Origin of the sequence: Photobacterium alginatilyticum, from assembly GCF_009910675.1 — a bacterium.
In the GTDB taxonomy this organism is placed as follows: domain Bacteria; phylum Pseudomonadota; class Gammaproteobacteria; order Enterobacterales; family Vibrionaceae; genus Photobacterium; species Photobacterium alginatilyticum.
In genome coordinates this window covers 1-55,344 of sequence record NZ_RSEJ01000035.1, presented here as the reverse complement: position 1 = coordinate 55,344, position 55,344 = coordinate 1, and the positions used below count along the sequence as shown (strand labels likewise).

The window sequence follows — 55,344 nt, the reverse complement described above, 5'->3', positions numbered from 1 at the left end:
GCCAACAAAATGGTTCGAGGAGTTGGGTCTGTACTCGTTGCGAAATGGGTATGAGTCACTAAAAGTATATTCGGAACCGCCGTATGCGACCCACGCTTGTACGGTGGTGTGAGAGGACGGAGGCCGTGAGGCCTCCTCCTACTCGATTAGACCAAGGTTACTTGTTCATCTTGCGACGGAAGAAACCAAGACCTAGTAGTGACAGCAGACCAAATAGACCTGTTGAACCACCATGGTTGTGGCCTGGGTTTGGATCAACTGCCTGAGTCTTACCTTCAGTCACTTTGATAGTCTCTTCTTGAGAGGTATAGGTTGGTTGACCTGTTACTCCATCGATGATTTGTTTTGTCATCTTGAATTCACCAGCGTCAGTAACTTCACCTTTAAGCTCAACCCAACCTTGCTCGATAATTGTCTTAGTCAGGGTTACAGAGCTAGTATCCGCACCAGCAACAGCGGCTTTGAAAGAGCTAATCTTTTCAATGTTCAGTACGGCCTTGTCACCTTCATGTAGCGCAACGCCACCGATGTTAGTCAAATCGAACATAACCTTGATTGGCTCACCGGCAACAGGGGCAGCTGGAACTTCCGGAAGATCTGCCGGCGGGTTCTTAGGCTCTGTTGGTGGAGTGATTACTGGCGGCTCAGGATCGACATTATCACTAAACTTCAGATCGATAACCGCTGGATCATGGTCAGAAGCACGGTATAGATCGGAGAAGCGAGATGAACATTTGCCATCTAGGCAATTGTTTTCATTTTCGTATTCAAACAGCGTTGATTCGCCAGCGTTAATATTCCAGTCGGTGGCATCGACAACTTTGTTTACCAGCTCAGGCGTCACCAGGATGTAGTCAAGAGTGCCGACTTCATCGTTGTAAGAGTAGCTGTATGAATCAGGGTGAATTTGGCGAATAATATTTACATAGCCATAAGAGTCGTTAATTACCGCTCCTTCATCACCATGAAGTGGTGTACCCAGTGCATTCTCATCACCACCGATATAAGTATTACGAGCGGCTTTGATTACATGACCTTCAGGTGCATTGTCACTGTTAGTCAGAACCATGATTGGGTCTTCGTTACCGTAAGAGTTCAAGTCACCAAGGATTAGCTTGTAACCGTCGATCTTGTTTAGCTCTTGACCTAAGTGATATGCCGCTGATACACGGAAGTTCTCACAAGACCCCTGCTTGTCAGGATCTTTACCAGCTTGACCGCCTTCAGCAACAGGTGCCGCATCTTCCCAACACTTAGAGCCTTTTGACTTGAAGTGGTTAACAGCAACCGTGACTTTCTCATCTGTGCCTTTGATGCTAAATGTTGGTGTGATGGTATCACGCTGGTAGTTATTTCCGCTTTCACCTGTAGTAGCAGGCGCGTGTTGTTCAGGCATTTCAATTAAACGATAGGTATCTAGCGAAGCTTTGCTTGCTTTGAAGATAACCTGACTTGCAATCGCATCAGTACCTACATACTTATCGCTGTCACTGCCAACAACATATGAGTAATGTTCTTTCTCATCGTCAATAAGGGCGTTGATTTTATTAACAAGATGCGCGACTGCTGAGTTTTCTCCAAAGCCATTATTTTCGATTTCCATCAGACCGACAATGTCTGCATCGATAGCAATGATAGCACGAGCAATTTTGTCACCCTGCAGTTCGAACTCTTCAAGAGATGGAGCGCCACGGTTACTACATGCTTGATCTTTTACTGAATCTCTATCGCTTGGGTCTGTTGGGTTACAATCACCACCAAACGGTGAGTTGAAATAGTTCAACACGTTGAAAGTAGCGATACGTAGTTCACCGCCTTCTTTTAGTTTTGGTTCTGATGTGCGCTGTGATTTATCACGGGCGAAGTTATCTTTTGTCACCGTGTTTGTGACATAGAAACGGAAATCATAATATGAGTATCCAATAACACCCTCAATTCCATCAAGTACATCACCAATACGTACGTAATCATCGGTTGTTGTTGTTCCGTCAGGCATTGGTACAGCACTGTCTGAGCCAAAGTCTGGGTACCAAGGAATATGAGTACCTTTGGATACTTTCTCGAAAGACTCAACAACAATGCGCTTCTCTTCGTTGCTATCGGTCTGTCGTTCTGGAGCTGTGTCAGTAGCATCATCATGGACAACAGGAGCATTGTTCTGGTTAGGGTGCAGGTTTACCTGACCATTAGACACCACCATGTTGTTACGTTTAAATGGGTAATGGTTGAAACCAAAAGTGCGTGAGACGCGCATGTCAGATTCTTTGTCGAATTTAACCAGCATGCCTTCATGGCGTTCCAGCGTGAAATCAAAGTTTTCGTTTGAATCAAGGACGCGTAAGGGGGTCGCTGCCAGAACAGAATTTGCCGAATCTGTTTTGGTTACTGAATAAGCACCGACGAGTTTTGTCCAGTTGTAGTCTTCTTTGACTTTTGCAACAACAGTGACTTCATCGCCAACTGCGATATCTGTGATTTTGCTTGTTTCAACAAAGATACCGTCGGAAGTCAGTGCATTGTTATCGCTAGGTGCCTGCATGAAGAAACCGACATTAAGATCGGTGTATTTTTCATTTTTAAGGGCTGTTTTCTGAATAGCGGTAACTACACCAGTTACTTCGTGGTAATTTGTTGATTCATATATTTTCTTTGATGTATCAATGCCGTCAATCGTAGAATTCCAGCTATCGCCTTGGATTTCCTGAATGGTTGATTTAACAATATTTTCTGGTGGGGTTGGTTCTGTGATAACTCCCTTACCAAGACCTGTGTAGACACCCTGACCGGCATCCTCCCACTCAGCAGCGTTAAAGGTCATGGTCGGCTTAGCTGTATCAGCATTTAGACGCTGCAGTGAAGAGTTTTCAAAAACATCCTTAACACTATTGTCGTCTACTTTTTTAAAGCCGACGATGTCAATTTGTTCACCATCTTTTTCTAGAATAACGGTATCGCCATCTGCCCCGTTGAATGCAAGACCTAGTGGCAGATCGACAGTTCCATCATTAAGCTTGCCAGCGAGATCTGTGTGAGCAACAACAAATACATCTTTTGACGCCAACGTACCAGAAAGCGTTGTACGCTTTTCTGACAATTTCTTATTTTGGTTATTAAGCTGTACAAGCGTATAAGCTGATAGGTCAACAGACTCGGAACCTGAATTATAAATTTCTACCGCTTTATTGTTGCCGTTTTCAACAAGCTCTGTGATTAACACTTCTGCCTGTGCACTGCATGAAACTGCAGCACCAATGGATAGTGCTAGAATGGATTTTTTCATGATTTTCACCCTAAAGAAGCCCTGTTATCCCTAACAGGGCGACATATCATTATTATTTGTAGACAATTTCGTCGTTTGGCTGGAATTCAGTTACGTCAACATTACCTTTCGATTCGATGAAATCTTTCAGTACTTCTGCGTCAACATAGCCAGTGTTCACAAATGCCGGATGCTGAGTGATGTTCGGGTAGCCGTCACCGCCAGCAGCATTGAAGGAAGGAATGGTGAAGCGGTAAGTGTCTTTTACGTTCAGTGCTTTACCGTCAATCTTCACGTCAGTCACTTTGTCGCCGTTTACTGTCATGGTAATACCGGAGAACTGAGCATAGGCGCCTGAATCTTTAGACTTGGTACCAACAACATTCAGGTAGTCCTGAACTTCGGCACCTGTCATATCAACATAAGTCACGATGTTGCCGAATGGCTGTACCGTCAGAACATCTTTGTAGGTGATATCACCGCCAGCGATAGAGGCGCGAACACCACCGGAGTTCATAACAGCGAAGTCTGCTTTGGCACGCTCTTTGTGAGCCGTTGCGATTAAACGACCAAGGTTAGTCTGGTTGTTACGTACGATCTTACGCTCACCAACCAGATCACCGTTCGACGTACCAATCTTCACGTTAAGTGCGGCCTGGCCTTTGTCCTGGAATGGCTTCAGGGTATCGAAAACAGCCTTGTCTTGCGGGATCTCGTCTTGGATGAAGACGCGAACTTTCTTGCCGTCAACCTTGATTTTCTTCTTCAGGTTAACTGGAATAAGATCGTATGATTTTAATGCGAACTCACCGTTTTTGAAGGTGTAGTCAGCACGGCCAACGTATTTACCCCACTCGTGCGCCTGAACAATCCAGGTGCCGTTCTGCTGATCCGGCTGGCACGCGTCACCCGGGTGGAAGTTCTTGTTGTACATGTTCGGACCTTCCATGCAAACAGGCTCTTGCGAGTGACCGCCTACAATCATGTCAAGATCGCCTTCGTTCAGGTAACGAGCAAGCTTCACATCACCCGCTGCGTTCGAACCGTGCTGGCCATCTTGATAGTGGCCCATGTGCGTTGCTGCAATGATCACATCTGGGTTGTGCTTGCTCTTAAGCTCGGCAATAACTTGCTTGGCTTCTTCTTTTGGATCTTTGAACTCAACACCGTCGATATATTCAGGGTTACCGATCTTGGCTGTATCTTCGGTTGTCAAACCAATAACAGCGATTTTAATGCCTTGTTTGTTAAAGATTTTGTACGCATCGAACATACGCTTGCCATCTTTGTAGATGTTAGCAGCAAGGAATGGGAATTCAGCCCAGCCTTCCTGCTTGGCAAGTACATCAAGCGGGTTGTCAAATTCATGGTTACCGACAGCCATTGCATCGTAACCTAGCATGTTCATACCAATGAAATCTGGCTCTGCATCTTGCAGATCTGACTCTGGCACACCTGTGTTGATATCACCGCCTGATAGAAGAAGGACAGAACCGCCTTCTGCTTGAACTTCAGCGCGAATTTCATTGATTAGTGTGGCACGGGCAGCCATACCGCGTTCGCCGTATTTGTTCTGCCAGAAGTTGCCGTGGTTATCATTGGTATGAAGAATGGTTAGGTTATATTCTTGACCCTGAACCCACTCATGTGCTGGTTCCTGGGCAGAATTTTGGGCTGTGCATCCGGTTGCAACCGCAAGTGCGAGTGCCGATAAAACGATCTTTTTCATGAGACGCCTTATTTGAAGAGGGGGGGAAGAAAAGAGAGAGCCAATCAAGGGACGAAAGATCAGCTCTCTAGTTGTTCTAGATGTATCGAGTTACATTAGAACCAGTAGTAAGCCATTAGGTAGGCTAGAGCACCTGATTCAGTTGTCTTCTTCTTGTTTGCATCTTTCGCACCTTTAAGCACGTCACCGAATGCAACTTCAGCAGCCAGTTTTACGTTTGATGCGTAGCGGTATTCAGCACCAACAACACCAAAGTATGCTTCTTCTGCAAATGCGTCAGAGTCAGAGTAGTTAACGTTAGCAAGCAGGTTTAGTTTTTCTGTCATTGCGTACTTACCACCCAGGTTTACACCCACTTCGTTTGTATCTGAGCCTTTATCGAAGTTTTTGGTTTCATCGAATACCAGACCGGCAAGAGTGAATTTACCTAGTTCAAGCTCACCGTGTAGTGAGTAGATAGATGTTTCGTCACCTTCTTCAGCACCAGCAATTACTGTGAAAGTATCGCCGTAGTAGCCGATGTAACCATTTGTTACTTGGCCGAACAGTGAATCTGTTTCGTAGCTGTACTTCACTGGGTGACCGAAGTCATCAGTCTTGCCATCCCAACCTTCAAGAGAGTGAGAGATTCCCACTTTCACGTTACCGAACTTACCGCGGTACTTGAAGGTGCTGTCCTGGTCACCAGCTTCAGAGATACCAAGACCTAGTTCGTTAGTTACGTCACCGAATGCGTCAACGTGGTCGTATGCAGTATCAGTACGGCCGAACTCAATGGAGTGACCTTTAGTTACGTTGTAACCAACATATGCTTTATCGATGATGATGCGCATGTTGTTATCTTTAGTCCAGTCCTGACGTTCGCCGTCAAGTTCAAACTTCGCGTAGAAGTCGCCAGTCTGACCTTTAAGACCGATAGTAGCGAAAGAGTCATCAACAAAAGTTGTATCTGGACCAAAAGGAGTTTTGTCAGTATCAGAGACGAATGTACCGCCAACTTCTGCACCACCGTAGACTTTGACGTTGTCGCCATTGTCTGCTTTGTAGACTGTTGCTGCCTGTGCTGCGCCAGAGATTAGAGAAGTTAATGCCACTGCGATAATTGTTTTTTTCATTATAAAATCCTTGTAAGAGATTGTGTATGTTCCGCGGCGACAAACATTAATCATTTGGAAAATCTTGCACAAGTTATTTCGTGTAAAGTGCATATTTGCTTTTAAAAATCGTGACGTATGGCTCAGGCAAACGTTTGCAAAAAATAATTAATTTAGGCTGTGAATATTATTTTCAAGTGATGATTAGGTGTTTTATTAAAGTTGTGAGTTTTTCTGAGGGTAAAAAAAACCCTGTCATGAAGACAGGGTTAAATTTGTTTTTATAACTGTTCAAAGGGAACAGGGATTCAACAATTAGCAAGTTTTACAGTGATATCTAAAAGCACAACTTGTTAGCTCAAGATATTGGCTTATTAAAGTACATGTTTTTTTCTATAACGCAATTGATAATTTAAAAAATTATTGGGTTTTATATTGGTTAAAAGTCAGCCTTGTTGGCTGGTATTCTATTGTTTTAATAATATCAAACTTTCTAAAGTGTTGATTTTTAAGTGTTTATTATGAACTCTTGTTGGTGTGGAGGCAGCCTGCCAAGCCACGTTCTAGTTGTTGTTGATATTGATAACCATATCACATAAAATTATTTTTAAATATAATTCAACAAAATACCACTATTGATGAAATAAAAACTTTCACCTTTTGTTTTGTTGAGTGGTTAATTTAATATAACGTTTGCTTTTTACGTTCTATTCTTTCTTTTTAAAATTGATTGTTTTATTTTTTAATTATTTTTACTTGTTGTTTTTTATTTCTCGTTTCCAGTTTAATTATTCAGTGTGATATTTTATTTGTGGGTTTTGTTTTTATCGTGAAAACATTTTTCATGAGTTTGTAAAGGTAATTTTTACTTGTGATTATTTATATTTTTTATGAATACTTAGCTTATGCCTTTGGTGTTTTCTTATAGGCCTGATGAATGATTTTTCTTGTTGTGTGGTGATTTTATTTTATTCTTAATATTTTTGTTTTTTAGAATTAAATTCTTTTAGAGTCAATACTCTAAATGGTGGGGCGAATAAAATATATTCATAGTGACTCACAAAAACGGATTGTACTGCCATTAAGCATCAAGAAAAATTGTGACGCGGGTTTGATTTTACTGATAGTGATATCAGTTGCTCAGTGTTAAAAAAATGCTAACTGTTCGCTTTTTAAAGTCGTTACAAATGGCTTTAATATAACTGACATAAAAATGTAATCTTGGAAGCAGTTTTCTATTTGGCTGCATGTAATTGCTCTCATAATTACTGTGCAAAGATGTATGCCTTTTAGTGCAAATATGACATTTGACATGTTTCTTTTGAGGTTTAATTGAACTGGTGTGATATTTATCCCACTTAGAAATGTAGAGATGAACTATTTTGCTTTTTGGGTGTGATCAGGATTGCTGATGAGGTGAGGGTGTTGCTGTTGGGTCCCAGATGGTATCCTTCCTGCCCAGTTTTAGCGTTGTGCCGGAAAAGTAATGAATTTTAATCGTATTGTCTGCTTTGACCTCGAAATGTGTTGTTGGAATGATGGTCGGGAGTCGAGAACTGGAGAGATTATCGAGATCGGTGTTGCCGAGCTGGATCTGGTAACCGGTGAGATTGTTCGTCGCGCACAGCATTATGTGAAGCCGGAGCATGATGAGATTTCTCCGTTTTGTACCGAACTGACAGGTATTAAGCCCGAAGTGATAGCCAAAAACGGTAAGCCATTGGCAACGATTTTGAAGTCTATCGAGCAGAAGTTTGGTGGCCGTCATAAGATTTATGCCGCTTGGGGGCGTGATGATCTGATCCTGCGCGCCGAGTGCAAAGAGAAAGGGCTCAAGGTTCCATTTAATGAGTACTTAAACTTAGCCACCTTGTTTCGCTTGCAGCGTCATGTCAACAATAAACGTTGTGGTCAGCGTGCTGCGATGGACATGGCGGGTGTTGAGTGGGAAGGACGCCAGCACTCTGGTTATGTAGATGCCTATAATCTTGCTCGCCTAGCCAAGACATTGTTTATTTCACCAAGTGACTAGATTCTGTTGCCAATTGCCTGACTTTTGTCAGTCATTGTAGTCAGAGAGTAGAAAAGCCGCGTAAGCGGCTTTTTTTGTGGTGTTTAGTTAACCGCTTACTTTCTTTTCCTCGTAGACAGATCACTCTTTCTCGTTAGGAATGATTATCAAGATATACAGCCTGAAAACTTTATAATTGTTTAAATTCAATGTTTTGTGACAAGTTTAACGATTGAGGAAGGAAAGAGTTTAAGTTAGTGGTACGGAGAATTCCCCTAAATGTCTGACAATAGAGTTATGATGTCTTTTTGGAGATATTTATATCAAAGATGACCTGCCACACTATGACGTACATGAATAATGATTCATCCAATTACAACTAGAAAAAAATCTAGAGGCAGACCATGTTCTACTTATTTCCTTTACTTACCGTTTCAATTTGGGCAGGGAATGCCATTGTTAACAAGCTTTCGTTTAGCGTTATCGATCCGGGTGCTATATCTTTTTACCGCTGGTTTGTCGCTATGTTGGTTCTTACCCCGTTTGTTCTGAGATCGGTGTGGCGCAATTGGTCAACTATACGGCCTTATATTCCCAAGCTAGCTTTTCTGGCGCTACTGGGCATGGTGTTGAACCAGTCACTGGGCTACTTTGCAGCAGAAACGACGACGGCTACCAATATGGCATTAATCATATCGTTAGTGCCGCTTATCAGCATGTTTCTCAGTGTGCCACTGTTGGGACAACGCTTATTGCCGCTGGCCATTGTTGGTGCCGTTTTATCCTTGGCCGGGTTGGTTTTGATGCTGAGCCATGGCGACATCAGTAATCTGGCAGCGCAAGGGATCACTATTGGTGATGCCCTGCTGTTGTTGGCGGCGTTTGTCTACGCGTTATATTGCGTGCTGTTAAAGCGCTGGCAGATGCCACTGAGTATCTGGCAGTCTGTTTATGTTCAAGGTGTATTGGCGGTATTGATGCTTGTTCCCTTGCTGATGGGCAGCGAGCGGGTTGCAATCACGGCCGAGTCACTGCCGTTGATCATATACGCGGCAATTCCGGCATCGGTGATTGCGCCTTGGTGCTGGATGCAAGGAATCCAGCGTTTAGGGGCGGACCGTACGGCGATGTTTATGAACTTGATGCCAGTGTTTACGGCCGGCATCGCGAGTGTGATACTGAGTGAACATCTTGCCGCCTATCATTACATCGGCGGTGGTATGGTATTGGCTGGTGTAGTACTGGCACAGCGGAAACCTAAGGCGATGGCACCGCAATTAGCAACGGCGTAAAACATAGACAACCTGTGACGTTGCAATTGAGCGGCAATGACCTTTGGTTGTTGCCGCTTTTATCTATAAGGGGATGCCAGCCTGGCAGCCAGTGAGGCCTGTTTGAAAAAGACATGACAATATGACTACAGGCTTCACTGGTGTACATTTGGGAGGAGTTGATGCTTAGCTCTTTGAGCCAAGCATAAGGACGGCGGCTAATGCCAAAAAGGCACTCATCATTAGAAAGGCGTCGTTATAGGCCATGATGGCGGCGTCACGCTGCATGGTTGCCACCAGGGATGCCTGGGCTTGTACCATGGCCGTGCCAGAGTCGCTACCTGCCTGGACAAAGTAACTACTCTGTTGCAACAGTTGTTGCCAGGCATTGGAGCTGACGCTTGGGATCGATTCTTTGATATGTGCGAGATGTTCGCGAGTTTTGTTGTCGAGCATCGTTGCGATGATTGCGATACTGAAGGCACCACCGAGATTTCGCATCACATTGGTCAGTGTCGAGGCATCCGGTGTGTCTGCCTTGCTGATCCCCTGCATGGCGACCAGTGACAATGGCACCATGATAAAAGGGCTGCCGATAGCACGAAGCAACATCGAAAAAATCAGCTGTTGCCCGCCATAATCAACGCTCATGTGGGTGTTGACATAGCAGCTGAGTCCGAACATTACGAAGCCAAAAGTCACCAGGTATTTGGGCTTGATAATATTCGTCAGTTTCGGTACCAGCGGAAAAATCAAGAGCTGTGGGAAGCCCATCCACATCAGGACCTCGCCGATTTCCAGTGCGTTGTAGTGTTGGATCTGTGTCAGGTAGAGCGGCAGCACATATATCGAGCCGAGCAGGGCCATGCCCAGGATCAGATAGGCCAGGCAAGACATGGCGAACTGTCCGTTTTTAAGCAGACGCAAATTGACCAGCGGCTTTTTGTGCTGCAGCTCATTGATCACAAAATACACCAGGCTGACGGCCGAAATGATTGACAGTGTGACGATAAAGTCAGAGCTAAACCATTCCTCGCGGTTACCGTCTTCCAGTACGACTTCCAGACAGCCAAGTCCCAGTGCCATGGTGGCAATCCCTATCCAGTCAGCTTTTAGCAGGCTTTGGATATTCAATGGTTCATCGTCCAGTCCATAACGCACCATGGTGATCAGCAAGATCGCCGGCGGGATATTGATGTAGAAAATGTAGTGCCAGGATAAGTTTTCTGTTAGCCAGCCGCCGAGCGTTGGACCAATAGACGGGGCAAAGGTGGCAGTAACCCCGAACATAGCCATACCTATCGCCCGCTTATGGATTGGCAGCAACTGTACGACCAGTGAAAATGCCAGCGGGATCAATGCCCCGCCACTAAAGCCTTGCAGCGCTCTGAACATGATCATGGAAGTCATGTTCCACGATATGGAGCACAGTAGTGAAGACAGGGTAAAGATCACTGTTGTCCACGTAAGATAGCGACGTTTTCCCAATGCCATGGATAGCCAGCCGCTCAATGGGATCGCAATCATTTCTGCGACCAGATAAGAGGTTGAGATCCATGAGCTTTCGTCCAGAGTAGCTGACAGAGCGCCCTGAATATCTTTTAGCGAAGAGTTGGTGATCTGGATATCTAAAATAGCCATGAAGGCACCAATCAGCCCGCCGATCAAGGCAATCCAGTGGCGGCGCGGAACCTGATCCTGACCCGCCTCTTTGGCCTGTGATGGCAGCTCAGTGAGGGTGTCTGATGTACTCATGCGTTAGCCTCGGGTATCGACAGTGGCAACAACAGATAGCCCCGGGATTAATCGGCCCTGGAGCTGGGCTGGATCGGCGATGGTTATTTTTACAGGGACTCGTTGAACAATCTTAGTGAAGTTGCCTGTCGCGTTTTCAGGAGGCAGCAAGGCGAACTTAGCGCCAGTTGCCGGTGAAAAGCTGTCGACAATACCTTCCAGCGGCTGGCCGGGAAATGCATCGAGCTCGACTTCGACTTTTTGCCCTCGATGGATCTCTGCCAGCTGGGTTTCTTTGAAGTTGGCCTCAATCCATACATCTGAAGTTGGAACCAGGCTCATCAGCGGCATGCCTGGCTGGACATATAAGCCAACGCGTAGGCTACGCTTGCCGACAATGCCGTCAACAGGTGCATAAATATTGGTGTAGCTGAGGTTGAGTTGCGCCTGATCGAGCTGGACATTGGCTTCGTCGACAGAGGCTTCGGCCTGGACGATTTGGCTGGCTATGACGGCCAGCTGATCTTGGGCGGCCTGATAGCTGGCTATTGCTTCGTCAAGCTGGGCTTTGGTCACTTTCAGGTGAGAAGTAACGCTGTCGAGTTCATCCTGTGAGGAGTAGTTGCGTTTAAGCAGGCTTCGGGTACGGTTTACCTGCTGCTGTGCCCGCTCATGCTCGGCCTTGGCGGAAGCTATCTGGCTTTCTGATTGGCGGATTTTGGTTTTCTGTAATTGCTGCTCAGCAGTCAGGTTATTGATAGCTGCCTGGCTGACAGCAAGGTTTGCCTCGGCTTTGTCTCGGGCTGCAATGAAATCCCTGTCATCAATTTTAGCCAGTAGCTGACCGGTTTTGACTGTTTGATTATCGATAACAAAAGAATCGGTGATATAGCCGGAGATTTTTGGGCTGATGTTGGTGATATCACCTTGAAGATAGGCATTGTCCGTCGATTCGAAGTACTGTCCGTAGCTAAACCAATACCCCCCGGCACCAAGACCCAGGGCCAGCATGATGAAGGTTGCGATCAGCGGCGCTTTGCTCTTCTTGTATTGTGGGGTATCAGTCATGGAGTCCTCATTGATGATGTGATTAATTGAGATTTTTTTGTGTTACAAAGTGTAAGCGAGAATGATTGGTTGATTGGATAGGAAAAAAAGGAAACACTGTTGCAGAAATCTAATTAATAGGTGGCAGAATGGACCTCAATACCGTTGCTATTTTCTCTCAAGTTGTTGAATGTGGAAGCTTTACCCAAGCAGCAGAAATGTTGGATTTAACAAAGTCGACAGTAAGCCGTAAAGTGGCCGAGCTTGAACAACATTTGGGTGTGCGCTTGATCACGCGTTCGACCCGAAGTTTGACTCTGACGCCAGAAGGGGAAGCTTTCTATCAGTCATGCTTGCAGATGCTTGAAATTTTGGGGCAGGCCGAGCTGGAGGTCACGGCTAATCAGGATTTGATTAGAGGACGGCTGAACGTGGTGATGCCCGTTGAGCTAGGACAGAAGGTATTTGGCCCTTACATCAACGACTTTTTGAAACTATACCCCAATGTCACCGTACACTTTGAACTGACCAACCGTGAAGTTGATATCATCGGGGAAGGGATTGACTTGTATGCCCAGGTAGGTGAGGTCTCAGACTCCAGTATGATTGCCCGGCCATTTTATACGACAAAGCGAGTGATGGCTGCCAGCCCGGACTATCTCGCGCAGTATGGACCGATTACGACTCCCGGAGATCTTAAAGCCCCCCATCAGCAGGTGAAAATTTACAATAAGGCTGTAAAGATGCCCAACTGGCATTTGATGCAAGCCGACAATGAAATCTTTATTGATTTACCTTACCGCTTGAGAGTCAATACCATCACGGCTTCGCTAATGGCTTGTCTGGATGGTTTGGGCGTTGCCATGTTGCCCGAGTTTCTCTGTCGCGAACATTTTGCTGCTGGCAGGCTAGTGCAATTGCTGCCTGACTGGGAAATGCCTCATGCCCCCATTAGCTTTGTCTATCCGCAGCGTAAGCTGCTCCCTAAACGGCTACGGATCTTCATCGACTACCTGATAGAGCGTTTTGAGCGTGATCTGGAGAATGTGCTAAACAAGGAAAAGATTTAGCTAATGACGGCAGAGTTTACAATGTAAATCAAAAACGGTGTCGATAGCCGAGCGTAAAGGCAATATCGGTACTGTTATCCATGTTAAAGACATTTTCTATCATCGAGAACTCAATGGCGCTTCGCTTCATGTGGTAACGATAGCCGAGCAGAATTTCATTGGACGGCTTGGACAGATCGGAAGCGGCATCGGTCGCCCCTTCATAGATATGGTACTCAGCAAGTAGCCGGTGCTTTTCAGTTAACTGGAACTGATAGCCGGCACCGAACGACAGGGCCACTGAGTTATAGGGGATATTGCCAAGCACCTCGTCGTCATTTCGGTATGACAGGCCAAGCATACTGTAAAACATGTGTCTGTCACGCCGATAGCTGTAATTGAGCTGCAGTGCCTGCTCAAAGTTGCTGGTTGCAAACGGGCCGCTGGGTACATAGTTGTAATACAGTGAGCCGCCGATCGATAAGCCGTGTCGTTTGGTTTCCAGTAACTGGTAGCTGGTGTAGAAGGTCAGCGCACTGCCGAGTGTTTCGCGGTTGAAGTCATGGATCTCGACACCGTACTGGGGAACCGAGATATCAAAGGAGTGTTTGTCTACTTCATCGCGTCCGTTCTGACTGATACCGAATACGTCATGAAAGGCGGAGGTCAAACTGTCCAGGTGGTTGTTGGCTGAAAACCGGTAGGTATAGTCGAGTTCGACGAGCCATTTGCTATTGATTTGCCACTGGCCGCCAACGGATATGGCATTCTGGTAATAGTCGGCGTTGTACTCATCGGTATGTGCCCAGACACTGGCAATGGTCCCGGTAGTATAGACCTCTACGGTTCCGGGCTGGTAGCTAAAGCCGCTGCGCACAAGCGGTGTCAGACTATTCGACTGGATGGGAGATTGGGCGTACGTTCTCAACGGTCCGTAGTCATCAAAGCGGGTAATGCTATCTGCGGTTGCATAGCCGGAGCCAAAGAGTGCTGAAACCCCAGATAAAGTGTATAGCGTGATACTGCGTGTATTCATCACAATGCCATTTTGTCTCTGTTGTTATTATTGATGTAAATAGTTGATAGGTATCTTGTATAACCTAACTTGCCTGACCACTTTCTGAATCAGTCTGAATTAGCAATGAAATAGATACCTTTACCGCTGAGCAGGCTTGACGAATTCTTCGGTAACTAATCTTGATTGTAGTGAAATGTGTTAGAAAGTGGCTGTTCAGTTTTGCAACCTTTTCTTGTCTTCGAGAAGGTTGGAATTTGCCTCTTTAATGCTGAGGTTTCAGAAGCAGCTATCACTGGTTCCTGTAAGTGCTATGCCAGCCTGTCCATGATGACAGGGCCATTGGTACAATAGGTATCGTTCCTCATTGTGATTTTTAGGATTGGTAAAAATATTGATAACGGTTAAGGCTTGTGAAAAAGCGGGCTTAACATATCGGCATCGTCGAAGTGTCTCTCACCAATAAAGGCCGTGGCGTGATGGCCAATCTGACGCATTGTGCCCGGCGATTTAACACCAAACGGCCATAGGTACCAACGCTCCAAACGCGTGCTGGCCATTAGCATTCCCTGCTCGTCAAACAGGCTTTTGTATCGGCTTTTCTGTAACGGCAGGCTTCGCAATTGCTGGTAGTCGAGGACATTGAGCTGGCGTGGCTGAGCACTGGCCTGAACCCAGCGTAAACCTTTCATCATATGATCCCCCTTCGAGACGGTGACCTGAAGAGTGGTCACATCGGACCTTGGATTAACATGCATGGTAATCGGAGCCTCGATACTGGTATTTCGTTGTGCGAACTTAAGCTGTGGATCCAGGGCAAAAACCATATGGTAGCAGCCACAATGATGAATGCTGTCGAGGATGTACGGCCTACCTCGGCTATCGAGGGTCAGTCTGACAAGGAGACCGTCGAACTGACCGGCGTAAGGATCGAGCGCGGAGGTTGCGGTTCGGTTGGCAAACCAGATGCTGAACTCTAGCTGCAATAGGATCTGGCCATGAAACCGAGTATAGCTGTGGCTGGTATACAGCGTCGGCTTACTGGTCTTTACATAGGGTTGGCCCCCAGAGTGGTATGCCACCTGGCCGGGTTTATCATCGAGCGATGCTGATTCGATAAGAAATTCCGGTACATAATGCTCAGACAGCCGGGCGACTTGATGCTCGTTAAGCAGGGGCCATCCTAGATGAGATTGCTGGCTGGCGCGCGTGAACCAGGATTGGATTTCCTGCGGGTGGAGCGGTGAGGTACTGGTAGCAGTATAAGTGATAGTATTTTTATCCAGGGGAGAAATAAAGCCACTGATAATTCGTTTTTTTTCGGTATCAATGGCAGGAGCTGCCAGTGACTTGCTGATAGGGTAAAGGCCAACAACCCGTTGCCAGTTTTGATAGTTAGACTGAATGTGAGGCGGATATTGGCGCAACTGGCGCCAGAACTGACGGTCGCCGAGCGCGGTGTTGGTGAGTTGCTGTGCGCATTTCTCGTTGTTTTCAATATCAAAACCGGCTTTGTTGGCGAGGTTCTGGTACTCGACTTCTCTCTGAGCGGAGGCCAACCGGGCAACATAGTGTAGCCATTGTTCTTTGCTTTGCTGTGATGTGAGCTCAGGTATAAGCGAGAGGCTGAAGCGATCAAAGGCAAGATGTGGGTAGCGCGGAACCCAGAGATGTTGAACATCCTGTACACCTTGCTGTTGCACCGTTCGCTTGAAATCGACTAACTGAAAGGCGCAGTGTTGTGCAGAAGAAGGATAGTACCGAAGCTGGTCGGAAACGCTTTCCGGTATGGGGTCTGGCAGGCTGGTACATGAAACGGCAGTGAAGCTTAAGATGATCAGAGCCAGTAAGCGCAAGGTGATGGCCCGTAGATCAACTAAACATTGAGCGATATATTTCTGAGCGGTAATCTGCCAGACCATTGATTGCCAACCCTCTAATTACATGAACAAAAGACTCTCTTCAGTATTAGTTTTAGCATGATTTGGCTTGATCGACTGTAAAGCGGGTTCGGTATGAGTATTAATCTTAAAGAGAAAAAGCAATGACCGCGAGGCCATTGCTTTGATGGGTAGAGTTTGAGGGTTATACCCGGTTGATATCGGTCTCCGGGAAGAAGTTCGCCCAGATGAGCCAGAAGGCACCGGCCTTGACGGTTTCTACCCGAGGTAGCTTGCCGTTTGGCGTCTGACCATCGAAATCGACCTCGGTGACCTTTCCTCCCGTTGTGTTGTAGAAAATGCCCAGGCTCTTGAACTCTTCGTCATAGCTGACAACTACCTCTTTACCGCCGATAGTTGCGTTGATTGGTGAGCTCTGCTCACGGACAAACTCTTCGGTGTAGGCGACATAGTCATCGCCAATGTTCAGGCCATGAACCAGTAACTTGCTCGGCAGACGTGTGTCAATATGTTCGATAGTCGGGAATGTTGGTTCGTCATTCGTTTTCTGGTGTCCAATTGCGAGTTTGAAAATCAGCTCCATGATTGGGTCGTAAATAGCCAGGAATGGATTTTCCCAGAATGATGGGCGCATTCCTTCTACCAGATAATCATTTACGTAGACTTCGCCGTCAGGGTATGCCTTGGCAAATTTCTCAAATGGCATCCGGAAGGTTGGCCATTCGCGCATTTTGGCCTCTGAGCCGCTGTTACGGTCAGATTCACTTTGAGCCCATAGTTGCTGAATCGGCTCGCCACTGATCTTGTCATACATAACCAGGTTGTTTTCTAGCTGGGTCATCGGTGCAAGATCAAGTGGTTGGCCGTTGATCTCCGGCGTCACAGCCATGCCTAAGTTGGTGAGGCCACAGTAGGTCATAACAACATTCTCGCCGCCTAAGTCGCCGTTACCAGCAACATGAGGACGCAGCAGCTGCTTGTCGGAATGCGCCCGTGCTTTACCGTTGATCTCTAGTACGATGACGCTTTCGTAAGGCTTGACATATTTCTTGGCTTGCTCGATAGAGACGAAAACGCCGTTATCCATTCTTGCACGCATCATGATGTGCGGGTTGATCATGCCGCAGAAAAAGGTGAAAGCAAAAAGGACAGTAAGAGAGATATACGTTTTGTTGCTGATAATGTCGCGTTGTTTGTATTTGAGGAAGCTTGCGATCGCAATGGTTGCAAACCCAACCAGAGTCAGCATCCAGCGGTTATTCCAGACCCATATTGTCGTCTCCCTTGGCGATTGAACAACCCATTGGCTGATATCGGCCAGGTCTTTAAATAGGTAGGCTCCAATGATCTGGGCAATGAGCATACTCACCCAGAAGATGATTTTGGAGTGTTGTTTGATAATGTCTTTCATCTCGTTAGACTCACTCTGATTGTGCTGATGGAGAGAGTCTAAAGCGGGCGTATGAGAGGAAAAACCGGTCTTCGTGGAATGCACTGTGCCATTAAATGGCACAATAAAAGTCGTGTTACTTGATGCCTTCTTCGAGCGAGTCGATCCTTGTCTGCAGGAGCGTCTCTACCTCATCAAGCAGCAGTTTTACCTTGTTGGGCACATAGCGTCGGGAGTGGTAGACACCGTACAAGTTCTGCTGAAAGGCGTACTGACCGTTAAACAGCCGAACAAGCTTGTTTGCTGCAATCTCGTTGCTCACCATAATTGTCGGCAGGCAACATATGCCCTGTCCAGCGACAGCCAGGGCCCTTAATACATAGGGGGAGTCTACGCAGCACTTATGGTTTAGCGACAATTCTTGCTGATGGAAACGCCAAGTCATTGCTTTGGGGTTGCTTTGGGTTAGGGCCAGAGTTGATAGGTGCTGAAGGTCTGCTGGCGTGTTAGGTATACCGTGAGCGGCAAGATAGCAAGGGCTGGCAAAGTAGTCATAGTTTAGGGTTGCCAGGGGACGGGCGATAAACGAAGAATCCGGCTGCTCGCCAATATTGAGTTGCAAATCAAACCGTTTCTCGGCCATCAGGTGCTGCGGCTGAGAGTCAGAATGCAAATTTAGTGAGATATCCGGATAATCCTGGCAGAACTGGGCAACATGATCGACGCAGAGCTCAAGAATGCAGTCAGGGGCGTAGACAGTCAGTTTACCCGAATAGTCCCCCTGCTTCTGGGCAATTTCTTTTTCAGTGGTTTCGACTTCCTGCAGTATTTGCTGTGCCTTGTGAAAAAAAGCTTCGCCGACTTCGGTGAGGTGAAGGCGTCGGGTCGTTCGCTCGAGTAACCGGGTTTTCAGGCTTTGCTCCAGGTCGCGTATACGGCGACTGACCGTCGATTTGGGGATTTCGCAATAGTCGGCTGCTTTGGTAAAACTGCCTTGCTCAACCACTTTCACAAACAGTTCCATATCATCCAGTTTCACGCGATCAACTCTCAGGTGCCTAAACGGTAAATACTATCACAACGAAACAATTGCAGATCAATAGGCAGGCTCCCTTAAGAGATTGCCGAAGCCGTCGCCTATCAATTAATAAGGCCAGCTTTTAAAAATACAATGACATGAAGGATCGTATCACTATTTCGGTATCCACCATAAATGGCTCCGAATACTTCTACCTAGGGAAGTCGAAACAAAAAGCTGTTCGCTGGGCTGTTGCTTCACTGTTGGTCGCTTCATTACTGATTGCTGGCACAGTCGTATACCTTCTCAATGAGGTCGATTATTCGAGGGCTAAGCAAGCAGAGTTGGAAAGCTTGTCCTCTTCGTTAAACAAGGATCTTAATGCGTTAGAGCTCCAGAGAAAAAAGCTTGAACACGATTTTGATGACCGGGAAAACCAACTGATCACAGTGTCTGAACGGCTGGGTAGCCTGGAAAATATGCTTGGCGTAAATGCCGATGGTGACATGCAGCTGGAATCCCGCTTGAATGTGGCTGAGCTTAATTCGGCAGTCCGAGTGGCTATTCTTAAGAGTTTGCCCAATGGAGCCCCAGTTAAAAATGCCAGGCAGTCATCTCAATTTGGTTTACGGAAACACCCGGTGACAGGTGCTAAACGTTTACACCGAGGGTTGGATTTTGCGGTGAATATAGGCACGCCAATTTACGCGCCTGCTGACGGGGTAGTTGAGACGGTACGACCAAGCAATAAAGGGTCGGGAAACTTCTTGCGCTTGCAGCACTCTTTTGGTTTTACGTCGTCATATTCCCACTTGCAGAAGTTTGTTGTCAGAAGCGGTGCATTTGTCAGCAAGGGAGACTTGATTGGGTATTCCGGTAATTCAGGTTTGTCATCAGGTCCGCATTTGCATTATGAAGTCCGTTTTATTGGTAGGGCGTTAGATCCTAGCCCGTTTGTCGAATGGGATATAGACAATTTTGAATGTATTTTTGAAAAAGAGAAAAAAGTTAAATGGGCATCTTTAACAAACAAAGTAAAGCAACAGGTCAGCATGCAACTACAACTGTCATCGCAAAGGGATGTAACATCACTGGCGAGCTCCAGCTAGCGTGCGATATTCAGGTTGATGGCATTATCGAAGGTAAGCTTCGGATTGACAAAAACTTAGTAGTTAGCAAGTCAGGACGCATTAAAGGTGAGATCTATGCCGATAAAATCATTGTGAATGGGCTTATCGAAGGAACCTGTTACGCCAATGCCATTGAAATCATCGAAAGCGGTAAAATTTCAGGCACTATTTACTGTGATAACTTAAGTATCGAGCAAGGCGGCAAGTTCTTTGGCAGTACCCATCCTGCAGAAAAAGAGCAAGTTGTAGAGTTGTCACCGAGAGATAAGGCTGAGGCAAAACCGCTAAAAAAGGCGACAGATAAAAAAGCCAGTAACGAGTGATGATTCACCGGGTTGCTTGGGGAAGGTGCAATGAGAGACATCATGAAATAGATATGATGGGCTAGATGTAATGAGACAGCCGTAATGAATCAATGCCAACAAAATACCCCCTCTAAACTTGTTATTTAGAGGGGGTATATTTTGTCAATTAGCCTATCAAGCTAATGATATGTTTTTGATTATTCTTAGTCGTTAAGAGGCAGCTTGCCTTCCCAGACGATCTGGCGGTAACGTTCAGCGTTGGTATTGCCTTCGGTGCTGAAAATCATGACCACAGCATCTTGGCCAAGACCAAGGCCCTGCGCCACTTTCTGCCCTTCAGGGTGATTTGCCAGCAGGTGTAGAAGACCCATGGTAACTGCGCCTGACTCACCGCTGGTGATGGCCTGATCGCCTTTTTGCGGGTTGCCGAGAATACGCATACCAGTAGCGGCAACATTATCGTCAACAGAGACAAATACGTCGCTACAGTTACGTAGGATTGGCCAGGTAACAGGGTTAGGTTCGCCGCAAGCCAAGCCGGCCATGATGGAGTTGAGATCACCGGTTACGTTGACCATGCTGCCGTCTTCGCTTGAGCCGGAGCGGAAGATGCAGTCAGCGGCACTTGGTTCGGCAATAATGGTTTTAAAGTTCTCTGCGCCCAGTTTGTCGGCCAGGAAGCCAAGAACACCGCCAGCCATTGCGCCCACGCCTGCCTGAAGCATCACGTGTGTTGGCAGGCCTTCAGGCATAGTCGCAGCCTGTTCAATAGCCTCGTCAGCCATTGTCATGTAGCCCTGCGAAATCCAGGTTGGGATCTTGTCGTAACCTTCCCACGCTGTATCTTGTACCAGCATCCAGCCGTTTTCTTCGGCGGTTTTGTTGGCAAGACGAACAGTATCGTCATAGTTAACGTCAGTAACGATACACTCGGCACCCAGTCCCTTGATTCGGTTAACACTGGCTTGTGCAGAGCCTTTCGGCATATATACAACAGCTTTTTGACCCATTTCGCGGGCGGCCCATGCGACGCCTGTACCGTGGTTGCCAGCTGTCGCTGTGGTAAATACCAGTGGTTTCTCTAGTTTCGAAGCAACCGTTTTCAGGTCGATCTCGGCAATATCCATTTCCAGATGTTCAGCCAGTAGTCTGCCTAGGGCATATGAACCGCCCAGTACCTTAAATGCGTTTAGACCAAAACGGTGAGACTCATCTTTGACCAAAATGGCTTTTACGCCAAGTTTGGCGGCAAGTTGAGGCAATGAAACCAAAGGTGTTGGCTGGTAACCCTCAATTTGACGATGGAATTCGCGGGTACGTTGCGCGATTTCTGTCGTGAACAGTGAACAGGTTTCACCGGTATAGAACTGGTTATTAGAGACTTTAAGCATAATCATCACTTCGAAAGGGGCAGAACAGGGACTAGGCCACCGTCGGCGACGGCTGGCCTCACTTCGTTATTACTGGTGGATAAAAGCGACAGCTTCTACTTCAACCAGTGCATCTTTAGGCAAACGTGCAGCTTCGACACATGAACGGGCTGGCGCGTTCTCGGTACCAAATACTTCTGTGTATACTTCGTTGAATGCAGCGAAGTTTTCCATATCAGACAGAAAACACGTTGTTTTCAGCACAGAATCCAATGAAGCACCGCTCTCTTCCAGCACTGCCTTTAGGTTTTCCAGCGACTTACGAGCCTGTTCCTTGATGCCTCCCTCAACAAAAGCCATTGTTTTCGGGTCTAGCGGTAGTTGGCCAGAAGTGAAAACCATGTCTTTGAATGCCGTACCTTGTGAGTATGGACCAATTGCTGCTGGGGCTAGATCTGTGTGGATTTTTGTCTTCATTATCTTTCTCTTTTATGTCTGTTATTACGATTTGAATTCGCGGATATATTTATAAACTGCATGGCGAGTGATCCCGAGTCGCTCGGAAACCATGGCTGTCGCCTCTTTTAATTCAAATATCCCGTTTTCAAGTAATAGCTTGGTTATCGCTTTGTTTTTACCTTTCAAGTTAACCGAGGTGTCACTTTCAATTTCTTGAATAGCATGATCAAGCGCTTGCTCAATCACATCGGTTGCACATGAACTGAAATTTTCATTAACAGCGACGTGGGAGTTCGCCATGTCGGGCATTAATGTCTTGATAATTTCCGGGAAGGGATGGGACAGGTTCATATTGATACAAAACAATCCAATCGGCTTTCCGTTCTCTCCTGCCAATACGCAGGTCGTTGATTTCAGTAAAGAGCCATCTTTGCTCGTCGTGAAATAGCTTTTCGGTGTTACTTCGCCTGTTTTTTCGATCAGGCTGAGCATTTTTAGCCCGAGATCAGTTATCGGGGATCCGACCTTACGGCCCGTGTGGTGGCCGTTGACGATCTTGACGACTGATTTCTCAAGACTTTCAAATGAGTGAATCACAACCTCGCAATGAGGACCGATAAAATCAGCAATAGTGTCGGCTAACCGAAAGTAAGTAACCAAGAACTCTCTGTCTTTGTCGGTAAATTCTGCATTAAACGATGCATATGCTGTAGTTTTCATTTATGACCACAATAGTGAACTGAGACTGTTAACTATTTTGTTCCTCAGTTGCCAAGAAAGCAAGGCTAAAATCAACTTTGTGTAACTATAAAACTATAAATTGCGATATCAGGCAACTGTAAAGTTAACTAACGGGAACTAAAATTGACTTAAATCACAAAAAATTCCAAATTAACGCATTAATAGTGCACTAAAGTTAACTGCGCGACGCAGGTCACATTATTTAACTCAATATTCAGTAAGATGCACCACAGTAACGTAAACAATATTGAACTGTGTGGCGGTTACCGTTCACTTCTGTGCCCTAAAGCCTTACCACACAGCCATGACAATAAAGGAAGAGGTCGTAATGACTAACTATTTACAACGTGGTTTTGAAACGTCTGAATTTGAACATAGAACAGCACGTGCACAGAAAGTCATGCATGAGATGAAGCTCGATGCGATGATTTTCACAACTGAGCCGAATGTTCGTTACTTTACTGGGTTCCATACACAGTTCTGGCATAGCCCAACTCGTCCTTGGTTTGTCGTGGTTCCTGCCGAAGGCAAGCCAATTGCCATCATCCCTGAAATTGGTGCAAGTGGTATGGCTGGTACTTGGGTTGAGAACATCATTACCTGGCCGTCACCGCGTCCAGAAGATGACGGGATCAGCCTGGTGGCCAGTGCCCTGAACTCGCTGCCATGCCGTCACGGTCGAGTCGGTGCGACATTGGGTATCGAGTCTCACTTGCGCATGCCGGTGAACAACTACCTGAAGCTGACAACCATGGTGAAGAAAGAGTTCGTGGATGTGTCATTAGCGATGCACGAGCTGCGCCAGATTAAATCGCAGGCTGAGATCGAGAAGACTCGTGAAATCTGCCGCATCACCAATATAGGCTTCAATAAAATCCCTGATTATGCCCGTGCTGGCATGACTGAGCGTGAGATTTGTAAGCAGTTCCGTATCGATATGCTGCTGGAAGGTGCCGATGAATGTCCTTACATCATTGCTGGTTCAGGCCCTGACGGTTACGACAGCATCATTATGGGCCCGACAGATCGCGTTATCGAAGAGGGTGACGTGCTGATCATTGATACCGGTGCGGTTCGTGACGGCTATTTCTCTGACTTTGACCGTAACTGGGCATTCGGCAGTGCAAGCGAAGAGACCAAAGCTGCATACCGTGCAACCTATGAAGCAACAACCAAGGGCTTTGAAGCGGCCCGACCTGGAGCAACCACTACTGACATCTACAACGCAATGTGGAAGGTGTTAGAGGCAAATGGTGCACTGGGCAACGATGTTGGCCGCCTAGGCCATGGCCTGGGAATGGAGCTGACCGAGCGTCCGTCCAATACGGCGACTGACAACACGGTTCTGAAACCGGGCATGGTGATGACTCTTGAGCCAGGTATGGTGTATGCACCTGGTAAGTCAATGGTTCACGAAGAGAACATCGTGATCACCGAAGACGGTGCAGAGTGGCTGAGCGAGCGTGCTGAGCCTGAGCTAATTGTTATCTCATAAGCTCAATTCTATGCCATGCCGAGGTGTTCGGCATGGCAACCAAGCAACATAACTATAAAAAGATCAGAATCATGCAAACGATTGAAGAATTCCAGAAGTTTGAAACTCCACTTACTCATGTACAGTCTCCGCGTATTGATCGTGTTCACATTGGTCTTGTCCAGCTAAGTACTGACCACTCTCTAGAGATGGACTGGGCAAAATTACTTGGTACCCAGGCCGGTGTATTTAGCTCCCGTGTTTATTACAGCAGCGAAATGACGCCTGAAGCCTTGGATCAGATTGCGACCGGCATCAGCGATGCGTCAGATTTGATTGCGACAGGTTTGCCGATGGATGTGATGGCTTTCGGCTGTACTTCGGCCTCTATCATTATCGGTGAGGAAAAGGTTGCCAACCTGCTGACCAAAAATCGCGGTGATATCCCTGCTACCAACCCATGGACCGCAGCCCAGGCCGCATTCAAGCACCTAGGCGCCAAGAAAATTGCCGTTTTCTCTCCATATCCGACAGAAGTGAATTTCCCTCTGTACCAGCAGCTGACCAACGCCGGCTTCGAGGTCGTTGTCCTTGGCTCGCTGGGAATTGAAAAAGATACTGATATTACAACAGTTTCTAAAGAGTCCATGCTTGAGGCTCTAGACAAGATCTTACCTGATTCGGGGGCCGATTTAGTCTTTATGTCGTGCACCAATTTACGCGTCCTCGACCATATTCAGGAAATTGAAGACAAGTTTGATATTCCCGTTGTTTGCAGCAATTCAGCAATGTTCTGGCATGCGATGCATCTGACCGGAAAAGCAGCGCAGTGTCCAGGTTACGGACGTCTACTAAACCAATAAGTGTAGAAGAAAGGATTAGATCATGAGTAACACAGTGAAGGGTTGGATTGCAGCGATCTTTATCGGATTGCTATGGGGTATACCGTGGATTGTCGGTACACCTATTATGGAAGTGATGGATGCGCAGGTACTGGTATGGGTCCGTTATACCGTTGCTTTCATTACTTTGGGTATTGTATTTAATGTTGGCCTATCGACCGGCAAGATGAAGAAAAAGGCAGACTTCAAGTTAACGTGGGATAACCGCAGTGATGTGTTCTGGGCTGCGGCCTGTGGCATCGTTGGTCAGGGTGCCTTTAGTTACCTGTCGTTCCTGTCACTAGATTATATTACGGCTTCAGAAAATGGCGTTATTCAAGGCTTGATCCCAATCTTGATCCTGACCGTCGGCTTCTTCCGCCACAATGCCCATTTTACCATCCTACAAATGCTGGCTGCTGTCGGTGCATTTGTCGGTGTTGCTATCTTGGTTATGGATCCGAACTCGGAAACAAACGGTTTTAACATCGGTCACCTTATCTGTCTTGGTAGTGCTGCAAGCTTCTCTTGCACAGCCTATGCTCGTGCGAAACTGGCTGAAAAATACGGCTCTGTTGCAACCATGTTCCACCAGTTCATTTTCGCCTCTATCGGCTTTGGTGTTTATCTGATGTTCTCAGGTGCTGATTTCTCTTCAGCGCTGGGTATCTTCAGCTCGCCGCTACGTATGCTATGTATCGTTATTCTTGGTGTTGGTATCTCAGGTACAAGTTACCTTGTGTACATCTACGCAATGGAGCGTGTTGGTGTTGACGGTACCGGTATGGCGTTGAACCTGATGCCTCTGTCTTCGTTTGTACTGGCTGTCTTTGCACTGGGTGAAGCGGTAACGCCGATGCGCTTACTTGCGATGGCTGTGGTTGTTGTTTCTATGATGCTATTTATGAAGTTCGCTCATAAAGAAACAGCATCAGAGCCAAAACCTGTAACTGAATAAAAGAAATAAAACATGAGGCAGTGCATATTGTGTACTGCCTGTTTTCATGAATAAAAATAATGATTTTGTAGGCATGTATCATGAATATGACTAAAAAAGATATATTTTTGGGGTGGGTTGCTGCCATCGCGGTAGCCGTAATTTGGGGTGTTACCGGGGTTGTATCTAAGCCGTTGTCGATGGCGGTTGATCCAATGACACTGGTATTTTTCCGTTATGTAACTGCTGTAATTGGCCTTTCTATTATCTTTTTCTTTACTTCCCGCAGTGAAAGCCTCAGCAAGGATTTAGGCTCTTCATTAAAGATTGAGAAAAAAGATTACCTGAAAATTGCGCTGTGCGGAATTGTTGGTCAAGGTGTATTTTCGCTGTTTAACTTCCTTTCTTTATCTCACATTGGCGCGACAGAGAATGGTGTTATCCAGGGGATGCAGCCATTTGCAACTGTCTTCTTTGGCATGATGTTCATGAACTTTAAAATGAACAAAATCCAATGGGGTGCATTTATTGCGTCAGCCGTTTGTATTTATGCTATGAGCGTTGGCCCGACGAATACGATTGAAGGTGGGACGCCGCTATTGGGCTATGTGTATGTCACATGCTCTATGTTGGCACTCGCCTGGACGGCACACTTGCGTGCAAGTCTGGCAGATAAATACGGCTCTGTTGTTTCAATGCTTTATCAGTACATCTCTGTCGCAGTACTGGGTATTATTGTGGTCGTTGCAATGGGGCTGGACCTTTCCCAAATTACTATCATTATGTCTAGTCCGTTGCTCATTGGCTTGTTGATCTTCCTAGGCACAGGTATTTCTGGTGGTAGTTACCTGATTCAGTTGTTTGCTTTCAAACGTATTGGTGTGGAAAAAGCAACCATGGCACTGAACTTAATGCCGCTAGTGGGTTACCTGGTTGCAGTTGTCACACTTGGCGAGCAAATGGCGTTGGGTAAAACTATTATTGTTTCTCTCATTGTTGTAGCGCTATATGTGTTCACCAAATTTGAAACAACGGAACCAGAAACTGAAGAAGAAACGCTTAAACCTCAAAAAGCTTAATTAATAGATGCGCAGCGGCAAAGTACTGCTGCGCGAGTTTGTCGGAGAAGAATAATGACCATTGAACAGAACGTTATCAACTGGCGTCATCACCTGCATAAACATCCTGAGTTTGGTACGGAAGAGTATAAAACGTCAGAGTTTGTGACCAAGAAACTGGAAGAGTTCGGGCTTGAGGTTCATTGCGGTATTGGTGGAACAGGCGTCGTGGGTATCCTGAAGTGTGGCGATAGCGACCGTTCAATTGGTTTGCGAGCGGATATGGATGCATTACGCATTTGTGAAGCGAACACCTTTGATCATGCGTCTGTACATGAAGGTGCTATGCATGCCTGCGGTCATGATGGCCATACGGCTATGCTTCTTGGTGCGGCATACCAGCTAGCTCAAAGTAAGAACTTTGATGGTACAGTTTATTTTATCTTTCAGCCGGATGAAGAGCGTGGCACGGGTGCCAAAGCCATGATTGAAGATGGTTTGTTCACGCGCTGGAAGATGGATGCCATTTATGCCATGCACAACTTGCCGGGGATCCCTGAGGGGCAGATAGTAACGAGACCTGGATCGCTGATGGCCAGCGAAAGCAGTTTTGAGATTGATGTTATCGCAACCGGTGGCCATGCTGCGATGCCGCATATGGGGACCGATCCGATTGTCGTCGGGGCACAGATTGTTACGGCCATGCAGACGATTGTCTCGCGTAATTTGAGCGCGATAAATGAAACTGCGGTTATTTCAGTTACTGAGTTTGCAACAAACGGCACTGTGAATGTTATTCCTTCCCAGGTGAAAATTACCGGCGATACCCGTAGTTATACGGATGAAGCGTTGCATAAGATAGAAAAAGCCATTGAACGTGTTGCTGCCGGGCAGTGTATGTCGGCAGGCGTAGACTACAAATACCACTTCAATAACAGCTTCCTGTCGACTATCAATGCGCCGGAAGAGACGCTCCACGCTATTAAGGCTGCCGAGGCTGTTGTTGGGGCCGAGAACGTGAATGGAAGCTGTGAGCCGTTTACGATCAGCGAGGACTTCTCTTTCATGCTGCGCGAAGTAAAAGGGTGCTATATCCTGGTAGGTAATGGCCAGGGAGAGTGTGGTGGTACGGCACTTCATAATCCATATTATGACTTTAACGATAATATTCTGATGACAGGTGTTAACTACTGGCAGACGCTGGTTGAGCAGCAGTTAAATAAAGGCTAAGCCACTAACTGCTCAGCGCTCCTTCCCTGTAATCTGTCGGCAGCAGCTTGTAAATAGACAAGCTGCTTCCTGTATTTCTATTCGTCATTCGCGGGCATAGCTAATATTACTGTTAGTTATGTCTTTTTTGATATAAGCAGCTTCAGTACAACTCGAAAAGTTATTTTTCAACCATTGATAACTTTCTTGTAGATATATATCACGCAGTGGTTATAACGGTGGCATTTCTAGTGTATTGATAAGTAGGTGGTGGTTGTTTTGAAATTACTAAAAAATGGGTTGTTTTCATTTATGCTCAACCTTAAATGTTTTTTCCACCTTTCCTATCCAATGCTGCAGCTACTTAGCGCTGTCGGCATTGGTATTGGGCTATTACTCTGTTTTTCATCTTCCGATGTAAAAGGGAGTAGTTATCTTATTGTATTTATGTTTGCTGTTTTTAGCATAGGTATTCTCCTGCTTAGGCATTATTACCAACATATTCTGATATGGTCAGACTCTCGTTCAAACAATGTGGTTAAATTCCCTAGGTAATAATCTAGAAATATATAAAAAATAACAGTTAAGAATTGATACTATGAAAATTAAATTTCAGCACAAGGTGGTTTTTATATCATCCGTTATTGTGTTTGTTGCTCTGTCAGTTTTATCTCTTCAACAATACCGACAGGTAAAGTCGCAAGTCGAGCCGTTAATTCATCAGAGCATTGCGGAAATTGTAAATGGTGTGAAAGCAACTGTAGACAATGAAATTGTGTCGAAATCGCAATTGGCGACCTATACCGCTCAAATGATTGAAGACGACGTTTCTACCGGACATATTGCCAGTGTTATCAACAAGCCTATCGCCAAGAATGCCTTTTCTCTGATTGGCATGGGCTTTGAAGCCGATGGACGGATACAGAGTAACGATATTAATTGGCAACCGGGCAGTTTGTACGATCCGAGATCTCGCCCATGGTACCGACGTGCCAAAAGTGAAGGTAAAACTATTATCACGGCTCCTTATATGGGGGATACGGGGAGTATTCTAGTGTCGATTGCTACCCCTGTTTATAACGAGGGGCAGTTTGAGGCTGCTATTTTTTATGATCTGAACTTGGACCTTCTTTCTGACACCATCAACCAGATTTCATTATTTGATGCCGGGTACATCTTCATGGTGAATAAGGATGGGACGATTGTTTCTCACCCGGATCAGAAACTGGTCGGCAAGAACCTGAACGCTTTCATCGGTGATCATGGTATCAGCGAAAACTACAAACTTATTGATTATAAAGGTAAGCCGACTTATATCGATTTTACTGCTATTGATAGTCAAGACTGGTATATCGGTGTCATTCTTGATTACGAAAAAGCCTACTCATCGATTATTCAGCTGCGCTCGTCATCAATGGTGATGACCGTTTCTTTTGTCTTCATTGCCGTTCTCGCCCTGATTTTTGTATTGAGATACTTTATGCGTCCATTGGGGGTATTAAACGAGGCAATGAAAGATGTGGCTTCCGGACAGGGTGATCTGACTCACCGCTTAGATACCAATACCGATATCGAGTTTTCCGAGCTGGCCCAGAACTTTAATGCTTTCACCGGCAAGTTACAGCACCTTATTCAAGAAACCAAGCTTCTCGGCGCTGAAATTGGTGCTGATGCTGAAGTTACGACTCAGGGCGCCACGCTAACCGCGACGGACATTACCAATCAACTCGCGGAAGTCGAGCAGCTGGCGACGGCTATGAATGAGATGGCTTCAACGTCTTCAGATGTTGCCGGTAATGCGCAAGGGGCTGCTGCTGCAGCGCAGGAGGCGGACAAGGCAGCGGAAGATGGTGTGAGTGTTGTATCTCATACAACCGATGCTATCAGTACTCTGGCTAAGCAAATAGATGAGACGGTTGTTGTTGTTCAGGACTTAGAAAGTGCAACGGGTAATATTGAGTCGATTCTTTCGGTGATTAATGAGATAGCCGACCAAACCAACTTGCTGGCACTTAATGCCGCAATAGAGGCTGCCCGTGCCGGTGACTCAGGACGCGGTTTTGCCGTTGTGGCGGATGAAGTCCGGACATTGGCACAGCGTACCCAGCAGTCGACAACAGAAATCCATAGCATGATTGCCCAGCTTCAGTCCGGGGCTCGTTCGGCTACCAGTGTGATGGAAAAAAGCAAAGTGCTGACTGATGAGGCCGTGTCGAAGGCATTGGAAGCCGGTGATTCACTCCACCAAATTAAGCAATCCATTATTCAGATCTCTGATATGAACTTGCAAATTGCTTCGGCGGCTGAAGAGCAAAGTTTGGTCGCTGAAGAAATCAATAACAATACGATCAAGATAAAAGATCTGTCCCAGCAAGTGTCGGATCGGGCCCATGAATCATCTCTGCAAATGAATGAACAGGTCTCGAAAGTTCAGCAGCAAGAAACCTTGCTGAACAAATTTATTGTTTGATGTTTTCAGTGGCAGGGTGGGTATTATGTTTGCTCGAGTAAACGGTAATGTGATCGCGACTATCGCGTTTGTATTATGGGGGTTGTTGCCTCTGTACTTTCAGTTTACACCTCAGGCGGATACGAATGAGTTGATTGCAATGAGAATCATTTTCTCGGTGCCGTTAATGTTACTGATTCTAAAGTGCCTGAAGATACCCAGCCTGACTTTTTCCAACGCGATGAAGAACAAGCGGTCACTGTGCCTGTGTTTTATCGCCGGAATTCTGAATTGTGTTTCACTCTATGCTTTTACCTGGGCAATAACCAATGATCAGGTCTTGGCGGCCAGTCTCGGGTATTTTATCAACCCGCTTTTTTCCATCGCTTTTGGTGTGTTGTTTCTGAAAGACCGGCTCACCTGGGCGCAGAAAGCGGCAGTGATCCTTGCTGTCTGCGGTATTGGCTATCAGGTCTACTTCTATGGTGAGTTGCCTTGGTTGTCATTGGTGATGGGCAGCTTCTTTGCGCTTTACGGCCTAATCAAGAAATATATTCAGTTCGACTCGCTGACCTCGATGTCCGTTGAAGTGACATTATTAATGCCGTTTGCGCTGGGCTATCTGGTGTTTGGCTTCATGGATGGGAGCTCGACAGTGCTGGCGGGCGATATGACCACTTTCTGGCTTTATGCCGGTGCTGCGCCAGTGACCTTGTTGCCGTTGGTATTTTTTGCCCTGGCGGTGGAACGAACGACGTTGACGATGATTGGCCTGACCCAATATATCGAGCCCAGCTTGCAGTTTGTATTGGCAGTATTCATTTTTGGCGAAGTGCTGGATCAGGTAAAAGTCGTTAGTTTCGGGTTTATCTGGATCGGGCTAATACTGTGCACCGTAGAGGCACTGGTATTTTCCAGGGTATCCATGCGACGGGCCTAGGGGATTCGGAGGAGCGCCTGTTTTTCAGCTATCCAAGCAGATCATACAAAAAACGACTGGTACTGCTTGGGGGTTACTGCTAGGCGCTTTTTGAAATGACGTTGGAAGTGTGCCTGATCGGCAAAGCCGAGTTGCGCCGATGTTTCTGCCAATGTATTTCCGGCTTTGAGCAATGCCTTGGCTTTTTTGACTCTTGCATCCAACTGTAGCGCGTGGGGAGATAGGCCATATACCTGGTTAAATTTCCGGATCAGATGATAGCGGCTAAGACCTGCCTCTGTAGCCAGCTCTTCCAGCGGAAGGTTGCTATCAAGTTGGTCGAGCAACATTTCCTTTACTCGGCTCAGATGGGGCAGAGGCTGTTGTTCTCGCTTGGGGACCTTGGCCTTATGGATATCGAAACAGCGCGCCAAATACAGGATTAATTCACTCTCGGCGGTAAGCGGGTTAGGTTCATTGATTAGCGCTTGATATAGAGAGTCAAAATGATGGTAGAGATCCGGCGCTGTTTCGTAATGATTTAGGAAAGGGTGATAATCCGCGCCATCTCGGTTGAATAGTTCAGATTGAAGCTGTCCTATCCAGCTGGTCTCGACAAACAGCATTCGATAAGACCACTCGCCGATTTCAGGGTTGCATGAGTGAATATCGCCGGGATTGATCGTTACGGTATTGGTAATGCCGATACGATTGTTGACCTTTTGGTTGATGTATTGTGCTGAACCGCTGTCAATCACACCGAAAGAGAACTCGTCATGTGAGTGAGAGTGATAACAGGCGCGGGTTTGAGAGGCCTGGCGGATTTCGACCCAAGGCAGCGTTTGACATTGAGTCAGAAAAACCGAATCGTCTTGCTTCATTGCACTTTCCTTTCTCTGTTTTCTTCTTTCCCTAAAGCCCCAACAGCATGGAGATGACAGATCCACTCAAGAGTGTGCCCATAGTAATATTGAAGACGTTTTGTCTTCTGGTCGTTGATAGGTAGTGGCCGATGTAATCCCCTGCCGCCGCCCATACCGATACGCCCGCGAAGCAGGCGATAAACGAAATCGCTGTAAAGCAGAATAAATATAGCACTGTGGGCGAGTGGTTTAATACAAATAAGCTGATACCTGATATGGCGACTAACCATGCCTTGGGATTGAGGGCTTGTGATAAAGCGCCTTCGATAAAGGTTGGCGGGGTATAGTATTGTCGGTCTTGCTTTCCTATGCCGGTTGCGGTGGCAATTTTGAAGCCCATATAGAGCAGGAATCCGCCTCCCAATAGTCGCATAATACCCATTATTTCGGGTAGCAGTGTCGATACCAGTTCAAGGCTCAGGCCACAGAGAAAGACAATCAAAGCGTATGCGATAGTGGCGCCTAACACATGAGACAGTGTTTTGCGGTAACCTGACTGCGCCCCGGTACTGGCAGCGATAATATTGACCGGGCCGGGTGATACCGCGCCAACCAAGGCAAAGACAATCATTGAGGAGAAAACTGAAAACATTATAAAACCCCGAGATGAAAAAGAGTTCTCAGGGTAAATTGAGCGGTGCGGGCCAGTATTGAACGATATTGCTCTACCGGCTCGCTAATTGTTATTGAGGTGAGTTACCGAGAACAGTTACAAAATCACATGCGGCAGATAGCGTGACATGTCCTGGGTGACACGTGAGGTATCTTCCCGAATTGAGATCCCGCCGGCTTTGTCATTAACCAGCCAGCTGCCAATCAGGGTGTAATAGTCGCCAAACTTTGGCAGCGGGTGATAGGCTTGGTAGATCACGCCTTCATCGCCATAGGGGCCTTCGGTTCGCAGAGTCTGCCGACCTGCCTGGACGATTTCAATGTTGGCACCTTCTCGGGCAAAAATCGGCTTGATGACATAATCTTGCAGGTTGCCGAGCTTGCGGTCATCGGGGAAATAGGCGGGCAACAGGTTGGGGTGACCTTCAAACTTTTTCCACAGCATCGGCAGCAACGCCTTGTTGCTCAAGACTGACTTCCACATCGGTTCCAGCCAGTTGACGTTGGCCCCAGCCAGTTTGTTGCCGTATTCCTCGCGAAACATAAACTCCCACGGGTAGAGCTTGAACATCCAGCGGATCGGTCTGTCTTTCAGATCGGTAAACTCGCCTCTGCCGTTCAGGCCAATATCTTCAACATGGACAAAGGCAGTCGAGAGCCCGGCTTCTTTGGCACAGTCTTCCATGTATTGGACGGTGCCGCGGTCTTCTTCAGTATCTTTGCAGCAGGAAAAATGCAGGGTCTGGCCCGGCTGGCGGCTGGCCAGTTCCTGAAAGCGCCCCATCAACAGTTCCTGGAGCAGGTTGAACTGATCGGCATCGCGCCTTATCGAGCCGTTTTTGACCAGATCTTCCAGCCATAACCATTGCCAAAAGCCGGTTTCGTAGAGAGAGGTCGGCGTATCGGCATTGTTTTCATAAAGCTTGGCGTGTCCCTTGCCGTCGTAGGCAAAATCAAGCCGAGAGTAGAGCGAGGGCTCCTTTCGTTGCCAGGAGTCGAGGACGTTCTGCCACATAGACTCGGGAATTTGAAATCGCCGCAGCCAGTATTCATCACGGATAACGGTATCGACGATTTCGAGACACATCTGGTGAATTTCCTCGGTGGGATCTTCCAGATCCCGCTCGATCTGCTCGAGTGTAAACTGATAGTAGGCGGTTTCGTCCCAATAGGGTTGATCGTACATGCTATGAAAGCCGAAGCCATATTCTTTGGCAAGCGTCCGCCAATGTGGTCGCTCTTTACTTTCAATGCGGAGCATGTTTTATCCTTATACTGCTGTTTTATAACAATAACCCTGAGTGTACATGGCTTGATAGTTATTGGCAGCCGCTGAGGTAGCAGTTTTGGAACAGAGTCTGGTTAGACTGCAGTAGAAGAAGGCCTCTTCAATAGGTTGGTTAGTGATGGAGGGAAGAGGCCTTTTGTACCAATAGCGGACGCTAGCTTCGCGTAATAGTTCGGTACTAACATCCCGAAGGAATGCAAAATCCAGTGTATGGGAGAGGTTTAGAGTAAAAAACCTAATTGACTATATTCTAATCAATCTTAATGATGTAGTTGTTTATAAGCTCCAATTACCAGTTGTATAGTGAACTGGCAATTGGAGGTCTGTGAAATGAGCAGTATCAGAGCAGGCAGACTTAACTTAGCGGAAGAACAGTTGGCTAAACGGGTTGAGCAAAGTCGCAAGCCCGGTTGTGAAGTGCAGCGGTGCATCGAGAAGCGTCAGGCAGAGGCAGTCCTGATCCGCCCGAGTTTTGGGTGCATGCCGGTGTTCCGAGGTCTGGACGATAAAGTCACCGGGTTTATAGGTGGCGTGCTCGTCCATAAATTCGCCTGCAAGCACCAGGGTGATTTCAAGTCCTTGATGCGTATGCTGCGGCAGGGCGCTATTACAATCCATGTAGATGAAGTTCATCTTGCTGTGACCGCCGGTAGCGACATGGGCGCGTTTAATGTTGCCGGGCAGACGGCTCCAGGGGCCAATTTGCTCATCGTGCTGCTGCAGAGCCCTAGGCAGCATGAACTGCTTACTGTTAATTTCAATATGCGCCTTTGTGGCTTCTGCAACTTCGTCCCGTGGTAGATCCGGGTGGCGCAAAATAGTATCAAGCAGGTCGTTGAGTTCTTCTGATAATGGCTCCGATGGCACCAACGCCATTTTCTGTGCCTGGGCATCTTCAAGCTCGGCAACACGGGCGCGACAGTGGCTGCATAGCTCCAAATGGGCGCTCAGCATTATGCTTGTTGCCGGTTCTAGATCGCCAGCCGCGTAGCATGTCAATATGTCATCGTTTGGGTGAAAACGGATATCAGTCATCCAATGCCTCCTTCATTTTCTGTAGTGCTAACCGAAGCCGGCTTTTTATGGTACCTAGTGGTACGCCTAATGCGTCAGCTACATCCTGATGTGACGCACCTTGTAAACAGATAAGCCTGACAACTTCTGCCTGGGCAGGAGGGAGAGTGTTGACGAGCTCCTTAAGCTCGCGAGTAACAATGGCATGAAACTCTTTGGGAAGGCGATCGGGATCCTGTTCTTCGCTGAGTGTCGGCCAGAGATCATCTCCCTGAATCCAGTCATTCTGATGCTTGGATTTACGTAGCAAATCGAATTTGACGTTACGGGCAACAGAATAGATCCAGGTTAGCGCCGCACCTTTGGATTCGTCATAGAGGTGAGCTTTTAACCAGATCTTGAGCATGGTTTCCTGGACGACTTCCATTGCCATGGCATCATCCCTCAACTGTTTACGCGAAAAGTTGAGTAACTTGGGAGCGAGCATAACAAACAGCTTTTCGTAACTCTGTTTACATCGCAAGTTAGCAATATTGAACAACAGTGATGCCACATCAATAGCGGGCGATTCTTCGTTGAGCATAGGCTCCTTGATCTTCTCGGAGTGAGTACATCGACTGATTTTTATCATCGTTCTACTGCAAGCATGGGATCGATATCTGACTAACGCAATAACTCGGCATAAAGATCACTTTGGCGGATCATTTTTTTGAGATAACGAAGGCTGGAGTTTGGCCCCGGTTGCTTCAGTAGTCTTTGCTTGGTATGAACAGGCAGGGGCAGTACTTCCAACCAACGCCAGCAAAGCCAGCATGGATCCTCGTAGTCGGTAAGCCCGGGATCATTCGCTGGCCCTTGGTGAGCGTATTCTTTTTGCCACTGCCGGAGCTGAACCACAAGCCGGTCTGTGGTACTAAGCTTATGGCTGCAATGCCACAAAGGGAACAAGCTGGCAGAGAGATAGCGGCCGGGAGTTTTATTCTGTTCGGTATCAACGGCTCCCCACTGGGGCAGATCAAGAGAGACCTGAACCTGGTCTCCGGAGAGCCAGTCAACACAATCGATACTGGCGAATGTCACTATGTCTCCTGCTTTGTCTGCGACTTCGCCGTTGCTGTCTTGCATTACAATCCATATTCCTCCTGCGCGAGTTGCCTCGAGGATCGTTTGGCTAAACAGTGCCCCGTTGCCGCTGATTTGCTGCTTGGTTAGCGGCAGAAGGTGCTCGGTCGTAGTCAGAACGGGCAGAGTATATGAATGATACGGTCTCTTCGGCACAGGCATCTCCAGGTTTTCTTTTTAATTAACTACGCAGCAAATGAGCAATCAGATGACTGCAATAAAAAACTCTGTGAAATGATTGGCCTAGCATCTTAAACCAGAATTTTTCCTGGCTTTTATGATCGATTGAATTGCCTTGTTCGTAATTATTCCCGACCAACAATGAACAGGAAGAGGGTATTCGAATGAAAGCCAATTCGTTAGCGTTAGTGTTAGGTTCGGCATTTTTATTATCGGGTTGTTTGCTTGAAGATGAGCCCCAGTTACGCGTGACTCACGCCAGTAGCGATGCACCTCTGGTTGCAATCACGCTAAATGGCAAAATGGTTGGCGGACTGGAAGAAGTGGATTATCAGGTGGCAAGTGGATTTTTGAATCTTGAGGAAGGTGCTTACAACGTCGGTGTCGAGGCATTGCTTCCCGGCGATGAGAAAGTTGAGGTGATTGGGGCTAATCTGGATTTTGCGCCAGATATGCAATACGACGTTATTGCGCTTAACAATGCTGCGGCTATTGAAGCTGTTGTGCTGAGTCGTGAGAGCATTGGGCCGGGAGCGGGTGAAATACGTATTGATGTTCTGCATGCACACCCTGATGTACCAGGCGTAGATATCTATCTGACGACGGAAGAGAGTATCGACGAAGCACAACCTGCAGTTGGCGGACTGGAGTTCAAGGTTGACGATTTGGCGTTGCCTGTCACTGTTGAAGCCAAGACCTATCGAATCCGGGTTACTCTGGCTGGCGAGAAAGACGTCGTTTTCGATAGTGGCGATCTAAAACTGGCGGGGGGCAGTGACTTGATGATTACGGCAGTACCGAATGTGGACGGTGGTGCAGTTTCGCCAGTAAACCTTTTGGTCGCTGACGGACAGGGTGTAACAGTCTTGCGAAACAAAGAAGAAAAAGCAGCTGTGAGAGTGGTACATGCTGTTGATGATGCGCCAGAAGTGGATGTACTGGCTTCTGATGAGCCAGTTGACGGCCTCACTTTGATTGCTTTTAGGGAGTTCCGTAGCCTGGATCTTGCCGCAGACACTTACGATTTGACTGTGGCTGCATCCATTGACAACAGTCTCGTCGTTATTGAAGCGCCGGACACCAGCTTTGAAGCGGGCACTACGACCAGTATTTATGCCGTCGGTAAACTGAACAGTATTACTGATTCAACCATCGAGCCATTGGTTATCGAAGAAGACCTGCGCTCTGTCGCTCTGTATAGCAAACTGCGGGTAGTACATGCCAGTCCGACAGCCGGAGACCTCGGCCTGGTTGATATTCATGCCTCGGCTGATGGCGTATTTGATGAGACAACGGCTGTCCTCAAAGGGGTTGATTTTAAGGGTACCGATACCTTAATCGTGCCTGCCGGCACTTATTTCCTGGCAGTGATCCTAGCCAGCGATGATACCTTTACGCCAGCTGTCGAAGCCATGGCAACGATCGAGGACGGCGGTGTCTACTCGGTGGTTGCCACAGATGACTTTGCCGGTGGCCTGGTACTGAATGTCGATAATTCTGCGCCTTAGACGGCACAACAAAACGTTGAAGTGTTATCTGTTCGAGCCAACCTTTGCCAGCCGTCAGGCTGGCTTTTTTTGGTTATAAGCCAATATGAGTAGCGCAGTGCTTGGAGGTTGGATGTAAACACAATTGCGCCGTGCACCCCCGCTCCGGGTTTGACTTTAGCTCAAAGTCCCAGCCATAGCTTTGGCACAAACGTTTGACAATAAGGAGGCCGAGACCGTGCTCGGTTTCGGTGCTGCCAGTCAGGCCACATCCGGTATCGGTCACGCTGATGGTATGGCTGTCGATATGGATTGTGATTTGTCCCTGCCGGGTAAAGCGAATTGCATTATTAATCAGGTTTTTGAGGATCATTGCCAGCACCGGCTCGGGCAGATTGAGCTGGGTTTTGGGTTCGAGTGCAAGGTTTAGCTCTACGCCGTCTTTGAGTTTGGTCCGGAACTTATCCAGCGGAATCTCATTTTCAGTGACAACTCTCATGGTGCCCGCTTCGCTGGCATTTTCTTGTTTAACAATACTGAGCAGAACCTCCACAGTGGCATGCATGTTGGTGGCTGCGACGAGAATGCGGTCCCGTTGCTTGGCCTGAAAAACCGGATCGTCTTTCATTCCCTGGAGGTTAGCGGCACCAAGCACGATGGCGATGGGGGTTTTTAGCTCGTGGCTGGCATATTTGGCGAACATCAGCTCCTGTCTGGCGAGGCGTTCTTTCATTTGCTTGTATTCATTCAAGTGCTTGGTGAGGGTTTGCAACTCGTCAATCGAACGCTCCGAGACTGAAAACTCGTCATTATGATTGTGTTGTAGCTGGTGGCTAAGTTCGGTGACGGGTGACATTAACCCATCGAACATCCGTTGTAGGGAGTAGCGCAAGAACGTAATTAAAAACACTATTAGTGCAAACGATATAAGCATTAGTACGTGCCAGCCGTCATCGCCAAATTCGATAGCCCGTGCGTCGATCGTCAGATAGAGCGGCGTTTCATTTCCCTGAATATCGGTGAAAGTTGAGTGGAAAACGACGAAACCATCCGCGAAATACGAACGATGCCGGGTGATACCATTTTCTTTAAAGGGCATTAGCGCCTTGACTCTTTCTGGCAGTGCGGTTTCGCTGTAGTAGGCGCTTACATGCGGACTGAGCTGGGCGAAGTCATCTTGTATCAGAGTGTAGTGCTCAGTGGCAATGTGTTCAAAGGATGCCAAATGCTTACCTATCTGGTTATCTTCATTGATCACCAAATACATAGAGAAAGGAAAAAAGACCAAAAAAGACGAAACCAATGCGATGATTGAGAAAATTAAAAGTAATCTCGCTTTGACGTGCTTAATCGTGTTGCCGTGAAAGGACTTGAACATCTTGATTATTCTTCCAGTCGAAAGCCAAATTTCGGCACTGTGACCAACATAGCTTTGTCGAATGGCTTATCCAGTACATTTCGAAGTAAATAGATATGACCGCGCAGGAGATCTTTATCGGGTGAATCATCGCCCCAGATGGCATGGATAAGTGTTTCGCGCGAGACAACCTCGGGCGCAGCTTTGACGAGCATGGTTAGAATTTGGTACATCACCGGGGTGACGGTTAACTCGACACTCTCACGAGTCACCCGGTGCGAGTTTTGGTCAATTTTCAAGTCGCCGAATTGAATGATGGAGCTGGCGACTTCTCCGCGATAGCGTTTGATAATAGCCCCGAGACGGACCTCCAGTTCCTGAAAATCAAAAGGCTTGGTCACAAAGTCATCGATACCGCTCTGATAGCCGTTGAGCAAATCTTCTTTGCCGTTCAGGGCCGTCAGCATCAAGATTGGTGTTGTACACCCTTGTCCCCTAAGCTCTCTTGCGACTTGCAATCCGTCTTTTTTGGGCATCATTACGTCAAGAATAATGGCATCGAACTCGTTCTCGAGCGCAAGTTTGAGACCCCTTTCCCCATTGGCGGCAAAATCAACTTCTGCCCCCTTCACTTCCAGGAAGTCAGCCAGAATACCTTGTAACTCGTCATTATCTTCAACGATTAATATCTGTTTGTTGGTCAGCATGTTACCTCGGGAGTTTCGGAAGTGAATGTTATCTGGTCTCTGTTTTCTGGCTTCTATGGTAGCAACTTTTTGTCGAAATTTTGTCAATCACCGTTATTGACAAAAACTCGACATTCTCGCCCTCAAACTTTACTCAATAGACAATTGAGGGTTATTGCCATGAAACATAACTTGGTTGCAATGGGGTTAATCGGAGCCTTGCTATCAACCTCTTCGTTTGCGGTTGAGCTTATCGGCCACACCAGAAGTAAAAACATGACCAATGTGGTTTCTGAAGTTAGCGGTACAGTTGAAGTATCAGAACTTGAGACCGGGGCATTAGTGTCGGTTGGCAGTGTGCTTGCCAACATTAAGGCCCAGGACTTTGAACTTGAGATCAGCAAGCAAGAAGCCAACCTTGCTTTGGTTGAGGCCGATTTGACCATCAAACAGTCTCTCTATAACCGGTATCGAGAGCTGAGAAACAAAAACAGCCTTTCACAGAATGAGCTTGATATTGCGGCGGCAGACTTGGGTGCAGCCAAGGCGACAGTAGCACTGGCTCAAATTGAATTACAGAAAGCCCGGTTGGATTTAGGGTACACCCGGATCAGTGCCGACATGAATGGCTATATTGTTAACCGCTCTGTTGAAGACGGTGCCTGGGTTAACCAGGGGGACTTGCTGTACCAGGTCGTCAATATTGATGTACTGAACGTACGCTTGTTAGCTAGCGAATATGACATCGGAAAACTCCGTGTTGGGCAGCAGATTGAAATCTGGGCAGAAGCGAATCCCGAACTCAAAGTCCGCTCTTCGATTAAGCGTATCGGTGTGGAACTTGATCCGGCTACCTTTGCCTATCCTGTCGAGGTGGAAATCAACAACCCCGATCACCTGTTCAAGCCAGGGATGTCGATCCATGCATCGACAACATCGGCTGACAACCTTACCGCATCTAACACTCAACCTTAAAGGTCAGGATCATGCAGGGATTTATTGCCTATTTTGCTCGCAGGAGCTTTCTCGCCCGTATCTTGACGGTGATGGTATTAATGGTCGGTATGGCCTCTTTGAGCATGCTGAAGCTCCAGGAGTTGCCGGATATTGCTTTTGAAGAAGTGGAGATCACAACCCAATATCCGGGGGCGACGGCGCAGGATATTGAGCTGAACATTACCAACCAAATTGAAAAAGAGCTTAAGTCCGTTCAGGGGATCAGGAAATATACGTCGCAGTCAACGGAAGGCCTGTCTTATATCTCCATAGAGGTGGATGAAGCCGCTGATATCACCAAAGTGCTGCGGGATATCCAGCAAGCGGTGGATCGCGTTAAGAGTTTACCCAAGGATATTACCAACCCGCCAGTTGTCGAACAGCGCAGCACATCCTCGTTTGAAGTGCTGACGTTTGGCGTCAGCCATGACGGGGATTATGCCAGTCTGCAGCCATATGCGCGAACGCTGGAAAAGTCATTAAAAGGCCTTTCCGGCGTAGGCAGCGTAACTATGACTGGCTTTAGCGAAAGAGAGTTCTGGATTGAAGTGGATCCTGAAAAGGTCAGCCGTTACCAATTGACCTTTGATGATGTAATTAATGCGGTGAACAGCCGTAACCTGTCGCTGTCTGGCGGAGTAGTGGAATCCTGGGACAGTGAGCAGCGCATTGTCACCATGACACAAATTCAGTCAGTCGAAGAGCTGGGGCAACTGGTGATCAAAGTGTTGCCAACCGGGGGGCTAGTTCGCCTGTCAGATATTGCCACGATGACCGACACCTTCGAGAAAGCAACCGAAAAAGCGGTGATCAACGGCCAGTCGGCTATTTTGTTCAGTGTGACGAATGGTGCCGGGGCTGACATTATCGCCACGGTTGATAGCATTAAGGCGTTGATCAATGCCGAGCAGCAGCGTTTAGGCGATCAGTATCGCTTTGAACTTGGTTTGAACTTGGCTGATGACATGAGCGACAAGTTCTCGATTGTCTCGATCAACGGTGGGATCGGGCTGATATTGGTGTTGTTGGTGCTGAGTTTGATCCTCAAGCGTCAAATTGCGTTTTGGGTGTCGGTCTCTATTCCGTTTTGTGTACTGGGGGTGATGGCTATTTTGCCCGTCTTAGGTATGAACCTCGACAGTATCACCTTATCGGCACTGCTGCTGGTGATCGGCATTATTGTGGACGATTCCGTGATTATTGCCGAGAGTATTTATCAGGAGAAAGAAAAGGGTAAAAGGGCACTGGAAGCCGCTATTGACGGAACCCGCAAGGTGATAAAGCCGATTATGGCAAGCCTGACAACCACTGCCCTGGTGTTTATTCCGATGTTCTTTATTCCCGGTACCATGGGCAAGGCGGTTATTGTGATCCCCTTAACGGTGATTGCCGCGCTGTTGTTCTCGTTATCTGAATGTACGTTTACTTTGCCGGCACATTTGGCCAACTCACTGAAGGAAACTAAGCAGAAAGTGTCTTGTCGCGAACTTCGCCCTGATCGCTTCCAGACCGTCATATCGGTATACACTCGGTTACTGTCATGCTGCCTGAATTATAAAAAGAGCGTGTTGTTGGTGGCAATGCTGATGCTGGGTATCAGCGGTTGGCTGGCAACGACACTGAAGCTGGATATTTTCCCGTCTGAGGCAGCAAAATATATTGAGGTTTATACCGAGGTAACGCCGGGGACACCTCTGGAAGATGTCAAAGCAGCACATTTCCAGCTTGAGCAGGCTATTGAAGCATTATCAGAAAATGAATTGGTGAGCTATCAGCTGACCTATAGCAGCCCTGCGACATCGGGGTTGATTGTGTTATCGAGTTTTGAGCAGCGTGAACGCAGTGCCGAAGAGATCCTTGTTGAGTTAAATCACCAGCTAGAGACTGTGGATGAGCTGTCCTTCGTCAAGCTGTCGATTGATGCCGGTGGCCCTCCCCCGGGCGAGCCGGTTGAAGTACGGGTGCTAGGTGGTAACCAATCAGAGCGTGAAGAAGCCGTGGTGCTGGTAACTGACTGGCTTAACCAGCAATCAGGTCTGAACAAGGTGACTAACAGCGAAGCCTTGAAAGATCCTCAGTTACAAATTGTTCCTCAGTATGAATGGTTGGCTCGTTATAATCTGACCGTCTCTGATCTGGCAACGACGCTGCGAATTGCCTTTGAAGGTGAGACGGTAACATCAACCTGGTTGGGTGATCAGGAAGTTGATATGCGTGTTCTCATGGATGCGGAATACCGGAACATTCAACGTCTGAGTACAACGAAGATCTATACGGCAAACGGTGCGCAGGTACCACTCAGCCGATTGGCGAAAGTCGAGCGAATTGACGTTCCTCGTCAGATCCAGCATTACAATGGCGAACGTCAGGTTATCGTAACGGCGCAAATTACAGATCAGGCGCTGACGCCAAATATGATTAGCCAAACGCTAACACAGGCTCTTGAAGGTAAAATGCCAGCCTCAGTAAAGCTTGAAATCGGTGGTGAGGCCGAGAGTACCAATGAAACCATGAGTGGCTTCGTTGTTGCCTTTCCGGCGGCCATTATTGGTATTTATTTCGTTCTGGCAGTGATGTTCGGTTCATTGTTACAGCCAATGCTGGTGATGGCGGTGATCCCGTTTGCCATTGTCTCTTCATTGATGGCACTGTTTGTCCACATGCAGCCATTGTCACTGTTTGCGCTTATTGGTGTTCTTGGCATGACCGGGGTGGTGGTGAATAACTCCCTGGTGTTGATTAACCGAATCAATGAGCTAAGAGCGGAAGGTAACGTTGTGCTTGAAGCGATAGTCGACGCTTCGACAAGCCGTTTGCGGCCGATAGTGCTGACATCAATGACAACGGTTGTTGGGTTGCTTCCTCTGGCTTATGGAATTGGCGGGACCGATGTCTATATGGGGCCTATGTCGCTCACACTAGGTTATGGCTTGTTGTTTTCATTGCCAGTCGTATTGATAGTAATCCCGTGTCTGTATCTGACGTTTTTTAGCCGAGAAATGAAGGCAGATGACATAGAGGAGAGCCGACAAATGAGAGCCGAGTCTACATTTGCGTAAAACCGATATGGTATTCATTGCCTATAGATTGCGAGATGCTGACTTTAACTTATTGATCTCAAAATATTAGTTGCTAGGTAATGAAGAGTGCGAAAAAGCACCGAGGTTTGATAATGACGCAATATAAGAAAAAGAAGTTATTCGCAATGGCCATGAATGCCATTGTAATGCTGGTTAGTTTTGTCCTAATGGAATTGAACATATTGGGCATAATTCCGATGATAGTGATGGCCTGTTGTACCATTGCTATTTTCGGTAACGCGATGGTTTATTTTTTCAATTATGACGAGGACGCAGCGGATCTGAGTGAAATCGGCAAGACAGTCGCGAAATCCAGCGTTGATGGCATGGCCGAATTACGGAACAAGAAGTAACTATCGGCTGTTTTGAGCGTTGTTCTGTCGCTTGTTAACCCTGCCCGAATGAATCTCTGCCCCCCACAATGTTGGGGGGCTTTCTTATATCTAAAGCATGTCGTTTAGGGATTAAAACTTAAACTGACTGACCAGGCCGGAGAGGTGATCGGCTTTTTGTTTTAGCTGGTGGCAGTCTCTTGCGGTCTGCTCAACCATGGCATCACTTTGGCGTGCGATTTCTGCAATGCTGGTGACATGGGGAGAGATCTCATTAATCACACTCGACTGCTGGCTGGTGGCAGAAGCGATTTGCATGTTGATGGCATTCATCTCGCTGACGTTGGTAGAAATTGCCGTGAGTTGCTGCTCAGAGTGAGAGGCTTCTGTCTGACAGTTTTTGCCCAGCTCAGCACTGGTTGCTATCGCATTGACCACCGCATCGGTGCGTTTTTGCAGCTTATCAATAATGACACGGATCTCTTCTGTCGAGCTCTGGCTTCTGGAGGCCAGGGTTCTGACTTCGTCGGCAACAACAGCAAAGCCGCGCCCCTGCTCGCCGGCTCGTGCAGCCTCTATGGCAGCATTGAGCGCCAATAGGTTGGTTTGTTCTGAGACACCGCTAATCACATCAAGTACGGTATCGATGGAATTAGCATCCTGAGCAAGCTGGGCTACGACCTCGTCGGTGTCGCTCAGCTGCTTGTTCATGTTTTCAACACTCTCGTAGGTGGCAGTAACAGATTGATGGCCTGTAGATATTGCTTCGGAGGCTGAGGCCGCACTGTTTGCAGCGCCATCCGCATTCTGGGCAACTTCGTCAGAACTGGCTCCCATTTCGTGTATTGCCGTAGCCACTTGCTCTATCTTGCTGGTTTGTTGCTTGATTTCCTGTTCCATAGAGCAGGCAAGCTGGTCAACATTCTCAATCGATGCTGAAATTTCTTTTCCGGTATCGGACACATTCTGGAGCAACTGGCTTAGGTACTGCACAAACTGGTTATACCCCCGGGCAATTTGCCCGACTTCGTCATGGCGTGAATCATCGAGCCGCTGGGTTAGATCACCGCCTCCTTTGCCGATATTTTCCAGCAGCTGGGCCACATGAACAAAGGGTGAAAGCAGTCGGTTGATTGACCAGGCAGACAGAGGAATAAAGATGGCGGCAATCACCAGTCCCATAACAATCATGTTGAAACTAAAGCTACTGAGGTAGGCCAATACTTCGTGTCTCGGCACCTGGGTGATCAGCGTCCAGCCTATGCCCGGTAAGGCCTTGCCACCGACTATCTGCGGGCTACCGGCAATATCCAGTTCGCGAACTGTGGATTTTTCGGTACCTAGCAAGGTACTAAAATCATGTATCCCGAGTGTAGAGAGAGATTGTCCAACCAGCTGTTTTTGCGGGTGCACTTTGATAATGCCCTGATCATCGACCAGAAAAACAATGCCGCTTTCGCCGATACGGAATTGGCTAATAAGCTCGGTCACCTTGTCGAGGGTGAGTCCGATACCGGCGACACCAATTCGCCGTCCATTGTTCATTACGGCATAGTTAACGAACATTGTAGGTATGCCCGTGGCACCTTCGGTATCAATAGATAGCTCGAACGGCTTGTTAGATTTCATAAACTGGTGAAACCACTGATCGCCAGGGGCGGTATCACTCATCGTTTTCAAAATACCGGCTGGCGTATAGTAGGTGTAGTCGTCGGCGGAAATAAAATAAGAGGTGATAGCATTAAATTCTGTTCTAACGTCGGAAAGGTATGTGGCTATTTCTTGTTTTGATGAGTTGTTGTAATAGTTTATAAATAAAGGGGATAAGGCGATGACTTGCGAGGCTGTAACGGGAACATTGAGCTGAGCATTTAAATCATTGCTCACTTCGCCTAACACTGCGGGTAATTCGCGCTGGAACGTTTTGTCGATAAGAATGTTCCAGCTTGAATTAAAGGAATACGCACCCATCACAGTGATGATCACTAAAGCTGCAGTTACTGTAGCTAGTATTGCCTTGTTTCTAATTGTGAGCTTCAAGCTTACACTCCTTATGATGACCTGGTTGAATGGCTATTTCTTAAGAAAGCTATAGGTAGGGTCTTAAGAGATAACGATATAGGTTAGAGGTATGAGTTTTCATTGATGATCAGGGGGATAGCAGCAATGCTAAATCCGATCATGGAGTCGATGACAACTGAGTCTGTAATGCCAAAAGAGCATTTATTCAATATCGATTTTGTGCCGAGGATACAGTACGCAACTCCCATGGTCTGGGAGCATATCTACATATTTGTCAAAATAAGTTGAAGGCAGATCAAATATTCGCAGATATATAAATTATCATATACCCATATATTATATAGGGGTATGTTTTTTGTAATTAAGAATTATATTGATTGCTCAGCTGTGAATATTTATTGAAAGCTTTTACTGTACTCGTACCCAATGAAAATTTTCGAAATATGAGTAAATTGTTTCGAGTTTGTTCGGTTGTGCATTTTTCCCAACAAGTATTTTATTTTTATAAAATAACCAGACCATTGCTGATCTGGTTATTTATATCTAAGTTAGCTGTCTTTGAGATAGGCACTGAGAAATTGTGCGACGGCCATTTCTATTGCAATTTCCCTTTCATGTTGGCTGGCAGGGGGGAGGTGAACAAGTATCTGTGGCCAGAAAACGATGGATTTCAGGGCTGCCATAAATTGCTCAGAAGCAATATCCGGGTAGCGGATATCAAGTACTTCTGCTGAAACACCCGCTTCGATCCACTTGCTCAGCCCTTTGAACCCCTCTAGCTGTTGAACTTTCTTCATCATGAGCGATGCCGAGTCAGTTGAACGCATACATTCAGATAACACCATTCTGGCCAGCGAGATAAAATGCGGGCAGCATAGGAGTTCGACTTCCTTCCGAGCGATAGCGGTGAGCTGGACCTTAACTGGTTCGTCAGGGTTGAAGGGAGTTTGAGTGATCCCTGCAACATTGGAGAGCATGCGCTCAATAATGGCATTAAATAAGCTTTCCTTGGTTGGGTAGTACTTGTAGAGCGTACGCTTTGAGACTTCTGCCTTTTTTGAAATGGCTTCCATACTCGCCTGCTCCAGTCCTTTTTCAGTGAAAATATCAATTGCAGCAAGAATAATATTTTCTTGTTTTATTTCAGCGACTTTAACCATTTCAGCACCATTGATGAACAAAAAAGTAAACGAGTGTGTTTACTTTTACACGATTCCCGTTAAGATTAAAAGTATACACCATCGTTTACTTTTGAGGCTAGCGAAGCAATGAACACAACATTAAAAGCATCTATGGTCGCTGTGTTGGCAGCGCTTGGAATTGCTGTCAGCGGTAGCGACAAGGTTGATGTCGATGCTGTTCGAAGTGAAGATCTTAGACAGGAGCGCATTGCAAGCTCGCCGCAATTTATTGATGGTAAAGTGGTTTCTCACCTGCCAAGGATGAGCGCTGAAGAAGTCATGCTAAAAACAATGTGGAAGTTTTTCATGCAGCGTGACCGGTACAAACCATCCGAGCGCCTTCAGTTTCAGGCGGTTGATACCCAGTTGCTTGCCAAGTCGAGCCAGTCGCTCAGGGTTACCTGGCTGGGCCATTCATCGTTGTTTGTTGAAGTCGACAATACCCGTTTGTTGATCGATCCTGTATTCGACTATGCAGCGCCTTCGTTTTTTGCCCGTTGGTTTGAACGAAATGTTGATGCGCCGGTTAGCCGAGAGGATCTGCCGGTTCCTGATGTGATCCTGATTTCTCATGATCATTATGATCATTTGGAAGAGAACACAGCGCGATACTATGCCAACACGGATGTGAAATTCTTTGTGCCGCTCGGAGTAGGCCGCCATCTTGAAAAGTGGGGCGTGAAAGCGACCAATATTCAAGAGTTCGACTGGTGGGAAAGCCAGCAGTTTAATAGCGTGACTATTACTTCGGCACCAGCCAACCACAATTCAGGTCGCGGGCTGTTTGATTCGAACAAAACCTTGTGGTCCTCATGGGCAATTCAGGCTAATGCCGGGAGTGTGTTCTACAGTGGTGATTCGGCCTATGGAGAGCATTTTAAAGAAATCGGTGAACGCCTAGGCCCGTTTGATTTGTCATTTATCGAAGTAGCCGCCAATGTGAAGAACGGCAAAGGCTACCCGGTCGAGGGTTGGGGCCATATGCAGGCAGCTCATACCATGCAGGCTCATCTGGATGTCAGGGCCGAAAAGCTCTTTCCGGTGCATTGGTCTACTTACGAGCTGTTCCTTCATCGTTGGGATGAGCCGGTGAATGACTTGATTGCCGAGGCTGAGGTCCATAATACGGAGCTGGTTACGCCTTTGATCGGTGAATCGCTGGATTTCTCGCAACCTGTACGTACCACCTACTGGTGGCAAGACAGCCTGAAATGGCTGGATTATTCGCAGTTGGCGCAAGTGCAGCCTTAAATTATGGATTATACCCAGTGCCTGATACTGTCAGGCGCTATTTTATGTTTGTTCTTGTAGCTTATTGATAAAATTCAGGTATTAGCGAAGTTTCTACTACCCCTCTTCATAAATGAAATTGCCTTGACACCTGGTTCGTTATTTTCGTGTCTGAGCAGTTTACCGCTTCTTTGGTATCGTTCTTTTTTCTGTTTAATCAGCTCGTGATAATAGAGGCTATCGTTGGATTGTTCGCTCTAATAGTATGATTAATAATAACTACTAGATACAGATTGAACACTGGTTTGACCTATTAACCTATATTTTAAGTGGTTATATACAAGGGAGATTGCGGTTGTTGAGGCCTTAAAAAATTAATATCAATTAGAGAAAATATTCAACAGCTCAATGAAAAAGTCCTGTATCATGATGAAAATAATGCTGAGGCTGCGTTCCACAGAATATTAATAAAAAGAATACTAACGAGTACACTGATGAGTGATGTTGCATATTCGCTATTACCAGCACTGACTATCCACAATGATATTGTAATTGCGTGTAATGACGTTTTTACAGAGCAAGTTGGATATGTGAAGTCAGAAATAATAGGCTGCAAATTGCATAGTGTTTTATCTATTCTTGATGCGAAGACCCAGCACACCATAAGCAATGAACAACTTACTGCTTATGTTGTTGATAGCGCTCAGAGGAAATCCGTCAAAGCTGCGCTGAAAAACAAACATCATTATTCACTGCCGGTTGATATGCAATGCCTTGCTAGCAAGGATGAGGTGAATGTCTTTGAGCTGTATTTCCGGGTGCTGGAAAATAAATCGGTTGATCCGATTACGGGACTGCCTAATGGCTGGGCAATACGTTCTCGAGCTGAGTACTTACTTCGTCTCCCTGAAAGGCATAAACCGAAATTGGCGTTGCTTATTTTTTCTGTCGATAATTTTTCAACGATGAATTTTCGTTATGGCTTCGATGTCGGCGATAACTATTTATGGGTGTTGGGGAAAACGCTACAGGAAAGTATTAACGACAGGGGCTTGGTGGTTCGTTATTCCAATGCAAAATTTGGGGTATTGGTCGAAGATTATAACGGGTTGTCAGCCGAATCCTTTGATGCCTATGTTGTTCATATCTGCAAACACCTTTGTGATGTTGCGGCAATGCCGCTGAAACTCAATGGTGGTCATCAGGTAAATAAATCTTTTAGTATTGGAGTCAGTGCTGAAAGTGCTGTTTATGACAGTTATCATGCGATGGAAGTGGCGGCTGAAATCGCAATGAGAGAAGCAAAGAAGTTCAGTACTTCCAAATATTGCTTGGCGACGGAACAGACGAAAGATGATTTGGTATTTAAGAAGCTTATCATTGAAGAGTTACCTCAGGCGATAGAACAAAACCAGATCAAGATATATTTTCAGCCCCAATATGATTTGAGCAATGGTATGCTTATTGGTTTTGAAGCATTATCTCGCTGGCAACATACGGAGTTGGGTAATATTCCTCCGGATATTTTTGTGGGTATTGCTGAAGAGATTGGTTTGCATTTTGAATTTGACTTGTGGGTATTTCATCAGGTTTGTTCACAAATTGTTGAATGGCGAAAGCATGGTGTAAATACCCCTCGGATAGCAATCAATATATCCTTTAAAACAATAGAGATGACGACGTTTGTCTCTCGTATTGTGAATATTATTAAAACAACCCAATGTCCGACTGAGCTGATTGAAATAGAAATCACAGAGACGGCAACAGCAAAGAATATCAGTACGCTGAGGGACAATATTACGCAGCTAAAAAGTGCCGGGATCAATATTGCGGTCGATGATTTTGGCACTGGCTACTCATCACTGAACTTAATTCGTACTTTCTGCCAGTCGCTGGATAAGCTGAAATTGGATCGCACACTGATCGAGAATATCTGCAATACCGAACTGGACCGTGAATTTACCCGGCAGATCATTGAGCTGAGCCGCGTGCTGCAGGTTAAGGTGCTTGCTGAAGGGGTCGAAACTCGGGAGCAGCGTGAACTGTTAACACAGCTCGGTTGCGACTGTGCCCAGGGTTACTATTTCGACAAGGCACTTCCAGTATCAGAGACGCAAGCATTGATCGACAGAGCCTATAGCTCTATTAGTTGACGATCTCTTGATTGCAAATAACGGCTAACTCGTTGGTGTTAATCGCCTTTTGTATTGGAGGCCTATCGGACGCATGCATTGAGCCACAGGCCGTGCACCTCCTTATCTATACTTATCCTCAGTGCTAAAACGAGGTACTGATGATGACGTTTTTAATTACCTGGCAGTTACACCAAGGCAAGCTGCATGCGACGCTGGCTCATTTTTCTCAGCTTACCACAGAGCAGGATCAGGCGATGATGGGGGAAGAGATCAAGATGATTGGCCGCTGGCATGATTTGGTCAGCGGAACGGGAGTCGCGATTTGCGAGTCTGATAGTATCGAGGCGGTTTCTGCCTACGCGCTGAAATGGAATAGCGATATGGATATCTCAGTGCAGGCGGTCGTCGATGACGAACAGGCCAAGGCGCTGGGCAGTAAATTGTTGGTATAGCCTGCGATTGCCTGTTTTCTCTCATTAGATAAGTCACACCCTAGCTGCTTGCGAGCAGCTAGGGTGTTTTTTTTGGGGAAACTGGGAGTGGATATACATTGTGATCAGGCAGAGACAGGCAGATCAAAAGATTGCAGGTAATGCCGTGTATCTCGTTTTCCGATTTTATCGAAAGAAATGAGTTAATTGCTGCGATCAAATGATCGGAAAGTCGGTTTGAAGCGTTGGCTATAGCAAAGGCCTGTAAAGGGATCCTGATATGAACCGTATTCACCCAAAGGCATTGCTAAATAGCAAATGGACCAAAGTACATCCCGTTCATCGGGAGAGGCATTTTGTTGTAACCCAGGTTGAGTTTGATGAGAACCATAAGGTTAAACGCTGTGTTATTGAGGCGGTGATTAACCGACATGAGTATGAGCTTAACTGGCGAGAGCTAACCGATTCTTTGGAGTGGCAGATCGGCTGGCACTAGGTGGCAGGCAGTTGTTATGGATAATGCTGTTTGAAACTTGCATCTTGCTCACAGTAATTCTTGTCTATAGTTGAATAATGGCGGCTGTATATATATACAGTATCATGGTAATAATTTATAAGATGGAACAAGACAAGGAGGACATATGAGTGAGAAACAAGCGGTATCTGGCAGCTGCCTATGTGGAAAAGTGACGATTGAAGCGAAAGCCGCTGATTTGCATGTCGGAGCATGTCATTGCGGGATGTGCCGTAAATGGGGAGGAGGGCCATTCCTTGCCGTTGACGGCGGGGCTGAAATCACGATTAACGGTGAAGAGTTTGTCAGTCGTTACGTTTCTTCTGAATGGGCCGAGCGAGCTTTTTGCAAGGAGTGCGGGACACATTTGTTCTACCTATTAAAGGGGAATGGTCAGCATATTATTACGGCTGGTATTCTTGATCAGCAGGATCAGATGAAAATGGATCATCAAATCTTTATTGATAAGAAACCAGAGTATTACGCCTTTAGCAATGACACCCAAAACATGACAGAAGCCGAAGTGTTTGCGAAGTACGCGCCTTAATCAGAGTAAGCCTTAACCGGGTAATACACGGAGTCCGTCAGGGCACCTCATCCCGATGGGGGCGGTGCCCTATACTTTTGTGTGTGATTAGTTTCAAAGGCAAATCACTAAAAAATAGAGTTTTTTGTCTACACTAGAGATAACAGTCAAACGTGAAGAGGAGAGTCCATCGGCAGAGAGGTTTGCAAGAAAGGTGTTAGTTGGCACTTACCATATGCCTTTGTTGTATAGGCAGCTTAGGTATCGTGGTGTTGATATTGAGGGGTAGATCATGCTCGATTTTGCAAACAGCCAGGCTTTGAAAAGCAAACAGGCGAAGGCGACCACCGCATCCAATATTATCAAAAACGTAATCTTGTCCGATCTCAGTGAACTTTATTCATCAGCCGAAATTGATGTCCTGCAGCAGGCACAGCAGCTGATCGAAGATGGCAAAAATCGGATTCGGCATTTAAAGGAAAAGCGTCTGAATGAAGAGAAACAGCGCCTTGCCGTCGAAGCCAGATTACATGAAAGGGCGTTTGATATTGCATTTGCTGCATTGAGTAACATGACACTCGCAGAGCTATATCTGCTCAATACGTCTTTTGCCTTTCAGTCTTCATCAGCCGTCAGCGAATTAATAGAAGACTATGACCATCAACATTATCTGGCCACTGTACAGAGCTGGCTTGATGCCGATGTCAGTACCGACAGTTACTTCGATCTTTCTCCACAAGAAGTCCAGGAGGGATGGATGGTTGGAATTGCCAAGGCGGCGGTAGAAATCATCAGTTGGCCGAACCTCAAGCATCACCGGAATTACCAGGATCCGTCGGCTGGTCATATTGAACCGTTGGGCATCCCCGATGATTTTCCAGCAGCGATTTATACCGATGTGCAATATACCAATCGGTATCGATTGAGTTCTGATTGTCTCAGGGTGATTCAGGCGTTAACCGAGTACGAAGAAAATGAGCAAAAGGTTCGGTCGATTCTAAATAGCCTGAGTCAGGACTCGTAACTAAACTAAATCTAACCAAGGCGACTTTATAGCCAAGGCGGTGGATCCGCTTTGGCTTGTTGTTCAGATTCTCTACAGATACAGACTGTGCTGTTCAGTTTTTTCAAGCAAGAAATCGATGAAGGCGCGTAGATGAGGTTTGGGGTATTTCCCGCCGCGATAGATGGCATAAATTTCCCCGCTGGTGTGCTCATGTTGCATCACCTGCCACTCTGGCAGCACGGGAACAAGCCGCCCCTCTTTGAGGGCGTCTGTCAGCATCCAGCTAGATAACAGCAGTAACCCCGCTCCGCCTTCTGCTGCGGCCAGCAGCGGAGAGCCCCCTTTCGAAGTCAGGTTACCCTGGACCGGGATCTTCTTGTGCTGTTTTTTTTGCGAAAAATGCCAGTAGCTTCTTTGCCTGTCATGGTTTAGCAATAGGCAATTATGTTCGCTGGCCTCTTCCGGTTTTTGAGGTGTGCCGTATCGGGCCAAGTATGCTGGTGCTGCGCACAGTAACGTATGGTTGGTCATGAGTTTGCGTGCATTCAAGCTGCTATCAACCGGCCGTCCGACTCGGATTGCAACATCAATGTTTTCAGCATTGAGATCGACCAACTTGTTATCGAGCTCGATCTCTACGTTTACTTGCGGATACCTAGCCAAAAACTCGGGCAGATAGGGGCAAACGCAAAGGTTACCGAAACTCTCGAAGACTGAGATCCGCAGTGTGCCTCTGGGCTCATCATTCAGGGCATTCATAGATAGCACAAGCTGATCGGTATCTTCGATCAGCTTGGTTGCTCCGGCCAAAAAATACTGGCCTTCTTCAGTGAGAAGCAATTGGCGGGTGCTGCGTTTAAACAGGGTGACATTCAATTGCCGCTCGAGGTTGTCAATATTTCGGGCAACGGAAGACGGGGCCATATTCAGTGTCTGTCCTGCTTTTGAAAAGCTTCCTGAGTCGACGACCTGGATAAAAACTCGGGCTAGATCCAGCATATTTAACCTTTGCGTATGATGCAAAACTATTGCAGATTTTGGTTGTATTCTATCTATTTGTCGAATGGCGCACAATGACATCACTTTCCTGGTGAACCGAGAAAAAGCAGGTACACCAGGTTCATCGAATCCGATAAAACAACCGAGGATCACCCTTATGTCAAAACGCATCGATATCAGCACCGTTCAGCCGAAAGCCGTCCAGGCGATGATGGGAGTGGAGTCTTACCTGAGTACAACCGATATTCCGGTATCACTTCGCGAACTGATCAAGCTCCGTGCATCCATGATCAATAAATGTGCTTATTGTATCCAGATGCATGCGCCTGTGGCCTTGGCACACAATGAAACTGAGCAGCGGCTGCTGGCTTTGTCGGCATGGGAAGAGTCACCACTATTTAGTGAAACCGAACGGGCTGTGCTGGCAATGACAGACGAGATCACTAAAATTTCCGACCACGGACTGTCGGACGAAACCTACCAGCGGTGTCTGACGCTACTGGGAGAAAATGTGTTGGCGCAATGCATTATGCAGATCATAGCCATCAATGCCTGGAACCGCTTTGCTGTCTCAACCAAAATGGTGCATGAAGCATAAGCGGACAGGTTCAGTGTTGCTACGAAGAAAAAAGGTTCATCGCGGCTTTCCGGGGAAAGCTGCTTTTATCTTTAGGAAGAAGTATTCCGTATCTCGATATCCGTATCCCATACGCTTGATGAGTTTTATCTTGTTATTGATCCCCTCCAGCGTACAAGTATTCAGATGATATGAA

At 46.8% G+C, this 55,344-nt stretch carries 47 protein-coding genes and 1 pseudogene; 24 read left to right on the top strand and 24 right to left on the bottom strand.

Going from position 1 to position 55,344, the window contains the following annotated elements:
* Nucleotides 1–112, top strand: a pseudogene (locus EIZ48_RS29985) (group II intron maturase-specific domain-containing protein); the annotation flags it as partial.
* A 45-nt stretch (nucleotides 113–157) separates the two neighbouring features.
* Here the strand turns inward: EIZ48_RS29985 and EIZ48_RS24745 are convergent.
* The 3 genes from EIZ48_RS24745 to EIZ48_RS24735 all read right to left on the bottom strand — a co-directional run bounded on the left by EIZ48_RS24745 (nucleotide 158) and on the right by EIZ48_RS24735 (nucleotide 6,103).
* Nucleotides 158–3,280: an ExeM/NucH family extracellular endonuclease gene (locus EIZ48_RS24745; RefSeq protein WP_160657633.1), complete on the bottom strand. Its 3,123-nt coding sequence runs from the start codon at nucleotides 3,278–3,280 to the stop codon at nucleotides 158–160.
* A gap of 52 nt (nucleotides 3,281–3,332) precedes the next feature.
* Nucleotides 3,333–4,988 carry a bifunctional UDP-sugar hydrolase/5'-nucleotidase UshA gene (gene ushA, locus EIZ48_RS24740; protein ID WP_160657631.1) on the bottom strand — a complete coding sequence of 552 codons (1,656 nt, stop codon included), beginning with the start codon at nucleotides 4,986–4,988 and terminating at the stop codon, nucleotides 3,333–3,335.
* A gap of 95 nt (nucleotides 4,989–5,083) precedes the next feature.
* Nucleotides 5,084–6,103 carry a porin gene (locus tag EIZ48_RS24735; RefSeq protein ID WP_160657630.1) on the bottom strand — a complete coding sequence of 340 codons (1,020 nt, stop codon included), beginning with the start codon at nucleotides 6,101–6,103 and terminating at the stop codon, nucleotides 5,084–5,086.
* A gap of 1,465 nt (nucleotides 6,104–7,568) precedes the next feature.
* Between EIZ48_RS24735 and EIZ48_RS24730 the strand changes: the two genes are divergently transcribed.
* Both EIZ48_RS24730 and EIZ48_RS24725 read left to right on the top strand, forming a co-directional pair.
* A complete protein-coding gene (locus EIZ48_RS24730; RefSeq protein WP_160657628.1) occupies nucleotides 7,569–8,114 on the top strand; it encodes a 3'-5' exonuclease in 546 nt (181 codons plus the stop codon).
* A gap of 383 nt (nucleotides 8,115–8,497) precedes the next feature.
* Nucleotides 8,498–9,385 carry a DMT family transporter gene (locus EIZ48_RS24725; RefSeq protein WP_160657627.1) on the top strand — a complete coding sequence of 296 codons (888 nt, stop codon included), beginning with the start codon at nucleotides 8,498–8,500 and terminating at the stop codon, nucleotides 9,383–9,385.
* A gap of 165 nt (nucleotides 9,386–9,550) precedes the next feature.
* Here EIZ48_RS24725 and EIZ48_RS24720 read toward each other — a convergent pair whose 3' ends face one another.
* Both EIZ48_RS24720 and EIZ48_RS24715 read right to left on the bottom strand, forming a co-directional pair.
* Nucleotides 9,551–11,119, bottom strand: a complete 1,569-nt coding sequence (locus tag EIZ48_RS24720) for a DHA2 family efflux MFS transporter permease subunit (protein ID WP_160657626.1) — start codon at nucleotides 11,117–11,119, stop codon at nucleotides 9,551–9,553.
* A gap of 3 nt (nucleotides 11,120–11,122) precedes the next feature.
* Nucleotides 11,123–12,166 (bottom strand): HlyD family secretion protein, encoded by a 1,044-nt coding sequence (locus EIZ48_RS24715; RefSeq protein ID WP_160657624.1) that lies wholly within the window; start codon nucleotides 12,164–12,166, stop codon nucleotides 11,123–11,125.
* A 128-nt stretch (nucleotides 12,167–12,294) separates the two neighbouring features.
* On the opposite strand from EIZ48_RS24715, the gene EIZ48_RS24710 reads away from it, so the two are divergent.
* Nucleotides 12,295–13,215 carry a LysR family transcriptional regulator gene (locus EIZ48_RS24710; protein WP_160657623.1) on the top strand — a complete coding sequence of 307 codons (921 nt, stop codon included), beginning with the start codon at nucleotides 12,295–12,297 and terminating at the stop codon, nucleotides 13,213–13,215.
* A 28-nt stretch (nucleotides 13,216–13,243) separates the two neighbouring features.
* Here EIZ48_RS24710 and EIZ48_RS24705 read toward each other — a convergent pair whose 3' ends face one another.
* From EIZ48_RS24705 to EIZ48_RS24690, 4 genes are all read right to left on the bottom strand, one after another.
* Nucleotides 13,244–14,230, bottom strand: a complete 987-nt coding sequence (locus tag EIZ48_RS24705; protein WP_160657622.1) for a DUF3187 family protein — start codon at nucleotides 14,228–14,230, stop codon at nucleotides 13,244–13,246.
* Nucleotides 14,231–14,613: 383 nt separating this feature from the next.
* Nucleotides 14,614–16,131 carry a hypothetical protein gene (locus EIZ48_RS24700; RefSeq protein ID WP_240153089.1) on the bottom strand — a complete coding sequence of 506 codons (1,518 nt, stop codon included), beginning with the start codon at nucleotides 16,129–16,131 and terminating at the stop codon, nucleotides 14,614–14,616.
* 163 nt (nucleotides 16,132–16,294) lie between these two features.
* A complete protein-coding gene (locus EIZ48_RS24695; protein ID WP_160657620.1) occupies nucleotides 16,295–17,521 on the bottom strand; it encodes a DUF3179 domain-containing (seleno)protein in 1,227 nt (408 codons plus the stop codon).
* Between the two features lie 115 nt (nucleotides 17,522–17,636).
* The gene (locus tag EIZ48_RS24690; protein ID WP_160657619.1) at nucleotides 17,637–18,539 is read right to left on the bottom strand and encodes a LysR substrate-binding domain-containing protein; all 903 of its coding nucleotides are present in this window, start codon (nucleotides 18,537–18,539) and stop codon (nucleotides 17,637–17,639) included.
* A gap of 137 nt (nucleotides 18,540–18,676) precedes the next feature.
* Between EIZ48_RS24690 and EIZ48_RS24685 the strand changes: the two genes are divergently transcribed.
* Entirely contained in the window at nucleotides 18,677–19,627 is a 951-nt protein-coding gene (locus EIZ48_RS24685) for a M23 family metallopeptidase (protein ID WP_160657618.1), read from the top strand.
* Nucleotides 19,531–19,971, top strand: coding sequence for a bactofilin family protein (locus tag EIZ48_RS24680; protein ID WP_160657616.1), 441 nt, complete (start codon nucleotides 19,531–19,533; stop codon nucleotides 19,969–19,971). The genes EIZ48_RS24685 and EIZ48_RS24680 overlap by 97 nt, the downstream gene beginning before the upstream one ends.
* A gap of 185 nt (nucleotides 19,972–20,156) precedes the next feature.
* On the opposite strand, the gene dpaL is transcribed toward EIZ48_RS24680, so the two are convergent.
* The 3 genes from dpaL to EIZ48_RS24665 all read right to left on the bottom strand — a co-directional run bounded on the left by dpaL (nucleotide 20,157) and on the right by EIZ48_RS24665 (nucleotide 22,502).
* Complete coding sequence (gene dpaL / locus EIZ48_RS24675) at nucleotides 20,157–21,344, bottom strand: diaminopropionate ammonia-lyase (RefSeq protein WP_160657615.1); 1,188 nt, start codon at nucleotides 21,342–21,344, stop codon at nucleotides 20,157–20,159.
* A gap of 69 nt (nucleotides 21,345–21,413) precedes the next feature.
* Nucleotides 21,414–21,800 carry a RidA family protein gene (locus EIZ48_RS24670; RefSeq protein ID WP_160657614.1) on the bottom strand — a complete coding sequence of 129 codons (387 nt, stop codon included), beginning with the start codon at nucleotides 21,798–21,800 and terminating at the stop codon, nucleotides 21,414–21,416.
* A 24-nt stretch (nucleotides 21,801–21,824) separates the two neighbouring features.
* Nucleotides 21,825–22,502, bottom strand: a complete 678-nt coding sequence (locus EIZ48_RS24665) for a helix-turn-helix transcriptional regulator (RefSeq protein WP_075764350.1) — start codon at nucleotides 22,500–22,502, stop codon at nucleotides 21,825–21,827.
* Nucleotides 22,503–22,851: 349 nt separating this feature from the next.
* Between EIZ48_RS24665 and EIZ48_RS24660 the strand changes: the two genes are divergently transcribed.
* The 7 genes from EIZ48_RS24660 to rarD all read left to right on the top strand — a co-directional run bounded on the left by EIZ48_RS24660 (nucleotide 22,852) and on the right by rarD (nucleotide 31,471).
* Entirely contained in the window at nucleotides 22,852–24,018 is a 1,167-nt protein-coding gene (locus EIZ48_RS24660) for a M24 family metallopeptidase (RefSeq protein WP_160657612.1), read from the top strand.
* 71 nt (nucleotides 24,019–24,089) lie between these two features.
* Nucleotides 24,090–24,860 (top strand): aspartate racemase/maleate isomerase family protein, encoded by a 771-nt coding sequence (locus EIZ48_RS24655; RefSeq protein WP_160657643.1) that lies wholly within the window; start codon nucleotides 24,090–24,092, stop codon nucleotides 24,858–24,860.
* A 22-nt stretch (nucleotides 24,861–24,882) separates the two neighbouring features.
* A complete protein-coding gene (locus EIZ48_RS24650; RefSeq protein ID WP_160657609.1) occupies nucleotides 24,883–25,836 on the top strand; it encodes a DMT family transporter in 954 nt (317 codons plus the stop codon).
* 80 nt (nucleotides 25,837–25,916) lie between these two features.
* Nucleotides 25,917–26,894, top strand: coding sequence for a DMT family transporter (locus EIZ48_RS24645; protein ID WP_160657607.1), 978 nt, complete (start codon nucleotides 25,917–25,919; stop codon nucleotides 26,892–26,894).
* 54 nt (nucleotides 26,895–26,948) lie between these two features.
* Nucleotides 26,949–28,103, top strand: coding sequence for a M20 aminoacylase family protein (locus EIZ48_RS24640; RefSeq protein WP_160657604.1), 1,155 nt, complete (start codon nucleotides 26,949–26,951; stop codon nucleotides 28,101–28,103).
* A gap of 583 nt (nucleotides 28,104–28,686) precedes the next feature.
* Nucleotides 28,687–30,552, top strand: a complete 1,866-nt coding sequence (locus EIZ48_RS24635) for a methyl-accepting chemotaxis protein (protein WP_160657641.1) — start codon at nucleotides 28,687–28,689, stop codon at nucleotides 30,550–30,552.
* 25 nt (nucleotides 30,553–30,577) lie between these two features.
* On the top strand, nucleotides 30,578–31,471 hold the full coding sequence (gene rarD / locus EIZ48_RS24630) for an EamA family transporter RarD (RefSeq protein ID WP_160657602.1): 894 nt from the start codon (nucleotides 30,578–30,580) through the stop codon (nucleotides 31,469–31,471).
* Between the two features lie 41 nt (nucleotides 31,472–31,512).
* Here the strand turns inward: rarD and EIZ48_RS24625 are convergent, their stop codons facing one another.
* The 6 genes from EIZ48_RS24625 to EIZ48_RS24600 form a co-directional block, all read right to left on the bottom strand.
* Nucleotides 31,513–32,331 (bottom strand): AraC family transcriptional regulator, encoded by an 819-nt coding sequence (locus EIZ48_RS24625; RefSeq protein ID WP_160657599.1) that lies wholly within the window; start codon nucleotides 32,329–32,331, stop codon nucleotides 31,513–31,515.
* A 31-nt stretch (nucleotides 32,332–32,362) separates the two neighbouring features.
* Complete coding sequence (locus EIZ48_RS24620) at nucleotides 32,363–32,965, bottom strand: LysE family translocator (protein ID WP_160657596.1); 603 nt, start codon at nucleotides 32,963–32,965, stop codon at nucleotides 32,363–32,365.
* A 117-nt stretch (nucleotides 32,966–33,082) separates the two neighbouring features.
* On the bottom strand, nucleotides 33,083–34,246 hold the full coding sequence (locus EIZ48_RS24615) for a glutathionylspermidine synthase family protein (RefSeq protein ID WP_160657593.1): 1,164 nt from the start codon (nucleotides 34,244–34,246) through the stop codon (nucleotides 33,083–33,085).
* Between the two features lie 387 nt (nucleotides 34,247–34,633).
* Nucleotides 34,634–35,308 carry a ChrR family anti-sigma-E factor gene (locus tag EIZ48_RS24610; protein WP_160657590.1) on the bottom strand — a complete coding sequence of 225 codons (675 nt, stop codon included), beginning with the start codon at nucleotides 35,306–35,308 and terminating at the stop codon, nucleotides 34,634–34,636.
* Entirely contained in the window at nucleotides 35,301–35,870 is a 570-nt protein-coding gene (locus EIZ48_RS24605; protein WP_160657588.1) for a sigma-70 family RNA polymerase sigma factor, read from the bottom strand. The genes EIZ48_RS24610 and EIZ48_RS24605 overlap by 8 nt, the downstream gene beginning before the upstream one ends.
* An 80-nt stretch (nucleotides 35,871–35,950) precedes the next feature.
* A complete protein-coding gene (locus EIZ48_RS24600; protein ID WP_160657585.1) occupies nucleotides 35,951–36,565 on the bottom strand; it encodes a hypothetical protein in 615 nt (204 codons plus the stop codon).
* A gap of 188 nt (nucleotides 36,566–36,753) precedes the next feature.
* Between EIZ48_RS24600 and EIZ48_RS24595 the strand changes: the two genes are divergently transcribed.
* Nucleotides 36,754–38,097, top strand: a complete 1,344-nt coding sequence (locus EIZ48_RS24595) for a DUF4397 domain-containing protein (RefSeq protein ID WP_160657582.1) — start codon at nucleotides 36,754–36,756, stop codon at nucleotides 38,095–38,097.
* 73 nt (nucleotides 38,098–38,170) lie between these two features.
* On the opposite strand, the gene EIZ48_RS24590 is transcribed toward EIZ48_RS24595, so the two are convergent.
* Nucleotides 38,171–39,454, bottom strand: coding sequence for a sensor histidine kinase (locus EIZ48_RS24590; RefSeq protein ID WP_160657579.1), 1,284 nt, complete (start codon nucleotides 39,452–39,454; stop codon nucleotides 38,171–38,173).
* 5 nt (nucleotides 39,455–39,459) lie between these two features.
* Nucleotides 39,460–40,140: a response regulator transcription factor gene (locus EIZ48_RS24585; protein WP_160657576.1), complete on the bottom strand. Its 681-nt coding sequence runs from the start codon at nucleotides 40,138–40,140 to the stop codon at nucleotides 39,460–39,462.
* A 159-nt stretch (nucleotides 40,141–40,299) separates the two neighbouring features.
* Between EIZ48_RS24585 and EIZ48_RS24580 the strand changes: the two genes are divergently transcribed.
* The 3 genes from EIZ48_RS24580 (at nucleotide 40,300) to EIZ48_RS24570 (ending at nucleotide 44,548) form a co-directional block, all read left to right on the top strand.
* Nucleotides 40,300–41,094: an efflux RND transporter periplasmic adaptor subunit gene (locus tag EIZ48_RS24580; protein WP_160657574.1), complete on the top strand. Its 795-nt coding sequence runs from the start codon at nucleotides 40,300–40,302 to the stop codon at nucleotides 41,092–41,094.
* Nucleotides 41,095–41,105: 11 nt separating this feature from the next.
* Nucleotides 41,106–44,174, top strand: coding sequence for an efflux RND transporter permease subunit (locus EIZ48_RS24575; RefSeq protein WP_160657571.1), 3,069 nt, complete (start codon nucleotides 41,106–41,108; stop codon nucleotides 44,172–44,174).
* A 113-nt stretch (nucleotides 44,175–44,287) separates the two neighbouring features.
* On the top strand, nucleotides 44,288–44,548 hold the full coding sequence (locus EIZ48_RS24570; RefSeq protein ID WP_160657568.1) for a DUF454 domain-containing protein: 261 nt from the start codon (nucleotides 44,288–44,290) through the stop codon (nucleotides 44,546–44,548).
* A 111-nt stretch (nucleotides 44,549–44,659) separates the two neighbouring features.
* Here the strand turns inward: EIZ48_RS24570 and EIZ48_RS24565 are convergent, their stop codons facing one another.
* Together EIZ48_RS24565 and EIZ48_RS24560 are read right to left on the bottom strand one after the other, a co-directional pair.
* Nucleotides 44,660–46,567 (bottom strand): methyl-accepting chemotaxis protein, encoded by a 1,908-nt coding sequence (locus EIZ48_RS24565; RefSeq protein ID WP_240153087.1) that lies wholly within the window; start codon nucleotides 46,565–46,567, stop codon nucleotides 44,660–44,662.
* A gap of 530 nt (nucleotides 46,568–47,097) precedes the next feature.
* Nucleotides 47,098–47,709, bottom strand: a complete 612-nt coding sequence (locus EIZ48_RS24560) for a TetR/AcrR family transcriptional regulator (protein WP_160657566.1) — start codon at nucleotides 47,707–47,709, stop codon at nucleotides 47,098–47,100.
* A 108-nt stretch (nucleotides 47,710–47,817) separates the two neighbouring features.
* Here EIZ48_RS24560 and EIZ48_RS24555 point away from each other — a divergent pair, with 108 nt between their 5' ends.
* The 6 genes from EIZ48_RS24555 (at nucleotide 47,818) to EIZ48_RS24530 (ending at nucleotide 53,590) form a co-directional block, all read left to right on the top strand.
* Nucleotides 47,818–48,981: an MBL fold metallo-hydrolase gene (locus EIZ48_RS24555; protein ID WP_160657564.1), complete on the top strand. Its 1,164-nt coding sequence runs from the start codon at nucleotides 47,818–47,820 to the stop codon at nucleotides 48,979–48,981.
* 473 nt (nucleotides 48,982–49,454) lie between these two features.
* Nucleotides 49,455–51,113, top strand: coding sequence for a putative bifunctional diguanylate cyclase/phosphodiesterase (locus EIZ48_RS24550; protein WP_160657562.1), 1,659 nt, complete (start codon nucleotides 49,455–49,457; stop codon nucleotides 51,111–51,113).
* A 140-nt stretch (nucleotides 51,114–51,253) separates the two neighbouring features.
* Nucleotides 51,254–51,547, top strand: a complete 294-nt coding sequence (locus EIZ48_RS24545) for a DUF3303 domain-containing protein (protein ID WP_240153086.1) — start codon at nucleotides 51,254–51,256, stop codon at nucleotides 51,545–51,547.
* Between the two features lie 259 nt (nucleotides 51,548–51,806).
* The gene (locus EIZ48_RS24540) at nucleotides 51,807–52,022 is read left to right on the top strand and encodes a TIGR02450 family Trp-rich protein (protein ID WP_160657560.1); all 216 of its coding nucleotides are present in this window, start codon (nucleotides 51,807–51,809) and stop codon (nucleotides 52,020–52,022) included.
* 145 nt (nucleotides 52,023–52,167) lie between these two features.
* Nucleotides 52,168–52,587, top strand: a complete 420-nt coding sequence (locus tag EIZ48_RS24535; protein WP_160657559.1) for a GFA family protein — start codon at nucleotides 52,168–52,170, stop codon at nucleotides 52,585–52,587.
* A gap of 271 nt (nucleotides 52,588–52,858) precedes the next feature.
* On the top strand, nucleotides 52,859–53,590 hold the full coding sequence (locus EIZ48_RS24530; RefSeq protein ID WP_160657557.1) for a hypothetical protein: 732 nt from the start codon (nucleotides 52,859–52,861) through the stop codon (nucleotides 53,588–53,590).
* Nucleotides 53,591–53,662: 72 nt separating this feature from the next.
* Here the strand turns inward: EIZ48_RS24530 and EIZ48_RS24525 are convergent, their stop codons facing one another.
* A complete protein-coding gene (locus EIZ48_RS24525) occupies nucleotides 53,663–54,571 on the bottom strand; it encodes a LysR family transcriptional regulator (RefSeq protein WP_160657556.1) in 909 nt (302 codons plus the stop codon).
* Nucleotides 54,572–54,728: 157 nt separating this feature from the next.
* Between EIZ48_RS24525 and EIZ48_RS24520 the strand changes: the two genes are divergently transcribed.
* On the top strand, nucleotides 54,729–55,169 hold the full coding sequence (locus tag EIZ48_RS24520) for a carboxymuconolactone decarboxylase family protein (protein ID WP_160657554.1): 441 nt from the start codon (nucleotides 54,729–54,731) through the stop codon (nucleotides 55,167–55,169).
* A gap of 36 nt (nucleotides 55,170–55,205) precedes the next feature.
* On the opposite strand, the gene EIZ48_RS24515 is transcribed toward EIZ48_RS24520, so the two are convergent.
* Nucleotides 55,206–55,344: transposase (locus tag EIZ48_RS24515; RefSeq protein WP_160652717.1), on the bottom strand; the 139-nt coding region annotated here is incomplete at its 5' end.

Coding starts and splice junctions, on each gene's coding strand:
- EIZ48_RS24700 (WP_240153089.1), bottom strand. CDS start 16,131: ATGGTCTGGCAGATTACCGCTCAGAAATATATCGCTCAATGTTTAGTT.
- EIZ48_RS24725 (WP_160657627.1), top strand. CDS start 8,498: ATGTTCTACTTATTTCCTTTACTTACCGTTTCAATTTGGGCAGGGAAT.
- EIZ48_RS24590 (WP_160657579.1), bottom strand. CDS start 39,454: ATGTTCAAGTCCTTTCACGGCAACACGATTAAGCACGTCAAAGCGAGA.
- EIZ48_RS24535 (WP_160657559.1), top strand. CDS start 52,168: ATGAGTGAGAAACAAGCGGTATCTGGCAGCTGCCTATGTGGAAAAGTG.
- EIZ48_RS24715 (WP_160657624.1), bottom strand. CDS start 12,166: ATGACTGATACCCCACAATACAAGAAGAGCAAAGCGCCGCTGATCGCA.
- EIZ48_RS24710 (WP_160657623.1), top strand. CDS start 12,295: ATGGACCTCAATACCGTTGCTATTTTCTCTCAAGTTGTTGAATGTGGA.
- rarD (WP_160657602.1), top strand. CDS start 30,578: ATGTTTGCTCGAGTAAACGGTAATGTGATCGCGACTATCGCGTTTGTA.
- EIZ48_RS24695 (WP_160657620.1), bottom strand. CDS start 17,521: ATGAAAGACATTATCAAACAACACTCCAAAATCATCTTCTGGGTGAGT.
- EIZ48_RS24570 (WP_160657568.1), top strand. CDS start 44,288: ATGACGCAATATAAGAAAAAGAAGTTATTCGCAATGGCCATGAATGCC.
- EIZ48_RS24705 (WP_160657622.1), bottom strand. CDS start 14,230: ATGAATACACGCAGTATCACGCTATACACTTTATCTGGGGTTTCAGCA.
- EIZ48_RS24615 (WP_160657593.1), bottom strand. CDS start 34,246: ATGCTCCGCATTGAAAGTAAAGAGCGACCACATTGGCGGACGCTTGCC.
- EIZ48_RS24605 (WP_160657588.1), bottom strand. CDS start 35,870: ATGCTCAACGAAGAATCGCCCGCTATTGATGTGGCATCACTGTTGTTC.
- EIZ48_RS24560 (WP_160657566.1), bottom strand. CDS start 47,709: ATGGTTAAAGTCGCTGAAATAAAACAAGAAAATATTATTCTTGCTGCA.
- EIZ48_RS24580 (WP_160657574.1), top strand. CDS start 40,300: ATGAAACATAACTTGGTTGCAATGGGGTTAATCGGAGCCTTGCTATCA.
- EIZ48_RS24540 (WP_160657560.1), top strand. CDS start 51,807: ATGAACCGTATTCACCCAAAGGCATTGCTAAATAGCAAATGGACCAAA.
- EIZ48_RS24685 (WP_160657618.1), top strand. CDS start 18,677: ATGAAGGATCGTATCACTATTTCGGTATCCACCATAAATGGCTCCGAA.
- EIZ48_RS24680 (WP_160657616.1), top strand. CDS start 19,531: ATGGGCATCTTTAACAAACAAAGTAAAGCAACAGGTCAGCATGCAACT.
- EIZ48_RS24610 (WP_160657590.1), bottom strand. CDS start 35,308: ATGACTGATATCCGTTTTCACCCAAACGATGACATATTGACATGCTAC.
- EIZ48_RS24520 (WP_160657554.1), top strand. CDS start 54,729: ATGTCAAAACGCATCGATATCAGCACCGTTCAGCCGAAAGCCGTCCAG.
- EIZ48_RS24735 (WP_160657630.1), bottom strand. CDS start 6,103: ATGAAAAAAACAATTATCGCAGTGGCATTAACTTCTCTAATCTCTGGC.
- EIZ48_RS24585 (WP_160657576.1), bottom strand. CDS start 40,140: ATGCTGACCAACAAACAGATATTAATCGTTGAAGATAATGACGAGTTA.
- EIZ48_RS24640 (WP_160657604.1), top strand. CDS start 26,949: ATGACCATTGAACAGAACGTTATCAACTGGCGTCATCACCTGCATAAA.
- EIZ48_RS24620 (WP_160657596.1), bottom strand. CDS start 32,965: ATGTTTTCAGTTTTCTCCTCAATGATTGTCTTTGCCTTGGTTGGCGCG.
- EIZ48_RS24720 (WP_160657626.1), bottom strand. CDS start 11,119: ATGAGTACATCAGACACCCTCACTGAGCTGCCATCACAGGCCAAAGAG.
- EIZ48_RS24670 (WP_160657614.1), bottom strand. CDS start 21,800: ATGAAGACAAAAATCCACACAGATCTAGCCCCAGCAGCAATTGGTCCA.
- EIZ48_RS24660 (WP_160657612.1), top strand. CDS start 22,852: ATGACTAACTATTTACAACGTGGTTTTGAAACGTCTGAATTTGAACAT.
- EIZ48_RS24545 (WP_240153086.1), top strand. CDS start 51,254: ATGATGACGTTTTTAATTACCTGGCAGTTACACCAAGGCAAGCTGCAT.
- EIZ48_RS24550 (WP_160657562.1), top strand. CDS start 49,455: ATGAGTGATGTTGCATATTCGCTATTACCAGCACTGACTATCCACAAT.
- EIZ48_RS24650 (WP_160657609.1), top strand. CDS start 24,883: ATGAGTAACACAGTGAAGGGTTGGATTGCAGCGATCTTTATCGGATTG.
- EIZ48_RS24645 (WP_160657607.1), top strand. CDS start 25,917: ATGAATATGACTAAAAAAGATATATTTTTGGGGTGGGTTGCTGCCATC.
- EIZ48_RS24665 (WP_075764350.1), bottom strand. CDS start 22,502: ATGAAAACTACAGCATATGCATCGTTTAATGCAGAATTTACCGACAAA.
- EIZ48_RS24745 (WP_160657633.1), bottom strand. CDS start 3,280: ATGAAAAAATCCATTCTAGCACTATCCATTGGTGCTGCAGTTTCATGC.
- EIZ48_RS24530 (WP_160657557.1), top strand. CDS start 52,859: ATGCTCGATTTTGCAAACAGCCAGGCTTTGAAAAGCAAACAGGCGAAG.
- EIZ48_RS24730 (WP_160657628.1), top strand. CDS start 7,569: ATGAATTTTAATCGTATTGTCTGCTTTGACCTCGAAATGTGTTGTTGG.
- ushA (WP_160657631.1), bottom strand. CDS start 4,988: ATGAAAAAGATCGTTTTATCGGCACTCGCACTTGCGGTTGCAACCGGA.
- EIZ48_RS24595 (WP_160657582.1), top strand. CDS start 36,754: ATGAAAGCCAATTCGTTAGCGTTAGTGTTAGGTTCGGCATTTTTATTA.
- EIZ48_RS24655 (WP_160657643.1), top strand. CDS start 24,090: ATGCAAACGATTGAAGAATTCCAGAAGTTTGAAACTCCACTTACTCAT.
- EIZ48_RS24575 (WP_160657571.1), top strand. CDS start 41,106: ATGCAGGGATTTATTGCCTATTTTGCTCGCAGGAGCTTTCTCGCCCGT.
- EIZ48_RS24625 (WP_160657599.1), bottom strand. CDS start 32,331: ATGAAGCAAGACGATTCGGTTTTTCTGACTCAATGTCAAACGCTGCCT.
- dpaL (WP_160657615.1), bottom strand. CDS start 21,344: ATGCTTAAAGTCTCTAATAACCAGTTCTATACCGGTGAAACCTGTTCA.
- EIZ48_RS24525 (WP_160657556.1), bottom strand. CDS start 54,571: ATGCTGGATCTAGCCCGAGTTTTTATCCAGGTCGTCGACTCAGGAAGC.
- EIZ48_RS24555 (WP_160657564.1), top strand. CDS start 47,818: ATGAACACAACATTAAAAGCATCTATGGTCGCTGTGTTGGCAGCGCTT.